Raw genomic sequence first — 40715 nt, 5'->3', positions numbered from 1 at the left:
GGTTAATTGAAAAATTACTCGGGGCTTTCTGCTTTTACCACAGTCAAACAGTGTTACCGCTGGCTGGGGCAAAAGCCTCCAGCACCAGCGTTATTATACCACCCTGCCCTGATCAGCCAAACACCCCGCCTACATAAATTACTGATTTTTCATTTATTTGACATGATTCACTTCCGGTTGTCGGCGAAAGTCATTTTATACTAAAGAAAAGGGTAACGGGCAGCTGCTGGGTCGGAACATACAGTGCAGTTCCTGCCCGTTTAATTTCCGGATGCAATGGTAGGATCAGGAGGCACTGCTTCCGTTGATTAGGGAAATCTTATGTGCCTGAATACGGCTGTATTCGAGATGGGATGCAATATTACAGATGCGCTCCAGTCGATCATGCAGCCTCGTGTAGGTCAGTCGATGAATACCGGACATTTCATCAAGTAGCCAGCGCTTGATGTAAGGGTTACAGGAAAGCCGGGCAAGATCGTCGTCATCCACTTCGTCAAAGAACCAGTACTGCTCCATCGGGACTACCTGAAATATCCACGGCCGGGGATAGTCCCCTGTGACAACCAAAAACCATGCAAGAAAGCATAGACACAGCTCAACGACCATAAGCATCGAAAATTGCGAATAACTTAGACCGGGCACATAGGGTGAACTATCCGCAACATACCCCCTGAGCAATTCCGCCACAAGGTAGCCCAATAGCGTCAAGGCCAGCATCAGGGTCAGGATTAATCCCCCATTAAACGCTACCGAAGCCTTTTGAACCCGATCAGGTGCTGTCCGGCTGCGATAGTTGGTCACTACTCTTTCTACAAGTGCCCTTATGGCAGCCTGTTCTTTACTGACATCAGCTCCGGAAAAACCGGACGGGCTTTTATTTAATTCAGTCATACCCCACTCCTGTTATGTGCTCTACTTAACAAACACGTAGATCATACAGAGCTCACGGACGCACTCCTGCCAGATAAAGGAGGGAATTTGGCTGTAAGACGGTTAGCCAACAGTTCAGGTTATGCGTGGGATCCGCCCAGTCAGAAAGGATTCCGTTAATAACAGGCAAGGTTAAAGGCAGATGGACGGTGAAATTGTGGGTGCTAAAAGGGGGTATTACTCTTTTTCCTGCATAGCGGTTTTTTCAGCCCGGGTGGCCAGACGAACATTTCCGAAAGGCTCACGGACAAGCAGTGGCTTCTCCTTCTTCCAGCCCCTGATAGCCGTTTCTCCAAACCGACGTGGTGCATTGCCGTTCCAGCGAGCAATCACATGGTTATCATGAATTTCAATAATGACAACGGGGTGGACAATGACCGTTGAAATGGTGGTATTTCCCATTTTGGTACGGGTTACAGACCAAACCTGCATCCCGGATTCCAGCTGGCTGATTTTCATATTATATCCTTAAGCCATCACGAACTGCGCCACAAACAATTAATGTGGCGCAATTTACCATAAACAATAAACATCAGATACCCGTGAAAAGATTTCCCTTTATTTTAAAATTCTTCTGGAGAAAAAATGATATTTCCAGAAGAGGTCAGCGAAATTCAGAAACGGCCATCACAATGGTGCTGCGCTGACGCTGGCGTTCTGCCTTGCGCTGCCTGCGGCGATAGATCTGTTTTGCGCTGACGTAAGGGCAGTCCTCACGGGTATACCAGCAGCAGCCGCAAGGTTCGGGCCGGGGTTTTCCGGCAAGTCCAAATGGTTTCATCAAGTCACCTTTTTAATGTTTTTAATGGAAAGATACTTACCTAACCCATTGTTTTATAGGAAATAACGTTGTTGCATAAACAGATACAGATAACCCTCAGGAGAAAACATGCAAAGGTTATCAGTGATAACCGCGTCCAGATACCGAGTGTCAGTCTGTAAACGTTTTATCACCAGAAAATGTGCTGCCGCAGCCTTAATGCCAGAACTACCGTTTACAACATTATGTATACCCGCTTTGAATAACGAACGAGCATGAATTACCTTTTCCCGGGCCGCTTCGATCTCAGCATTAATAACGCATTGCCGCGCCTGGATGACTGCCTCTCCGGTTAAATCGCGGAAATTCATTAGAGATGTGATCATGATTGACTCTCCAGATTATGTGGAATCATTATAACAACTGGCACCACGCCACAAATAACCTGAGATAAATTCTTTGAAATATTCCTATATATAAGGAATTACAGTCGGAAAAGAAACAATGAAATAGCGCCGACCGCTTAAAATCGATAAATTAAAATGGACGGCACTGGAATGAAAAACTGAAAGTAGTAAGACCGTAATTATCCTTCACGGATGTAAGCTTTAAAAGAGGAGTACTGGCAAAGCTTTGCCAAGTACTTCGGCGGTTGTGTCTACGATTTTACGGATGTCATCGATCTGCGAAGGCTTATTCAACACCACCGTAAAAAGCTCTCCTTCGTTATCAGCCTGCTCGCAGTTTCCGTATCGGCTCCCGTCGTACAGCTGCACAATACGTGACATAGAAGACTTTGTTTGTTTCATGGCTTTGCACCTGCTTTTAGGCAGTTTGGTTACTGGTTATCAGAAGCTGGTTTCATGCGCTTCCGGCTGGGACACGAACTGGTATTTGACGCCGCCAGGCACACCTACTGCTTCGGCAATAGAGTCGCAAAGCCGCGATAAATCATTTAGTGTCATCGGATATTCAATATCTACTGAATATAAAGCACCTGCATTTTCAGCATCTTCGATGTTTTTATACTGGGCACTAAATATAGCAATGGTCTGAATTTCGTGGTTATGCATGAACCGGTCCTTATTAAATTATAAAAGCCACCCGAGAGTGGCCTGAGTGGAAACTTAAATCTGTGAAGTATATTTGAGAGATTTTTTGCGATCCAGATGCCGGGCAACAATGGTTCCGATAACAAGTAGCGTGATGACCGCACTGAAGAAGGTGCTGTCAGGGACGCCCTGGAAAAAATCACTGAAACTGTAAACAATAAAAATCAATGCGCAAAAATAGAAAACGATACGAACATAAGGGGTAAAAAACATTTTCATCGGTTGCCTTCCATTCAGGGAGAATTCTCAGTAATTACATCACACCTGAAGAGAAACTATTTTCGTATAAATGAGCATTTTCGACATATCAGAGGGGGGTTTTACTCATAAATGAGGTAGTAAGGGTCACACTTGAGATGAAAGTTACTTTCCTGGCTGCGAACGAACTATCTCAAATGTTAGAGGTGTGCGTTCGCCTTAAGAGCTTCATGCCCTGAGGAGCTCAACTTGAGCCGATAGTATAAACCTGGCTCCAGATGCCTTACTGGCTGGCATAACTCCACGAGGCCCAGCCGGAACAGGACCGGAGAGCTCCTGCACGTCACATCATCAGGATTCCCCATAAACGTACGCCGTTCTCTGGCCCGTCTGAAATTGCCAGAGATATCATAGATCGTGCCGGATGCCATCCGTCTTAACACGTAAATCTGCGCCCTTGTAAGCTTCTGGGCGGAACTGCTTAAACCTGACATACCTTCCCGGCCTTATATAAAACAATCCGCCAGCAGCTCGACTGGCGGACAATGTTTGACTGGATACAGCAAGGACATACTATTTGCTGACAAGTTTGATATTGGTTTCACTCATTCGAAGTCGAAACTCCTGAAAACCCTGCTCTACCGCTAACTCCAGCCACTCAACGGGAATGGTATAGCTACAATCAGACCCACCCAAAGCGGCATCACAAGCGTAATCCCAGTCCTCATCCAGTTTTGGATTCATCCCCTGGGCGTAAGCCACAGTATCGCGGGATGCGGGAGAGCCCTCAAGCTCAGCATTAGTGATCAGGTATACACCATGACTGTGCGCGAGAAGCACTTTTGGCACCAGATGTGTGCTGGCAATTTTTGAGGATGAGGGAAAGAAAACCCTACCAGCTTTACGCGCCTCTTCTTCAGTCTGTCCCTCAGCGTTAAGGAGGGCTCCCCCCGGATAGCATGCCGGGTCATAGATCTGATCTGGGGTGACCGAAAACGTTTTTGCGGTGCGAATTTCTTCGATCAGTTTATTGATATCTGCCATTTCAAATACGAGAGTGGTCACAGGCTTACTCTCCCTCTTCAGTGGACAACATCAGATACTTTGTTGCCAGCAGAAGCTCTCCCACATCCTTGAGGGACAATTCAGCTTTGCCTTCTACGGCAAGCTGCAAGCGCTGTCGAATTGCATGAACAGAATCTGAAGATAAAGATGCCATTTTGCGCAAAACGGCATTAGCCTTTTCTACAGCAGGATACAGAATTTCTGAGTTGGTATTATCTTCGTCATTATCAAAGATAATTTCAGAATCCATATTGATGTTATCTTCAAGCCAGCTTGAAAGCACTTCAAGTAATGACATCACCTTTTCAATTTGCATATCGCCTCCTCTGTTAACATGAAACAAATATAACAAAGTGGCTTACCCGGCTAATAACCTGAGCAGAAAGTTTTCGAACTTAGTTTGAAAACAAGTTTTCTGCTCAGGTTAATGTTAAAGTCGCTGGGTAAAAGATAAAAGGCACTGAAGATGATTTAAGCATCAAACAGACTAAATAGGATTCCGTCTTTTATAACGCTTTTAAAATAGAATGAATGAAATATAAATTTTGCGTTTAAGAATGAACGCTGTAGAGGATGATTTATCCAGTGATATGCAGTTTGTGGCCTTTAAAAAGGCTTTATTATGGACTTGAATTGCAAAGAGAGCACCGACATTTTTCTGGGGGCTCCCGCAGAGAAAAAGCTGTGAGGTTATGAAGACGTATAGGAGGTATTCGGCGAAATACTGTATGGCCACAGGAGAGCTTCAGCACCCATATCCTGCCGCCTCGCTCGCCTGTGGTGATTTCAATATGTTCTACGTCATACCACGTAGTTGTATTTCTCACTTTGTTTATGCTTCCTGACACCGCGTGAACGCAATCTTCGTCTGGATGCGTTCATAGATGGAAAACTGCCTTTCAATGGAATCGGCATTAGACAGTAATTCATGAAGCTCAGCAGAATCTGTATCAGGAACGATAGCGACAGAAACTCCATATTTACGCCCAGTTCTGATCAGGTGCGCAAGTTTTTCCTTCTCTGATTCTGTGAGCATTGCCAGATCCCTTCCGGATACCTGCTCGATAAATGGACCAAGGTTTTTCGGAAAAAAGGGTTCGGCATCAGAATTATGTACCGGGAGCGTTTGCGGCTTATCGAAGCTATTGGACATGAAAAGAACCTTTATAGTTAGAGAGGTGGAGACTGAATGCGTAGCCCATTAAAATTAGTAGTGCCACACTCGAATGCTAATCATACTTTATGATGGCTATGGTAGGAATGGCCGTCAACTTAAACCGCCAGAAGCGAGCCATTCACCGTTAAAGTAACTTTCCCGTATGATGTTCTTTTTATGGAATGAGTTGTTCACACTCCTCTTTAAGAGCCGCCCTGGAACGAGATCGACAGACTTTGCTTAATGAAGAGCGTAATTGATGTTCATCAACCCCATCAGCGACAAACTGACCAATTTTCTTTTCAAGACGCTGCATTGCCTCATAAAGCTTGGCATCAGTATTATTTTTAAGAAACCTCAGTATATAATCAGCAATAATTTGAACAGGAGTAAAGTTACACATCATGTATCCTTAATAAGTTGTGTAAAAATAAAACCATAAAAAACATAATCAGAAGTAGATTATTATACTTGAGTAAGCTTTTCAGCTAACAAGCTGGAGAAGCAGATTCCGGTAAATTACTACATATTTGATAAAAGTTACTGAATAAAAAAGCCCAGCGTACCGGGCTTTCATTCAATTTGATTCTAAGAATCTGACTCGCCGCCTGATTTTTATACCAAGAAGAGCGAACAAAACGCCAACGAATGCGACGGGACTACCTACTTTAAGACAATTAACCGACGCTTTTGAAAAGGTATGTGATTTAGACATACGTTTTTGCTCATAACGAATCGCAAGTGGTGAGACGGATTTATCTAAAGCTGTCTTTTCCAATGCATAACGAACTTTCACGGGAATATTTGACTGTAATACACCAGACATATACGCCCTAACAACATTCTGTGTTAACTTCACATCTGGCTTGCCGAGTTTTATATGTAGTTGCGCCTTTAAATAGTTTACAGATACCTCTTCGCCTGAGGGCCAATTACTATCATTTAAATATGCGACAAGTTTATCGTATTTTTCATGTTTTACATATTTCTTGATAACCTTTACAGTCGAAGCTGAAGTGGCATCAGTCTCTTCCGAACCTAAAGCAGATGTAAAAACTGACAAGCCGATAAGAAAAGCGCCAGCAATTAGAAGCATCGGGAATATCTCACCTATTTCCTCCCCCTTTAAAATTTTAAAGGCAGTTGAAGAAACTACTAATAGCCCCATAATCCCTAATAGCAACTTAGAATATGTAGTTAGGAAGCCTCCAAATGCATCGCCAAAATCCGAAACCACTAACTTATCTTCACCTTCAGATGAATTGAAGAATGACAAGGGCACATCAATATCAAAGTCCAGAACTGAAGGTGAGAGGTGTAATGACAGCAACCACAAGCAAAGACCAAAAATCATTATCAGCAGGCCCGCACCAAATATCGCGAAACCTGAATTTCTAATCTTTATAGACCGGTGAAAAAGAAATGACAGTTCACGGGAAAAATCGTCACTACTCTTAAGGTTACGCACCATGATCTACCCCTTTTTGTGTCAGTCGGGTGCGCAAATTCTCACGCATGGCAAGAACCTGTTTTTCTGTTTCCCTGAGCTTAATAGCCCCTTCTCTCTGGATTTTAACAACATCGCCAACCGTCTGGATAAGCGTATCCTGCACCTCTTTAAGGGTGCTTATATCAATAACCAGCCGTTGGTTTGCTTTCATAGTTTCTACTGCATTGCGATGCAGTAATTTTGCATTACTACGGAGTAACTCATTGTTGGCATTATCGATATCATTGGCAAGATTTACAGCGTTACGCTGTCCATTTAGAGAAATGGCTAACAGAAACTGACGCTTGAAATTAGGGACAGTAACCTCTTTGACGCTATGAAACTTGTCGATAAGACTTTGGTTATTTGCCTGTATAATCCGTACCATTGGCAATACTTGCATAGCAGACTGCTGAGAAACAACTAAGGAAGGTGCGAATAAGCGGGGAAATTCTTCTCGGCTGACTCAGCCATTTCATTTCTTCATGTTTGAGCCGATTTTTTCTCCCGTAAATGCCTTGAATCAGCCTATTTAGACCGTTTCTTCGCCATTTAAGGCGTTATTCCCAGTTTTTAGTGAGATCTCTCCCACTGACGTATCATTTGGTCCGCCCGAAACAGGTTGGCCAGCGTGAATAACATCGCCAGTTGGTTATCGTTTTTCAGCAACCCCTTGTATCTGGCTTTCACGAAGCCGAACTGTCGCTTGATGATGCGAAATGGGTGCTCCACCTTGGCCCGGATGCTGGCTTTCATGTATTCGATGTTGATGGCCGTTTTGTTCTTGCGTGGATGCTGTTTCAAGGTTCTTACCTTGCCGGGGCGCTCGGCGATCAGCCAGTCCACATCCACCTCGGCCAGCTCCTCGCGCTGTGGCGCCCCTTGGTAGCCGGCATCGGCTGAGACAAATTGCTCCTCTCCATGAAGCAGATTACCCAGCTGATTGAGGTCATGCTCGTTGGCCGCGGTGGTGACCAGGCTGTGGGTCAGGCCACTCTTGGCATCGACACCAATGTGGGCCTTCATGCCAAAGTGCCACTGATTGCCTTTCTTGGTCTGATGCATCTCCGGATCGCGTTGCTGCTCTTTGTTCTTGGTCGAGCTGGGTGCCTCAATGATGGTGGCATCGACCAAGGTGCCTTGAGTCATCATGACGCCTGCTTCGGCCAGCCAGCGATTGATGGTCTTGAACAATTGGCGGGCCAGTTGATGCTGCTCCAGCAGGTGGCGGAAATTCATGATGGTGGTGCGGTCAGGCAAGGCGCTATCCAGGGATAACCGGGCAAACAGACGCATGGAGGCGATTTCGTACAGAGCATCTTCCATCGCGCCATCGCTCAGGTTGTACCAATGCTGCATGCAGTGAATGCGTAGCATGGTTTCCAGCGGATAAGGTCGCCGGCCATTACCAGCCTTGGGGTAAAACGGCTCGATGACTTCCACCATGTTTTGCCATGGCAGAATCTGCTCCATGCGGGACAAGAAAATCTCTTTTCTGGTCTGACGGCGCTTACTGCTGAATTCACTGTCGGCGAAGGTGAGTTGATGACTCATGATGAACCCTGTTCCATGGCTCCAGATGACAAACATGATCTCATATCAGGGACTTGTTCGCACCTTCCCTAAATCGCCAATACGTTTTTCTAAATTAGCAATTAGCGTATCCAGATCAGATACTTCCTGGAACTTAGCAGGATTGTTACCAACATTAGCTCTGAGATTTTCTGCTTTTAATTGTAATTCTCCCAGCCTTAATTTACCGGCAGCAATATGTACACCTGTTAAGTGGTGTTCTTTAACGACTTCATCAAACATTTGCTGGAGCGAAATATTATTAGAACCGAGGCTATTCTGTGTAACTGAAACCTCTGAAACCAGAGCATCGATTTGTTCACGAGTTGATTCAAACTGTGCGGCGAAATTCTTCCCACGGGTGCGGATTTTATCCAACAAAGGGCCAATAACTGGCAGATTTGAACGACTTTCAGTTAAGTTCGAGATGTTTACATTTCTTGCAAGGTTGATAATTTCAGTTAATTTGCTCCCGGCTTCGTCTAAATCTTTATTGCGAATTTGCTCAAGCAGGCTATCCGCATAATTAGCAGTGTTTTCCCCCATTGCCCGGCCAAAACGATAAACTGTTCCTGGATCATCGGCATTAATGCATTCCGCGACGGCTTTAATCTCTTGTTCATCTTGCTCATTCAGCCCGAACTTTTCCAGTTCAGCGGAAGTCAAAGTAAAAGCAACAACCTCAGTTTTGGTGGTCAAATTATTAATCATTTTTGGAATCCCTCTAAATTTTGTCGCAGGCTTTTTAGAAGAGCCTCGTGGGCCTGATTAGCTTTTCTAACAATCGTAGGGTCAGTGTTATTTACTGATAACAGCGAAAGTGTGTGTTGCCGCCATACTGGAACCAGGACTTTTATAGTTTCGTTAAAGCGGTCAGCAATATCTATACAAGTCCCGCGAGTGATTTCCATCTGCATGGCGGCCATTTCATGAGACGCAAGCAGTGTTGCCAGGTTAGCTAAACGTCTGGCAAATCTTTCCCTCGGTTTATCGAAGACAAGGCTTAGATCGTCACTATTTTTTTCTTCGGTAGAATCCCTAAGGAACTCATGGCCTGCCTGGATAAAAATTTTAAGGCGTTTGATTTCTGACACATATGTTTCAAGCAGCTCTTCTAAAGCCAGTAGCGTCTCATTCACATGTGTCAGATATCCGTTCCCCTCATTAATAAGATTTTCCACCTTCTCACGTGCGTGTTGGTAACGAACGCGCTTTTCAAGGTGTTTGCCCGTAAAGCGGGAAAACCAGGATGGATTGCTACTGATAGAACGTGGATCTGCCTCCGCTAAGGCACTTACGATACGGTTCAAGGCTCCTGATAAAGCGGTAACTGCGTCTTTCTCCAGAAGATTTGAATACTTATCCATAGCCTTCGAAGATAAAGCCGAGTCGCCGTAATGGCTTATTGCCCCAGCATTAAGCAGAAGACCGGGTATAAATTCTTCTTTGAGTTCTGCTATCGATATGTTGCTGCTGTCAGTTGAAACGTTCATTTTTGCCTCAAAATGGTTATCCATGACAGCCTATCATTTACCGTTCTGCTGATTTTTCGGTTAAAGCGCCAAAACCTGGGTTTATCCGTTTTCGAGGCAAAAAAATAGAATCTGATCCTCACGTAACCCTTTGCCATTCTGATTAAAGGAGAAGTCCCCTACTGTCTGTGCACTGAATTCAGCACTGGATGAAGTTAGGACATGAAGTGCACATAGATCCCCTGCTTGACCTACCAATCACCGCCTTCAATGTTTAGATCTGGTGACCTTACAGCGACCATTTCTCTAACCGGATGGTCATTGTTGTCGTGGCTGCTCCCCAACAGCAGGCTTACCGTTCCGCTGGCAGAGTAATACATCGCGTCAGGAAAGTGCTCCCTGACCTCCTAAAGCAATTTGTTCATGCTGTTAGTTAAACGATAAAAGCGTCGGGCTGCGTTCGGCATAGCTTCTTCCAGGAGGTCAGAAGCATCAATCTCACGGCCGTTTATAACGCGGAGAATATCTTGCTCATCCATAGGTTACTCCCAGGCAATAAATCAAAGTGGCCAGGCAAAAGGAGACTCGCCTGGCATCAAAAAGAATAAAAGGTCGTTACGAACTGATAATGATGGCCTGGTCAGTTTGAGGAAGTCGGTTTCCTCTGATGAATGCTGGATGGCTTAAACGAGCAGATGACATGGTCATCGCCAGAAATGTCTCTTCACGCGAACGCAGCAATTCCCCCCATGAATAGGTTTCCCATACGTCGTGGGAAAGATCGGATTCCTTTATGTACCTTGACTGCATTGTTGGTTCAAAATCGACGGGAGCTAGACTGTCATAGGATGGATGTACACGGTACCCCAATTCTTCCTCCCTCTGATGGTATGCATGTGCCAAAAGGACATCATGGGAGACCAAGTCATAGTCTTTGTCCTGAACGAGCGTTTTTACGGTATGACTAATTTTTCCAAAGCCTTCAATTTCCCAGATTGTTATCATTGTGAACTCAGTTAAAGTCCGTGGGCTTTTTACCAGAAAGCCATTTAATGCACGTCGCCCCTTCAACATGACAACGTGGTAGGACTTGTTGGGATAAGGTTTCATTGCCACCAGCGAATCAGCTTTAAGCTCAAGTGACAATTCAGGTACAGAAACTGACACGAGAGTACACTTGTTTTTCATATGGTGAAGAATACGGGGCACAAGATGCAGATACATCATTTTCTCCTTTGAAGGATATACCAGGCAGCTCCTCAGCAGCATCAAAATATTTAAATCACTCTTTAATTAGTAAACCACTGCTGATTAACTTCTTTTATGTTTCACAGAAATTATTCGTTTTGTTTCTGTTCGTTATACTGCTCAAACCAGAAGACGACCGGTTTTTCTACAATATGAAGCAACCCAAAACGTTCTGCGGTACGGAAATTCACGCTATATGCGCGAGCCCGTTCAACCTGTTTGGTAATTTCTTTTCTCATTCCTTCAACACTAAAAGCTCCTTTAAAAAGGTTGCAGGGGGCGCATGATGGAAATAAGTTTTCTATAGCATGCAGTTCAGGGTGCATAACCTTACCCGTACTTCGGGCAACATGAGTTACGCCGCTGCCGACAGGGGCTCTCACCAGTTCAAAGTCGCGTCGAACAGGCTCAACATGATCGGCATGCCACCCTTTTTCAGGAAGCTTGCAACCACAATAGGCACAACGCCCCCCAAATTTCATTCGCAGCTCAGCTCGCTGTATTTTAGAGATCTTATTTTTAGGTTTTGAGAACCTACCATCAGGTGATTCAGCTTTGGATAACTTTGCTGAGGGCTCAGGTAATTCAACTAAATTCCCGTTGATATTTATCACCTTGACCATATCATTTTCCGCCTTTACTAAGCTCACGGGCACAGGAACTGGCTTAAGTAACCGCTAAAGATAACAGCCACTGACTGCATCTACCCAGACCTTCTGTTTATACTCAATAGGCCACCCCTCTTTATCTGCCCGGATGACGCAATCATTTACCGTGGTGCGTGACCGGATACGAACATCAAGCGGAAGCGAATCGTTATCCACACGAGCCTGTGCCTCATTTAAAATGCGTAAAAACATCTCTTTGGTCATTCAGATACCCCCTCAACTTTGCGAATTTTGATCAGATGAGGGCGACTCAGTTTACAAAGTTGTTCTGTCGCTTCATCAATCGAATTGAACCGATGAGCCTCTTCGATATTTAAAGTCCAGTATTTCGCTTTCCCTTCTCCCAGATCGGACTCAAAATAATTTCGCTTTACATCCATTTTTTTAGGCCTGCCATTTATCTTGACGACATTATGTCTGTCATCAAAAAGAAATTCGTCCCCCTCAAAAGTGATTAATACAAATGGCCCCTCAGGCTTGGAAGTCCGGGAACTTTCCATTTTCAAAGTCATACTTCAGCCTCTCGATAGAACTCATGAAACGTCAAATTAAAATGGACTCACACCACACTGATTCAGTATTCCTCCTGAACCCCATTAGGCTCTGTTGTGATTTCATATTTAATTCCGCCAGGTGCTCCCACAGCGTCCGCGACCGACTCACACAGCAGCGAGAGATCGTTGAGGGTCATTGGGTGTTCAATGTCCAGCGTGAAGAGTTTCCCGGCTTGCTTGGCGGCTGTCTTGTCAGCATGTTCGGCATTAAAAAGGTATACGGTGTGTTTTTCCTGAGCGGGTGTATTTTGATTTTGCATTGATGATCCTTTTGTTTAGTTCCCCGATTCCGGGGGTGAGTGAATTAATTTAAATTTATATTCGTCTGGTTTAATTAGAACGTTTCCACGCTATGCGTAAACAGGTAATGCAAGGGCTGTATCAACAGGATTAAAGTTACTTTTCTGGATGCAGCAACGCTTGGACATGATGTCCACATTACATCACGATCAAAGCTAAGTTTTTTTTGTATAACCCCTCCATTTTCGTGTGTTTCGCGTTTCAGACGCTTATACGACCTGCTTGACCATCCTCATCAGAAGGCGGTTTAACAGTCCTTTCGCTGTCGGGCGATTGCTATCGACATAGTAAAAACCTGTTTTGGTCGTACCGTGAGCACTGCTCAGCACCCTCAGTTCCCAGATAACGTCACGGATAACGCCGCCATTTTCTGGCTTAAGGCATTCAGATAAATGGCGCATGAAACGAGCTCTTACGGCACGGTAATAGCGGAACTCCTCTGGCTGGTTAGTATTTTCTTTCACCCGGAGTCGCTGGTTACACAGAGTTAGAACTGCATCCATCATTCCCGCCTTCAGCTTCGCCTGGATCGCACCTTGTTGCTGTTCCCTCTCACCTTCGAGTAACGTTAAAATTCTTTCTCCGAGTGCCGTCTTGTTGTGTACGTGCAACTGAACACAGGCAGCTACGCATGCCCAGAATCTGAACTTTTTTATCTGTCCACGCAATTTCCGGGCTACAACCTGACGGTATGCAGAATCACTGAGTATTTTAAAACGCCGACTGGCAACCAGCTCTGGAAGCGACACTCTGTCGCCTATCCCCAGGCGGGAAAAGGTTTGTCCCCGTTGTGCGAGACGATGATAGACAGCGCCCTTGCCTTTTGAAATTCGGACCGCGCCATAACGAAGAAGATACTGAGCAGCAGTCGTTGGAGTAAACTCACCGTCAGCGATGCGCTGGCGTAACCCGTCGTATTCATGCCAGATAATCCAGGACGCCGTATCTTCTTCAACAGTCAGCTCATCCTCTTCCTCGAATGCCACGACGACAGAACTGCTCTCTCCGGTCTTTAGGCTACGTGAAGCCCTGGGGTCAGCCTGCCCGTCAAAATAGGTCATCAGCGGCAACGTATCAGTCAGTCCATCATAAGCTGTACCGAACCGGCCTCCGGGCAGTTTCATCCAGAGTGGAGCTGGCATTGGTGTACGGGGCACAGGCTGCATGTCAGGCTCATCCTCAAGAAGGTCCAGATCGGCCTCTTCCCAGACCCTGCGATAGATCTCAATTGCCCGAAACGGGCGAGGGTTGAAACAGTGCAACGACCAGAGGAAATCAACGTGGATCACGTTTGCTTCCTGTACAAGCCGAAATTGTGGCTCAGCCATACGACGGTTATAAGCCGTATCGTCAACCTCGCCGGAAAGTAGCTTTCTGCGATGCTCTGCCGCACGTCTTGCTTCAACATAATCAAGGCTGCAACAGGCATGAAAAAGACGTTCAGTCAGGGACGAAGAAAAGATATTGGGTTGAAGACGCACATATCCGCCTTCGAACACTTTACGACCGATATAATCCCGCAGGCTCCAGTCGTACTGGATCTTAGAAAGAAATCGCTGAAGACGACTCAGGCCAGCCTGATAACCGTATTTCTCCGGGTCAGTTCGAAGGAGCGTTTCCATTGAATGGTCAACCCCTACTGCTGTGCAAAGCGAGCACCCATATCGAGCCCCACAAGCTGATGTTCGAGTGGGTTTCTCCGGCGACCAGATACACTCCCCGGTGGCGTCTTTATAAAGCGTTGCCAGGCTGAAGTTATCCGGCATAAAGCTTGGTAAAGGGAAGCGTGATTCGGAACCACAGGCCATCAGAAAAGACCAGATGTCCTGAGTGCGCCACTCCTTTACCGGATAGAGTTCACCACCGTGCTCAGTCAGGGTTACTTTCCTCGCCTGCCCTCCCATTTTGAGGATATTTCCGGCCCTTCGGGCACTTTCATCATCCCTGGAGCCCAGCATCAGGCATACCCTGCTTCGAACGGATGCCGGGGCGTTTTTCAGGTAACGAGCTTTGGCCTGGCGCAGGGGCGCGATTTTGTAGTCGGTTGAGCACTGTCGGGTAGAAGAATTAGTCCAGGTCGGAAGTCCGCGCCCAGTCAGAATGCGGCCGACCCAGCTCTGCGTAAGAGACGGTCGGGCGACAAGGACTGTGACCGGTAGCTGGTGTTCAGCAATGAACATTCTGAGCTGGTTGAGAACCTGTGAAGCCTGATAGTGCATCTCAGGGTTTTCGATCAGCGTATCGGACATCTGAATGAAATGATGTTCGCTGATATTTGTGCCGTTACGTACTGCCCTGATCAATGCCATCAGAAACAGGTGCAGAAGAGAATGGGAGTCTTTGCCGCCACTGTATCCCACGCACATTGTCCAGCCGTCCGTAATAGCCTGATAAATAGCAGATGTGGCTGACATGACCAGAGAAGAAAGACTCACAGTCTCCTTTTCATCGGTATAGTTCAGATCGGCATCGGTTGTCAGGGTCTCCCAAACATCCGCCCATTTATCATGTTTCAAAATGGCAGCATTAGCCGCCTCAGGAAAAATAACTTCTGAGGATAATTCAAGGAATGAGTCGCTTTTTTCAATAAACATATATTTTCCTGAACCACGGTATATGCTGCATCACTGATATTATTAGAACTTTAAAATAACTACAGCGCAACCATTTAGCGAAATTATATTAAATCAAAATCACGCGGATTTAATGTCAATATATATAAAAATAATCCATTGTAATTTAATCACCCGGCACAGCTATTAGTTATAGGTTGGCGGCGTAATAAATGCCGTATTATTTGTTTTCAACTCAGACAGCGGAATAAAAGGAGTGTTAAGAGTCATGTCATCACCACAATGGCGTGGTAGAGCTGAAAGCTGAAATGAATCTTTCATCACCCTAATAACCGGGCATTCCGTACGTGCTGATGGCATTACTTCCCGCAGCATCGCTTCCTGCTTTATGCTGTCGCTATGCTTATATTCATCCATGTCTTTTATTTCTTGAATTTCATCTTCACCACAAAATGACCAGTTAGCGTCATAGAAGTAAAACTCAGTTAAATGAAGATCGTTTTCTTTCACGTATGCCGCCAATTTGCGGATACGCTGTTCAAGCATTGTATCTATCCGTAAGGAAACACTCTGCGGAACGTCACTTGCAAATTCATTGATACAATCAACGGTAGAAACTATGAATTTATTGGTCATGGCAGGCTCCAGGCCACCGGGGAAACCGGTGGCTACGGTAATTGGCAGGCTTAAGCGCCGCAAAGGGTGTCAAGGGAAGGGAGAAGCTTGCTCAGCTTGTCGTAATCGAGCGGAGACAGTTCTGTAACGAGTTCGACCGAAAGACTAGTGTTGTCTTCTTCACACAGAATATAGATTCCGTCTTCTGGCTCTTTTCCGGCACATGCCTTCAGTCGTTTGTTAACGACCTCCTGGGCTGAATCCGCTACGTCGCAGCTCAGGACATAGCTTGCCACATAGCTGCTCTCACCGTGGTAATGCGTCACTTTACACAGAGCATACTGGATACCGGCTTTGTGAGCCTCATTCATGAGACGAGAAAACTGACAGCCATCCTGGTAATAGTGGGTATCCTTTGTGACCAGAATAGTCATACCCCCAAATTCATCTGTCCGGCTTTTACTGCATGTAAATGCAGCAGTAATTGTTACCATTTCCGAGAGGTCGAATACCGACAGCACGGCAGTTGTGAGGCAAATTGCATGGTCAAGATCAATGGTCTCTCCATGAAAAACTGCCAGCCCACTGCTGGTAACTTCTGTTGCGAACAACAGTTCATAATTGCAGTCTGGGCAGGATGGTTGCCCAAAGCTCGGCTCAGAAGGGTCATACTCAGGGTGGTTCTCGATAATACTGAGGATCAGCTTCTCAGTCAGAGAACAATCTGTCAGTGGCTTATCAAGCAAACGCTCACCTTCTGCAATTTCTGCTTCGGTAACGAATGTGATTGCTTCTTGTGCCATTTTTGCCTGCTCCTGAGTGCAGGGAATAATAAACGACGCCTGAGTATAATTATCTGCCACAGTTGACTCCTTGATTATTTAATTAATGTATTTGATGAGAAGATCATAACAAATACACTAATACCAACTAATAACCTGAAGGCGTTTTTTTAGAAAAAATATTAAGAAGAAGAATATGAACACTACCTCATCTTAAATTAATATCATTCAGGATTAATATTCATTTTTGCAAATAAAAACCGCCAGACGGCGGCTTTTATAAAGAGGGAAATATCATTGGAAGTTGAAATTACTTCACGGCAGGCCGACAAATTACGCGACTGCTGTGAGCTGAAGCGAAACTTGTAGAGGAAACTATAATCACCTTTTCTAAGTCGTCGGCACTGTCAGCAATATGATGCCGGAAAGCCTCCTCTGCATCACCAGGGGAGTCGGCTTCGACCAGGTAGGCCTGATCATCATCATCAAACATAATGCGCCCGGAAATGAGATAAAGTCGGCTCAAATCTGGCGTTGCTGCGCTCGTGCTTCGTTCGTTCAGATTCATTTTTTCTCCGTCTGTTGCTCGTAAAAAGAATGACGCCGGTTTAAAAGGCGTCGCCAGGGTTCGGGCTAAAACGCAGGGTTGCCATCGAGGAAGCTCATTGGCTGGCCAATAGCGGATGCCACCCTGAGAATTTCACCTGGTGTGGCATAACGCAGCATTTCAGAGCGTCCAAATTTCTGATACTCATCTACTGACATCTTTCTCCACTCTGGGTGAGGATCTTTTCCGCACAGTGACCAGTTGCTTTCAGAGGAATCACGACGGAGAACGTACACATCAAGCGAGGCTGTAAGCCCACTTCCATATCCCCGCTGCGCTACAATACGAACCTGAGAACCATCGTCGCGTTGCAACGTCTGGGTTAATTTCGTGATAGGATCCTGAGAATGCATGCCATTTACCTCGTTTTCAAAAGATTTACCGTAAGTAAATGATACCGAATCGAGAATTCTGGCTAATAGGTCAGAAGAAAAAATAATGAATATTTTTGAAGTGTAGGATAATGATTAGAATAAAATGGCCTGAATAAATCGCTAGCGGTTAAATCCGCTTATTTCAGAGAAGCTCTGATTTAGTAGTTAGGGAAAACGATGCGGTGAAAAGTAACTTTTACACCGCAATTCAGAAAAAAGTTTCAATTAGTCACATTACGAATAACCCGGCTTACTTTCGCATGTGCGTTCCCCTGGATGTTAAAGTAAAGCCCCTCAGGCAGACTCGTCGCCCACTTAACTCCTCGCTCAGCCATACGCTTCGGTGTTTCCAGCCAACCACGAGGAATATTGCCCGTAACGTCACCGATAACCCGTGAAATGCATGCTGCTACCCGGATGCCGCCGGGAATATCGCATTCGGATTCAACAATATGCATAACCTCAAATAAAGCACCATGCCGCTGGACATGATCGCCAATGTGCAACTCGATAGGAGAAACCATTTCTGTATCTGACTTCATATCTGTCCACCTTTAATTTAGAAACCGTCTAAATTACCAATATAGTTAATGTACCGGATGTTAATTCAACAAGTTCTGTATCACAACCATCAGTTTTTTTTGTTGGGTCTATATCGGAGAAACAAGTGAATATTGAATACACTCGTTAATACAGACAACCGGAAATGAATGGCACCCTAATTATCTCTGCGGCGTATGCTAAGCCGTTAATATTGTCATTTTATGGTAGAAACAATGCAAAATGAATAAACCGCTTGTCGCTTCAAACCACTTTATCAAAACCGTTAACTTGCATTAAGCCCGATACAGTTCGGCGAGCTCGTCCAGCATGGGGTTACTCTTATATCCCGGTGCGGCCGTAAAAAGGTTTCGGGAAATCGCCAGCCATTCCATGATTTTGTCCGTCGCCAGCCAACGTCTGCCAAGTCGCTCGGCTGCGATGGGAACTTTATGCAGGCCAGCGAAGGGATCTACAACAAGATCTCCCGGCTCTGTCAAAAACTCAATCAGAAACGCTGCAAGCCTGGTAGGAGACGTTGCACCATGCAGCGGAAAACCTAGCTCGCGGGCAATGGAATGGCAAAATCTCGTATCAGCGCAGCTATTGCCGTAAAACAAAGTATTTTTGGGGATCGTTCCTTCTGTTTTATTTCCAAAGGATCCGCTTTTAAGCTGGTACGCCCCATCACCATAAAAGGTCGTGCGATTTTCACCGCCTGCTGCCTGCAATTTAAGATGCTGCTCTGAATGCGGTTGCAGTACACGTAAGTTGTTTGAACGAACCTTACTCGCATCATTGGTAAACCACAGCACAGGCTCATACGATGAGCAGAGCTGCACTCGTTGCTTACATGCCCAGTGCGTTGGCGATGGGGGCTTACTGCGATTCACCCACTGAAGCCTGTCCATGAGCTCAAGCCCCAGCTTGTCACATAATGCCAGTGTCAGACGCTCCAGATACAGAGAACGTGAAGGCCTGCCCCTATTAAAGCTATCTTGAGTGATATTCAATGCCACACTTGCGCCGGGTACAAGCTGTTTCACGATCGGTTCGAGGATACGCAGAAGCCAGTCAATATAAACCTGCTCGCCACGCCCCCCGCCATGCCCGTAGTCTCTTGAATTTCGAAGGAGGTAAGGCGGCGAGGTCAGGCAAAGATGAATTTGCTCTGTGATATTGCTGAAGAAGGCATAGGCGTTTCCAAAAACCGATGCCCCAAGAGAAGTTGAGAAACCGACAACACAGAGCTTTTCCCATGACTCGTGTAGGTTTGTTTTCGTCTTAGAGGAGTATCTCCAGACGCCCCGTTTTTCTGGAACGCGTTCGATGACTCCGGCCTGCCGAAGAGTCTGCTGAAACCAGCGTACTTTGTGTTTGACGCCGCTGGTTCTGGTTTTATCTGACCCAAATTCTTTCAGTTCGTGCAATTCGGCATCCGACATGCCAGTTTCACGCTGCACTTCGCGATAAAGCTCGTCGTTGCTCAACGGCAATTCGGAGGCTGCGTAGATCCGTGCAATTAAATCCGTAGAAATCGTGCTCATCAGCCATCCTTAATGGAGATGCAGTTTAAATATCGGCCTGATGGTTGGAAGGGGGATTACTAAATCAAACCGATCTGTTTATTTATAGGCTTTGTCAGGTCATGCAGCACAGCTGGGCATGCGCAAAGAGACCCAGTCTTCTTTAGCGGAGACACCTTCAAAAGTTGTACTCAATCAGCCCCAAGATTTTGAAACTCAATGTGCTTTTGCTCACACTCCTCCCTGCCCCACGAGCCCTGCCATTCACAGATGTCCCGGTACTTAATTTCCAGCTTATCCATCTGTGAGAGGTTAGCTGTTGCGAAGTCTGGCCATATGTCGTGCCAGCATGCGTTGTACGTGACGCCTGCTGGTGGGCAATACATCATTGCATCAGCATGGATAATTTCAACGCGAGGATCGTTTGCAAACGAGGCCGCAACGAGGTTAATAACGTCCTGTTCTTTTTCAATTACTGTTACATGGGTTACATCTTCTTTTTGAAGAATGGCGTGAAGCACCATCCCCAGACCAAGACCATTAATGAGCACGCGCCCGGTGGCTCGCTCTAAAAAATCCTGGCAGGTTCTGATCTCCATCGGGGTATTGGACATCACCACATCCCAGCCGTTGGACAAACGCCGATATCTACCGGGCGGGATAAACTCGTCTGTATTACCTGTATACTCGGCACGAAGGGCGAGGCTCATCGCCTTATCTGCGGTAATTTCGAATGTGTCCAGTTTCCAGGTTCCGGACGTGCCGTCTTTAACGGGTAAATCAGAAAAGCAGCTCTTCATCAAGGCAACCAAAATTCCAGTAATGTTGTTACGCTGAACCTATCACAAACCTGCTCTTAATACAGTTATCAGGAGTGACAGCGATCTTTGAGGAATCGTTTAAATCACGGGCATCCTGTAGCGGACGCCCGATATTTAATCAAATGTCGCAGGTGTTAAAGGAAGCGTTGCAAAGTTGCAACGTCTTCTGGAGCAACCTCCACGCAGCTCCTGACACTGTAGTGATTTTCGCCGTTGTAGTCGTAAACCCCACCGTCTTCAAAACTCAGCTGTTCAAGCTCGCCATGGCACTCTGAAATGAGTGCCGTCTGGCAAGCATTTTTCTCACAATCGCTGACGAGTAACCGAACATAGCTATTCTCATGGTCGCCGTTTCGGTTCTGGATTTTAACGATAAAGTGTTTTTCAGACATTTGTGCCTCCAGCACAGTTTGAGGTTAATTTAGCGTTGCCCCGGCTCACCGGGGCAAGAATAAATCAACCCTTAATGAAACTGTGCCCCCAGGTGTTAGGCTTAAATGCCTGCTCTTTGATATATGTTTTCATTACCTTGCAGGTTTTTTTCAGGGCTTTGGTATTGGCATCGGTTACTGAGATAAAATGGCGAGAATAACGGTTTTCCCGGTATTGCTTATCAGCGTTTGGGTCAATTGCTTCGCTTTGCAGGAGTCCTTCGTGCCTGCCAATTACTATTACGTAGTTCATTTCACCTGAAACACGATCCGTGAGTAATTGAATGGAAATATCAGTCGCTCGCGTGGCCTGGCTAGCAGAAATTTTTGCATGTAAGAAAGCTCCCTTTCGAAAGTTGGCCGGAGTCAAACCTGTAATATCCTCGGTGCTAAAATTAAGTGAAGATAGAGTTGAAAATAAATCACAGCTAATGACTTCAGTATTATTAGACATAACCCGGCTCCGCTCATATTCATGTTAAGGTAATTATATCAGGTTGATAGCATTACCTAATAACTTGGTGGCAAAAAGTTGTGGTTTTTGATTAACTAAAATTGATGTTCTCAATACTGCTCAAGAATTCTTTCTTTACACCCGGAGTAAAAGGTATACGTTCAATGTATTTATAAAGCGTCGCAAAGGTTTTGGTTTCAATGTTTCGTGAAATAACATCATCAATCGGGTCTTCGAACATATTAATAAAAACATCAATATGCTGCTCTCCGCTTTCTGAAGCTAAAGAGAGAATACAGACCACTTCAATGTAGCGGTTATCCTGCTCTGCAATGAACAACCAGTGCCCTTCGTTAAAGGCTGGTGCAGCACTGAAGCGTTTTACAACAATTTCTGAAAGAGCATATCCTGCCTGATCCAACAGATTAATAAAGTTGAGTTGAGTTGAAACCACGTCTAACGCTTTCATAAAACCTCCTTTTCATCTGTACTTATTATACTGTTACCCATCCCCCCAGCTAATAACCTCCCAGCAAACTTTCAAAAAAAATACCACCTTTAATTAGAATTGAACACATCCTTTTTAAATAACAAAAAGGATTATGAAACCCACAATGTTTGTGATGTGCCACCAAGGAAAAGTAACTTTTATGTGCTCATAAATCTTATTTCGTATTCACTTTCCTTTGTCTTTCGGTCGTAGATTATCAGGGGAAGCATAAGAAGAATATGTGAGGTTTAAGCAAATGCGGTGATCGGGCATTATAATTTGGTGAGGCTATTATAAGTGGATAAAGATAGTCGTAGGTATAGGATCAGGTTAAATTGCATTTTCCCGGTTGCCTTCCCTGGCCTACCGGTTTCAGCTCAGATACTAAGACCAGCGGTAATACTTAAAATATTCCTCATTTGCAGCTATAAACTCCCTCAAACCGTTCATTAATCCCTTCTCAAACGCTGTCACGATAAACCGGTAACCGTCCAGTGTTTCAATGTAGTAAATACCGCCTGGTGTAATTCCAACATGCAACACCTCGGCTGTCATCATAAACTGGCCTTCCGGAAAATCATGCGAAAGGTAAATGAAACCAGTAGTGGCCGATGCGGGTGTGGCATTCACTAAGACCCCGTTAAACTGCTGCCCGTGCCTCGCCGGTACAAGCTCACTTCCCCTGGTTGACTTATCAAGCAGCCTCTTAACATCTTTTTCTTCTTTTAACGAGGTATAGACCCGCACATCACTGTCATCACCTGGGCGAGAGCCGGTGCCAACATGAGCAAGACGACGGTAAGCACTGCGCATATTAACGTGGCAGGATGCCCCTGCTCTACCCTGAAGCCTTACGCCAAAGTCTTCGCAAAGTAACAAAATCTGACGTAGCTGGTTTTCATGCACGGACGCTGAGAGTGAAAGATTGAAACAGGAAAAGGTCAGTTCTAAAACCTTTTCGCGTTTGTCATTGAAATGAGCTTCCAGCCTGATGACTGGCTTTTCCGACATTGCAAAAGCTTTGTCCGTTACTCTGTACCGGCATTCATCTCCGAAACATTCTTTAACAACGCTGGCTATGACCGTGTCGTGTTCTCCATCTTCCGGAGCTGGCACAAAGATTTCAAATTGTGCCGGTGTATCCGGCTCAAGCAGAACGGGATAGAGACGCGGAGAATTAAGCAAAGCGCATTCAGAATTAATGAGCTTAACCCAGGCGCTTTTGTCGTCCGGATCCTTAAGCTGCTGTCCAAGGTTATCGCAAAAGTCAACTATCTGACGGGTATGCTCATCCGTGACTGCACAGATCAGGTTAAGACCATGCGTGGCCATACGCAGTTCCCGGGTTCGGGACTGGGAATTGATCGACCAGGGGTTAAGTGAAAGCGAAATAGGGCTTATGGAAGGGACGACCGTCTCATTCTGCAAATCTGTAAGCTGGCAGTTCGCAGTAGGCTTCGGGGAAAGGGTACTAAATATGTAACTTGCCTGTTGTTTAGTACTGGCCTGGATATAAAACATCGCGTCCATGCTTGTATCCCGGGATGAAATTGAAAATAGCTTCATTTTTAACCTTAATGGATGAGCGATTTATAGTCATGTGCAGACAAATGAACATTATGTGCGCCATCATTCCATTCAAAGAATAATCGATACTTAGAGTTTACTCGAATGGAGGAATAACGGTTTGACGTCATTCTTAAGCGTTCATAACGCAAGCTGTTGGATAATAACTCCCGCTCACTCTGGACATTATCCAGCGTTTCAAGTCGACACAGAATTGCGTTAATAATTTCAGAAGGAATACCTGCCGTTGTTTTTCCATTACGGAAGAACTTTTCAAGCCGTCTGTCTTTAAATGAATGGATCATAGTTCCTCCGTAATAATTGACCTTAAAATTAAATTAAAAGGGCTTTGAATTAATGAATACCTAAAATGCGGGCGGCAACTGCCAGCTGCTTATCACTTAACTGACGCTGGTGGGTTAAAGAAGACTTAAGGCTTTCCAGAAAATTATTACTACTGGATTGTTGGGTGATTGCATCAACCATTTTTTGATGAGACCTGCACCATGCTGTGAACGCAGAACTGTGGGCGCTTTCAGTCCTTAAACGCTCGTCTTGCAGGGATGCTGACACTTTGCGGGCAGCTTGCGCATTAATGCGGTACAGCGCATTCAGCGTGTAAGCAGTACGGGTCGTTTCGAGGCTGTAACCCGTGGCTTTACAAGCCATACAGCGACTTCTATAAAAATGCTTACGCTCTCCCCGCCCATTGCATTTATCGCAAACAATACGAAAAGTATATTCCGCAGTACCTTTTACAGAATCAACACAGCGGATTTTTGCGCTGGAGATTTCAATTCCACTGCGATCATAATATTTGGTCATAATGTGATTCCTCCGGTTAGTTCTGGAGTAATCATGACAGAATGAATCTACTGGCTAATAACCTGAGAGTAAATATTTTAAAAAAACATTGAGAGAGGGTCTGCAAATTTATACACGAAGGATTCAAATATAATTTGTTTAAAAAATTAAGAGCATTCTGAAGTAAAATTGCATCAAAAAGCATTCATGGATAAATCATGTACTGGTGCCAGCGATTTAAACGAGGACATTGTTCCGGTGTAATTACACAGTTTAGCATCATAGATTATAACCAAAAGGAAGGAGTCCTTCCCGTCTCGGGAATATTACTTTCCCGTTTGCAGTTTAAGAGACACTTAATGAGAAAGTAATAATTAAGTCATGCTCAACTCTACATTTTACATTGAGGATGGCGTAACAGGGTACGGCATACTACCGTACCCTTGTGTAGGGTTTATGTTTGAGGGAATTCTATAGCAAATGTGGCCGTGCCAGATTGACCACTTACAGCGGGAGTAACGGGATATGTGCGCTCTTCACCATTACCAAGATCCAGTGACAGCGATTTAGTTTCACCAGGCTGGACCGTAACTCCGGCAACCGTAACGCCGAACTGGGCGTTTTTCTGAACAGTCAGGGTTCCGTTTAACTGTCCGGTAATGATAGAACCGTCCTGACGACGCAACACACTGGTTCGGATGATGGCCAGCGGCGTGTTGTCCGTTGCTTTCAGTGCTACGGCTGTGGCCAGCGTCTTGAGATTATCCAGCATAATCAGGTTAGCTGGCTGGTAGGTAAAATTAAGCGTTTTAGTGGTCCGGTTACCTGATTCGTCAATAGCCAGAGCCTCCAGATGATACATCTGTCCCGATTCGTCAGTATTGGGGAAGATTCTGGGGTATTCAGGAATAAAGACATCCTTGGATAGCGGCGTGAATGCAAGGGTGACCTTTTCAGAGTTAGGTCCACCAGCGAGCTGAAGCGATATCAGGGAAGCATCCCCAGAGGCATCAGTAACGCTTATGCGTAGGTTCTCAAGCCCTTTAACCAGTTTTCCTTCTGCGTCTGCGCCATTAAAGCTGAACGCAATAACCGGAAGCGTTGAGTCAATTTTCAGCGGTGCATTAAGCGTTTTGGTTCCTGTGTTTCCAACAAGATCCGTGGCAGACACGCTAACAACCGTATAATCCCCGTCCGGTAGACCAGCGTATGAGAAAGTGGCGTTTTTGGTTTTATAATCGCTTTCACTGACAGTCACAGGCTTCAGGGTGAAAGTTTCCCCCCGGGCATTTTTAAGGGTGGCTTCGAAAACTTTGGTATCCCAGTAGCTGATGTTCCAGGCGTTGACGCGATCATTATCGGTGGCCGTCATAGTGATTGTCTTGGAGGCCTTGTTTACCTGAGCGACATTAACCACCGGTGGGTTGTTATCCCAGATAACCGTAAAATTACCAGCAAGCGCATCGAATATGCTGTCACCATCTTTTCCCGAGTAAAGATGCAGATACTCAAATCCTTTGTCACTGGTGTAGTTGAAGTTAACCGTCATCTCGCATGAACTTTGTCCGACAGGAATAGTGCAGAACCAGGCTGCATTTTTTACCGTTCTGAACTTTTGCACGTATGGTCGGGGTTCTGCGGTTACCTTTATGCGGCTAATGGTGGCGGTTTTAACGCTGATTGAGGCCTGAGTTAACCACTCACTGGTATCACTCCGGTACATCTCTTTAGCCACTATCTTCGGGGCTATTTCCATCGCCGGGGCTGGAGTGAAGTTGAGGGAGTTATGATGAATTCGTCTTACTCCTCCCGCCAGAGTCTGAAATTCATGATAAGTATCCCCCACATTTGGATATATGTATTTGAAAGTATAGATATTATAAGTGCTATCGGACGTCTGGAAATTCGAGTCCGCCCAGCCATATTTGGAACCGTTAACAGCAGTAAAGTCACTTTTCTTCCTTAATACCCGTACGGAAATAGGGTTCTGGAAGACGGTCATGCCAGACTGATAGGAGACCCATGATCCGGTAGTGGCGTCCTGCACCTGGATGATATCGTCAGGCTTAACCCGATCAATTACGCTTCGGCGGCTTAGTTCGCTCCTGTTTCCCGCTTTGTCATAAAGGTAGATCCCCACTTTATATTCAGAGCGGTTTTCCGGTGCCAGGGCATTGCTGCTTGCGTCGGCGACTTGAACGGTTACGCTACCTTCCACTGTATTAATTTCCGCTGGCTTTTTACGCTCCACTCCAGCGGCATCGGTTATGAAATATTCAGCATTAGCAAGCCCGGAACCTTTATCACTCAGTCCATTAAAGACCAGTGCCTGGACGCTGGCGTACTGCATACCGGCTGGTACTGAAGTGAAGATCGCTTCGCTGCCAAAGTTCCACCCATTTCTCGTATAACTTATGGTACCCGTTGCCGGAGGCGTTCGGTCAATTGCAAGCGGGTAATCCTGCCGGGAGACCTCCTTCCCTTGCAAGTCGGTAATCACCTCTCTGAGGGTGAAGCTATCTTCTCCCATCGCTGGTACGGTCAGAGTCTTGCCGTAATAATCAAAGCCTGTCGAAGATGTGGTACGGTCATCAACGGTAACCAGGCTGCTTTTCGTGCTCCAGATGAGGCTCCCGTCACTTTTCAGCAGACTGAGCGTAATATAACGGTCCAGACCGGAAATAACGGCAACGTCAAAGCTCGTTACCGGATTAATCCATACGGATGCAGGCGATACGGTCTTTTTAACGTTCAGGGTATCTTTAAAGCTGAATTCTGCGATTTCAGCGGAAGCTCCTGCGCTGAAACCTGCAAATGCAATAAGCAGGGCTAGTTTGATTTTCATGGGTTGTCTCCTGATCAGGTTCCCCATGATACTTTTTCAGTGTTCGTGATCTTTTCGGGAAAATAGCTATTTTTGATGTTTTTCTTTTCTGCCCGGCGGGACTTTTTTTGTTTACGTGAATGCAACAAAACCAGAAAAGTTACTTTTTGATAGGGTAAAATTAGGTTTCCCTAATTTCCAGAAGCAAGCGAAAGCAGAACTAGCTTAATAGCCATTAAGAACGCCATACCTATTGATAAATAACGCTCCTTACATTTAATGATTTGAGCATTTAAAAATGAATTAGCGAAAGAATTTTGGTTTGCTTTTTATTGCATGAGTAAAACAGTATTAATAATCCGGAGCCATTAGAACGTACTCTAAAGACTCCGGTATACAGATATCTTGCCAGTAAAAATGGCCTTACTCCTCATCATCCCCCAGCGCTTTTTTGATGGCGCGGCGGCGGGCTGCATCACCTACACGATATCCGACTGAATATACGTCATTCAACCGGCGCAGAATAAGATTTATTTCCTCATCCTGAATGTAGGCAGGTAAACACAGAACCACGTCGCCATCTTCATCATAGACTCGAACAACTTCCTTCTGCCCATCTCGCTCGCGAATAATCTGGACATGCTGAACCCTGGTGTATTCTGGGTTTACGCTCATTTTAAGTATCTCTCTGTAATTGTTGTTACCAGTTAGCTATAAGCCGGATAATTCTGGTATTCAGTGTTCTGCACAGCAATCGCCTGCTCGTGGATCATTGACACTGCCAGGCGGGCTTTAACTCGCTTGCTGGTGAGAAAACGCTTCACTTCTTTAAGTTCGCTGCCAGCCGACAGCATATTGAAGACATGCTGTTTGAGACTGTTGTTATTTTTGGCCACTTGTTTCTCCATCATCTTTGTACATGGTTATTTCAGGCTGGCCTGCCAGATCACACACGTTATCCATATGCTTTTGGACCCAGTCTGTTAGACCCAGACCTTCGGCCTTTGCCTGATTGACGTAACGCAGTTTACGTTCAGGGGTAACCCGCATCTGTAGTTGTGCCGTCGCTGGAACCGCCTCTTTCAGGGCGTTAAGGCCCCTCTGATCACGGGCCTGAATTGATGGTTTACCGCTAGGCATCTGATGTATCGCTCTCCCGGCGAGCGGTGGACAGCTCTATTTCTTTTGCGATAGCTTTATCTATGGCATCCAGCTGCATGGCAAACTTGATTTCAAGCGAACAGCGTAATGCCTTCAGGGCGCGTTCTTTGGTGCTGTATTGTGGTATGCCGTTCTGGCTACCATTCATGCCTCGCATGCGGCGGGAGGTTGCATCGACAACCTCTCCCTCTTCCCGTGTGCCGTGAACCGTAGTTCCGCTCCATGTCGGATAAACAGTGCCAGTGGCGGTGTTGAAGCTCCAGCCGTTTTGGTATTCCCCCGAGACCTCTGGTACGGGCATATCGCGTTCAACGCCATAGTCAGACCAGCGTAAAGCGCGGTTTATTCTGGCCTGTGCCACCAGCTCATCATACGCGGCTTGTTCTTTTTTATTCATCGCCATTTAGGGCAATCTCCTTAGAGGGGAATTAGGTGTTATATCGGTACGTAAGTGCTTTTCAGGCCTAATCTCTGACAAGGCCTGATGTGCCAGACTGCCGTTGCATTCACCGTTTTATGGCGGTTGACAGAGCCTCATTAAGAGCCGCAATTAGCTCAGGCGAAGTCGGCTCCAGATTTTTGGAAGCGTTCAGCAGCTCCTGAAGTGAAGAGATTTCCTTTGGCTCCACCTGGTTTGTTTCAGGTGCCGTTTTTTGCACTTCATCCAGTGTACGCTGTGCACCGTTATCCAGCACCAGCACCCCCCCGGCACGAATTTCTGAAATGGTGCGCAACGTATACATCAATTTATCCCAGACACGGCTACCAACCTCGAACCCGGAATCAGCTACTTTTTCTTCATTATGCTTTTGAAAAATTTCTTCTAACCAAGTGGTGAAGCGCTTTCCAAAAGTATTGGCGGCTAAAGAAGTGCAGGAATAAACCTGTTCGACCTGTTTTGTTCCATTTTTATCAGTGAATGTAATGAGACCGATTCGGCCACTGTTAACAGTGTAAAAGCGAGGTTGAAAGCCAGCTTTGAGAAGGTTTTCAATAGCTGAAAAAAAATCTTTTTTGAGCATCGGTTTCAAAATGGTTTTCCTTTTATGCCCGGTGCCGCCGGGGCGGTGGCGTTAAATATACGCCATGTAAGTAAATTAATTTATACCCATTTGATTGTCAATACAAACAAAAAAACAAACCATGTTTATTATTTTATCAACGATGCTATTTTAAAGTCCGTCTAAAATAAAAAACCAAAAAGTTAAATTTGAAGCCGTCCTTCCTAAATTCATTTCTTGCGCATATTAGCACCCTGCTTTAAGTAAATAATTTTTGAAAAAGTTGTCTGGAGGTTATTAGCTCGTGCATCTGGATTGGTAATATAAAGCCAACACAGAAAAGGAAAACAAAATGTATAAATTAGTATCTCCTCGTGAACTGACTGAGATTATTACCGGTTTACTGCTTAAACCTGAACTCCTTGGTGAGCTGGACTCACCAGAAAAGCATCGGATGTTTATGGCAGATTTAGGCCGCGTGGTGGCCGAACATTGTGGAGGTCTGGTAAACAGCGTCGTCTTGCCAGGAACAGAAGTTACAGTGTCGGATGGGTTACCGCTTAATGGCCAGCCGGTACGTTATCTCGGAATCAAAGAGAACATCCCTCACCTCCTTGTAGAGCCTGATGCTTCCTTACCTTCGCTCGCTAAAAACGTCTGGATGTATGCAGATCCTGAAGGCTGGAAAGAACATTTTGGAGCTGAGGAAGACTGCCTTACTCCTGAAATGATGCAGCTGTTCCGTAAAGGTATCCAGGCTCTTCAGAAAGAGCATGACACCCCTGAAATTAGCCTCACACTTCAGGACTGGCGCCTGGAGGAGGAAACACTGCCAGAAGAGGACAGTCAGGCCTATCAGGTCAGCGTTACCGGCCAACATAACATCCACTGTGAAGTTGTTAACAAGGAAGGTAACCCCTGTTTTGGTGTCATGTTCGAAATCGATCAGGGTGTGCCTGCCTTACACATCAACACCGGCGGGGATATGTTGCTCCACATTCATTGCGCCCATAACGGACTCGTTCTGACCCCTGATGCAAGCGGTCAGCGATTTGATAAGGCTCCCGTTGACCGCTTCTCTTATAACAGCCCATCCCTGCTGTTGTCTGCCGACTAACCAAGGCCAAATCTGAATTGTCCCGTTTAAGTAACCAACCCGCTGCCGCCAGGCGGGTAAATCCTCTTAATGGAGTTTTAATGCAAATCTCAACTGAAGTTCTGAACGTCTTATCTCGCTGCCGTGCTGAAGGGAACTTTCTTTTCCTGGCCGACCAGCTCGACCGCAGCATTTATGTTAAGACAAACAAAGTGCTCGAAGCCGCCGGTGGCAAATGGAACCGAAAAGAGCAGGCACATATTTTTACGGCGGATGCAGCTGAGCGTATCGAGCAAATCATTCTGACAGGTTCGGTTGACATCCCACGAGATCTGTTCAATTTCTTCCCTACACCTGAGAATTTAGTCACAGATATGGTTCTACGCGCTGAACCAGCTGCCGGGGAGCGTGTACTGGAGCCAGAGTTTGGTGATGGCCGCATTCTGAAAGCCTTAAAACTGGCGGCTCCGGATGCATTGATTACCGGGATCGAATTGAACGATGAGCGATTCCTTGCAGTGAAGAACGATAGTGTCCTTAGCACAGGAGTCGAGCTGGTGCATACCGACTTTCTTGGGTACCAGCCCGATGAAACTTTTGATGTTATCGTTATGAATCCACCATTCCTTAAACGCTCTGACGTTAAACAAGTCATGCATGCCATCGCAATGCTCGCTAAGCGAGGTCGCTTACAGGCCATTCTGTCAGCTGGGGTATTGTTCCGGGAAGACACACTGACAAAAGCGCTCAGGGAGCGAGTCAAACAACTTGGCGGACAAATTTCGCCTCTTCCGGATGATACATTTAGGGAGTCCGGAACAAAGGTCAAAACAGCCCGCCTTGAAATTGATCTTCGCCGCTAACTGACAAGCAACCGGAAAGAAATCTTAATACGAGTAGCCGGTTAAAGTTACCTGACCGGCTTAACTGACTAAATCAATAAAGAGTGAACAGAAATGACGCATACTGCCGTTTCTCAGGCTAATAGTGCTTTGCAGCTACCCACGGTGGAGCATGTCTACGCTCTTCTGAAAGCAAATTGTAAACCTGACCGCTTTGACGGGCGTGACGGACCCGTGTGGGGCCAGGAATACTCGTGGAATCTGGCAAAAGATCGCTTACAGGATCTGGAGAAATACGGTAAGGCATATGTCTCCCGTCATGAAGACCGTATGGGGGAAGGATTTAGTTTTGGTCCTGACCTGTTAATTATTCGCTAACGCTCCTAATGCCTGATGATATGGTAAGCACAACTGGAAAAATATGTTTTCAAAGCCTATGACCACTTTCACACCAGAACGTATTGAACAAATTTTGGAATTTGCCGAGGGTAGTAACCCAAGCGAAGCAATGAGTCTCAGAGCTGACGAAGTTGCTGTACTGGCACGTATTGGAAAGGCAGTTATGTCGATTGCGCCTGTTTATCAGTGCGAGTTTTGCCACCATGACGCAACCGGGCAACTTCAGTGGCACTGGGAAGATGTGAACAAAGCTTTTTATGATAAATACGATCCAGACAGACGCGGAAGACGTCGAATCCTCTATACCGCCCCGCCGATGCCTTTAGTTTCGGCTGACCTGCTTAACATGGCTTCATCTGCTATTGAAGACTTGCTCACTAACAAAGACAGAAGTGGTGCGGGAATGTGGAATGACATTCCAGAACAGCTACGACGCGCAGCAGAACTGGTAATGGATAATAGCCGGGCCGCTGAAACAGAAGCGATGCTGATGCGTCTTTATGTAGAATGTGACACAGGTGAGCGCAGGGGCAACGGCACTCAATCTGGCGTAGCAATGCCTTCTTGGCAAACCGTTGAAGAGGCACGTGTGTTGCTAGGGGTGAAATGATGCAGTTCTCGCCAGGGCAGTTTGTAATTCACAACAAGAAGCGCCTTGCGGAACGAAGGTAGACGTACTGACTGAGGTTCACTCCCCTCTCGACTGGTGGCGTAATGCCGCCAGGTTTTGATTCATATATGCCGTCCGTTAACGCATTTATATCTGACATACCTAATTTATCCTGATTCTTTTTTACACAAAGTAAAAGCATCACTTAATGCGATATGTGGATGCCGATAGTTTCAGGCTAATGTTATAAGTTTTGCAATCGTTGCCAGTTTGGACACCACAGAAATGTCAGATGTAATTCCAAAAAGAAAGATTTCCGTCCTGAACGCACAATAAGGTTTGTCGAAAGGCAAATTATAGATTTGTAATTTCGAGCACCATATGGAGAAGTTTTTTATACTTTTACGAACATAGTGACCTTTAGGAAAAGCTTAAAATAACACCAAACCTAAAGGGGAATAAGAATGAAACATCTCGCTTTTATTACTGCTGTAGCCGGACTCGGTATGTCTGTTCAGGCCCCAGCTCAGATATATGAATCGGCCTTTAAAGACACGAACGGTATTGAGATCCACGCCCCGTCTTCTCGTCTTATGCTTAATCCGGCATCACCGGTAACTTTGACACTTATTTCAGGTCTTGATCGTTTCGTTAATGTCAAAGTCACGAAAGACACTGGAACTGTCATTCTTAATACTACGACTACACGGACGGGTGTATCAGACCGACTAACAGCTGCTGACGGTAGTGAGTTCTACGGCAAAAAAGTAACTTTGCCTGCTTTGGGTGAAGGCAAATTTGTCGTTCAGATAAACGTGTTAGATCTCAATCAGAAGCCTGTAGCGACCTATAACTATAACTGGCTAATTGATGTCACCCCTCCAGCGGCAAATGCTCTTACCGCTAATACTGGTTCTGGCTCTACCGCTGGTGACGTGTGGAAGCTTGGATTAGAGGCAACGGGGCAGTATGACTTCACCTCTTCGGGCGTAAGTGATGCAAATGGTATTGATAAGGGCCTAATATATATTTACAGGCAGGACGGTAGCCTCTACAGCACTACACAGATGCAGTATGACGTATCCGGCCAAAAGATGTACCACACTTACTCTAAGAATTCAGTTAAGGGAACCGGAATACCAGACAGCAACCTGGATGAAGACTTTACTGCAAAAGTTGTTATCTTCGATAACGCAGGTAATAGCCGAACGCTGCCAACTCAAAAATTTCGCTACGACAACACGCTGGGTGAGATGACACTGTGGGCCGTTCATGATCCAAATACGTCTTCCAGCGTCGTACCCGGGGTTTCTAATTATCCGGCTTACAAAGCCGGTATGGTCGTTAACGAAAACCCTATTCGATTAGTCTACCGGATCCCAAAATCTAACTACCGTGCTTATTCAGAAGGTGGGCTTCAGTTCATCAATCAATATTCCGCCCCCAAAGAGATAGCTGTAGACAGCACTTATGCTTATGTTGAAATGACTCTTCCCTATGGCTCAATTAATGGGGATATGGCTCGTATGGCGAACTTTGGCCAGTGGGGAGGGTATTATCCGTCATACAGCCTCGTTCTAAACCCATCTGCAAACCAAACGCCTGCATTTGCGGGTACCTGGGTAGATTTCCTCGATGATAAGGGGAACTGGGTTAAGTGGAAGGATTTTGAGAGTGTGGCTTCATCACGACTGCCAATTAAAATTTCCCGACTTCGTTTTAACGTTGAAGCCCGGCCCTTTGCACAAGAGATCGGCGGTAAGGCGACCTGCACCATTCCGGCAGGAAAAACCTCGTGTGAAGCGCCTGAGACGTTTGATATGGCCTTGGGTACCCAGGGCTACAATAGGATCCTTTACTTCGTTCGCAGCATCAGCAATCCCATTTTGCGGTCTGAGCAATGGATTATGACACGCTGGAACAATAAACAACTGCCGGTAATAAACTCGATATCATATGACGAGACTAACAAGCAGCTGGATGTACTGGCGTCACTTGAAGGCGATGGTAACTGGTTCGACTCGGTCTCATTGAGGGAATTTTATCTTTCCGATAAGAACACCGGTACCCGGATGTCACCCACAGGCGTAATCAAATCTCGTATCTCAGGTAACTACACGATTGCTTATGATTTATCCCGTCAGTCTGAAGGAAAATACAACGTTGAGGTCAACATCAGGGACTTCTTCCAGAACCAGACCAATAAAACTTTCGGAGAAATTGCTCTGGATAACACTCCTCCGACAGTGGCCATAACATTCGACGGAAAGCCGGTAAAAGACGATACGGTAGTGTACGGCCTGGAGAACCTCAGGATCGCTCTGGCAGATAATCTGACAACCCCGAGGATAACCCGTCTTCAGCTCGTAGGTGGCCCCACAGCTGATAACGTTGAGCTTACGTGGTCACCGGCAGGCAAAGATACATACATGCCTGAGTATCCGAGGCTGTTCCCAAATTTCGAACCATCTGAAAATTATTCAATTAGCGTAACAGTTGCCGATAGTCAGTCGAATACCAAAACCTATACTCAGAAGTTCAGTTATCTACCGAATAACCTTGTGCAGTTACATAATCTACGCACATTATCGGTCAGTTCGCCTCTCAAAACGACAGATGGCGTACCCCTTGCGTACCTGTCCACTAACGTTCTGCGTAAGACAAATGGAGAAATTGCTAAAGGGGTCCAGAACGCAACGCTGACTGTGCGGAAGGATGCAGCCTTCGGTATTAAATTTAACGGGGCACAGGCGGCTCCAGGTGAGTCAGTTGAGGTGCAAATAGATATGGGCCAGGGGGATAATCTTCTGTTACCCGTTTATCCTTCCGAAAATGGGAAAGTTGGCACCTCAGAATTCATGATTCAGATCGACGAGTTGAAGTAACTACCCGGAGCCGACAGTAAAACTGACGGCTTCAATTTTACTGCCCTCCTTGACTCCGATCAGCCAGTACGTCTTCAGAGATTCGCAAGGAAGAACCGAAAGAAAAGTTACTTTAATCGTACGTTTCCAGCGATGCTTTTAAAAGACAATGCACACTCGTTGATTACGACAATGGGAGTGAGTGTCGAAACCCTTGAGTAAGGATACCCGGTAAATATACAGCCCCGGGGATCCTCTTCCTTCAACCGGGGATGACAACGGTAGTGAGTCCGGCAACTCACTCCCGTTGTCACTTCTCTGACATATCGTCATACGAGCTTACTCAAGTGCATCCACAAAGATGGGATCGTTTTGAATCTAAACTGGTACTGGTTAGCCAGTCACTTGCATCTATTCCCCCGTCGATACTTAAGTGACAATTGTAGTGATCTGCAATACTGGTGTCTCAGAAACACTGACGACGGTAGAGACTCAATACCCTAACCCCTGACAACAGGAGTGAGCTTAGAGGTGTTACGCTGCTGTCACTTAATGCTTGGGAATTGCCTGACTCACAACCATTGTCATCCGGAGCTACTGATTAACGTTGAACCGCTGGACTTTAATGACAGTGGTAGTGATGGATAGGCTCATTTCCATTGTCGTCATTTTATCGGACAAGCCTCTTCGTCCTACAGGTTTAAGCTGACAATGGTAGTGATTGGATGATCTCACTACTGTTGTCACTCAGTTCTTTGAGCGGACCCTTCCCTCGGTTGGTCGGCATTAACAACGGTAGTGACTCGATTGGCTCACTGCCATTGTCATCGTGTAAATGACGTACCTTATCAGCTCAGCTGAAAGCAATGACAACGGAAGTGACTCTAATTGCTCACTGCCATTGTCGTCGTGTCTATTGAGAGCCTTATCAGTGCACCTGAAAAGCAATGACAACGGTAGTGATTCTAATGGCTCACTACCGTTGTCACCGTGTGTATTGAGAGGATGGTCCACTTAACTGGACGTCTATGACAATGGTAGTGACTTTAATAGCTCACTACCATTGTCGGCGTGTGAATTGAGAGGATGATCAGCTCAGCTGTACGGCCATGACAATAGTAATGACTTAATGAGCTCACTACCGTTGTCACCCTGTTAATTAAGAGGCTCATCTGCTCTTCTGGAAGGCTATGACAACGGAAGTGACTTGCTGGGCTCAGTGCCATTGTCGCCGTATGAATTGAGAGGATCATCCGCTCTTCTGGATGGCAATGACAACGGTAATGACTTAATAGGCTCACTACCGTTGTCATCCTGTAAGTTAAGAGGTTGATCTGCTCAACGGGACGACTATGACAACGGTAGTGACTTGCTGGGCTCACTACCATTGTCACCCTGTGAATTGAGAGGTAGATCCGCTTAACCAGACGTCCATGACAACGGTAGTGACTTTCTGGGCTCAATACCGTTGTCACCCTGTGATTTAAGAGGTTGACCCGCTCTACTGGACGGCCATGACAACGGTAGTCACTTTCTGGGCTCACTACCGTTGTCGCCACATAGAATGAGAGGAGCATCAGCTCAGCTGAACGGCAATGACTACAGTAATGAGCTGGATGAAGCATAACCATTGACATCTGGCCCAACCGGAAGCCGTATTCGCCAATCCAATCGAGATTCACAATGGCCGTGACTCGCCGCATTAAGTTCCGGTGTCCTCCCAAAGCTGAACGCACACTCGGAGGACAATGACAATGCCAGTAAGGTACACATCATTACCATTGTCACTATAGCTACCAGAGAAGCCGGGATTTGAATGTCGATGGTAGTGAGTGGGTCAACTCACTGCCATTGTCACCCCGTTACGATATTTTCCGTTGGATGTACTGGCCAATGAAGTAAAGCGTAGAAACCGGGTGTTAACAGGTGACTCAGGAGAAAGCGTTGAATTCGCAATCTCGATCTACATAGGGTGGTAGAGAACAATGACAACGGTAATGACTTTTGACTCATTACCGTTGACGTGAAAGAGCGGGCTGGGACTAACGAAAATCGAAGAAGTAATTTAGCACCCGGAGCCTGAACCGCCGGGTTAACTTTAGCTGGCGTTGCTGTTCTTTTTCTGGCTTCGAAGACTACGAATATAGCGCAGTTCTTCAGCGGTTAAATCATGGACGGTAAGAACATCATCGCCGTCTATCGGGTCAGCTGGTGGGCATAACTCACCTTCTAAAACAGAAGACCCTGAGTTCTCTTCTTCATCTTCAACCACTTCTAAAGGAGGCTGAGTATTGTTCAAATTCAGATCGGGATCCCGCTTATGAATCTGGAAGTATACTTTTCCGTCTTTCTTAATTTCGGTGTACTGGAGGTATCCTATCGATGCCAACTCTTCAAGAGCCTTTCTCACGGTAGCATTCTGACTATTTGCTCGTGTTTTGAGGTTCAGACGATTTTTCAGCCGAGTAAGGGATATCGGTATAGGATTTGGCGGTAATGACTCTATGAACGTATAGAGAGCCTGGGCGCTTTCCTTCTTGGCCAACTCCTTAATTGCCTTCAGCTGCATCAAAACCTTATGATCGTATTGATAGAGCTCGAAAATCTTAGGATCAACCTGAAGGACAACCTGATCTGATTCCGGGTCTAACAGGGCAGACTGTACCAGATGCGTTGTATAGACTTTGGACGAGTTATTACTGGTGAACGACAAGGTAACGGATGCTAACCTGCGTAAGGAGGCGTCTATACGTTTTCTGGACGCTGTAGATGAGCGATAATTTTCAGGCGTACATAGCTTGAGGAATTCAGTGAATTTTAAGCTTATCGTGTCATTGTTAATCGGATGATTGGCATAGGTTCGAATGATGCCCATCCACGTCTTAAAATCTACTGACATATCAAGACGCTCACCGACAATTGAAATATTGGTGAACCCCTCGCTCTCCATTAAAGAGAGCGTCTGTAACTCTTTCGTTGCGTCAAAGCCAACCGTTTTATATTCCCGATTTTGACGCCCCACACTCTTTGGTGATGGGACGAACAGCCCGAGCCGCATCAAAGCAATAGACTGCACCGTACGGTTGCTGTTAGGACGCAAAATGATGTCTTTACCTGATTCTTTCTCTCTAACAGAGAAAGCCCTGGTGACCAGGTCCTGCTGCTCAGTATCTTTCTCTTTAGTCATAATAAGTTATCACTGAATGTGTAAACAGATTGGTGAATAGTAAGCCCCAGCGAACTCTATGTCACTGGATGGATCATTGTGATGATCCATATCTGTGCATAAGTTCTACCTAAAAAAACGACTCCACTCATTAAAACTTGGCAAAAACTCTTTGCATACAATGACCTGCAACTCTTATCAACAACGGATCAGATCAAGTTAAAAAGATCTAATGAAAAGTCACTACTATTGTCGCTCTGATCACTACTGATGTCAAAAAACTCATTACCAACGTTATAATAATCACTACCAATGTCAAAATAATCACTACTGTTGTCACTGATCACGTCTCAGGCCTTGTGCCGTCTGGCCTGGAGGCAGCGGGGATCTCTTTTGATCTATCAGGAACACTAAGGTACTAATTATTGGAACTACCTTGTGGAAAATGGGGATAAATAAATGCTTAGTTCTTATACAGGTCTCAACTTGCCTCCCTGATAAAAACTGTCGTCAAAGCTAAATCACAGCCACAGGCATTTTCGGTGGATAAATTTTTGAGAAATAGAAGCATACATGCAGACTCGTGTCGCAAGTAATTGAAAGTAATAATTTATTTAAATAATGCGAGTCACCTTACCTTACAGTGGAAGTTTAAGTCTAACCTCACTACCATTGTCACTTAAAATCATTACCAACGTCGAAATAGTCTCTACCATTGTCTTTTAAGTCACTCCCGTTGTCACTTATGTCGCTACTGTTGTCAGTGACAATGCTCCAGCCCAGTAACCATGCGGCCTACAGCGTACCGGGATCTTCTTTGTACTCTCTGGCACCTTTGGGATCATTTATTGGATCTACATGAGGGATAAAATCTTTTGACGATTTCGTAGTGCAGTTATACCAGCGACTTAGCAAGACAAAAGCTGCAATTTAGTGACGAGTTACTAGTCTGCCCAACAAGAGCAATGCAGAGAAGATATGTGGTGAAATGACCATGGTAGTGAGTCTAATCACTACCATGGTCCGCAGTAAGCGTTACTTACGCAATGAACGTCGGACTGATTTGCAACAACATGGGCTACGGCGCATCAGAAGACGGCCGTTGTGCTTCAGCAAAACAGCCCTGCTTTATTTTAATTCTTCAATGTTAATCATGAACTCAGATCTGCCTGTAAGGCCGGATACAGCAGGGAAAATAGGAAAGCTACGGCTGTCCCCGAGCCCCAAATCCAGTTGAAGCTCTTTGCTTTCACCTGGCATCGCAGAAACACCATTTACAGTCACGCCGAATGCAGCGTCCTTACGGACAGTAAGCACTGCGTCCTGAAGCCCTGTAGCGATTGAACCATCCTTTTTACGCAGCTGGCTGGCATACAGAACAGCCAGAGGAGTATTGTCAGATGTTTTGAGAGAAGCATTGACAGCTAAGGTTTTCAGATTCTCTAGCCTGACGAGATTGTTTGGAAGGTAGTTAAATTCGACTGAGCTTTCTTTAACGTTGTTCATCTCATCTTTGGCCTGAACTGTGAGAGTGTATGTTTCGCCTTCATTAAGAGACGGAAAGATCTTGGGATAATTAGGTGCATACAGGTTGTTTCCCAGATTCACCCAAGACAATTCCACCGCATCAGAAACAGGGCCACCGCGAAGAGTCATACGGCTTAAGGATGGTTTAGTTAGAGCATCGGTGAGCTGTATACGGACGTTCTCCAGCCCATATACTGTTACGTTTTTGCTGATCGGTTTTCCTTCGTAGCTAATACTTACAGATGGTGCTGTATTATCAACGACAACAGTTTGATAAGGGAGGTTACCGGTATTGTTGAATGTATCTTGGGCATTAATTACCACGTTATAACTGCCTTCTGGTACCTCTTTCATGTTGAACTCATACGTGTAGTTCCCAGACGCCATATTTCTACCTGTTTGTTTGCCGGTTACGCTTATTTCTGCGTTGTTACGGTTTTTATCTGACAACCAAACTCGATTTACATAAACATGGTCGAAATATGAACCATCTCCAGGTTGATTCACGTAAACCTGGAGAATGTTGGTGGTTTCAATGTAATCAAATCCAGTGACGGAGGGACCCAGTGTATGCCAGGCTATATTCTCCCATATAGGGGCAAAGAAGGTTGCTTCGGTGGTTGACCTTACTTCATAGCCACTATGAAGATAGCCGGTAGTGCCATTTATAATATCCTGGGGCAAAGAGACGGTACAGGTTGTTGAGCCAGCTGGAATACTGCATGTTGCTCCGCCAGTGATTTTTTGATCATATGGCCTAGCCTGTACATTGAACCGGATATTAGTAAGTTTTATAGGCATATCAGATGCCTTGAACAGGTTCCAGTTTACGCTGTTGAACCATGTTCCATCAGCCTTTTGTCGTTCTATGGGTGAACTTCCCCAAGCCGGACTCTTTACAGAGGCAGGATCCCAGTTGAGCCAGCTGGCATACTGACCAAGATCTCCTCCAGACCATTGATATGTATTCACAGGTCTATAGTAGTTTCCATCTAAGGCACCCTGTGGCAGCTTAACTTCCACGTAGACATAGGTGGCATCTTCGGAAAGGACCTGTACTCCGCCATAGTTATTGGTAATGCTCATGCCACCATTTCGATATGGCTTCCAGTTAGTTC

At 45.6% G+C, this 40715-nt stretch carries 46 protein-coding genes and 1 pseudogene; 5 read left to right on the top strand and 42 right to left on the bottom strand.

From position 1 onward, the window contains the following. Window positions 1–285 precede the first annotated feature (285 nt). The 40 genes and pseudogenes from ACVCAM_RS22260 to ACVCAM_RS22065 form a co-directional block, all read right to left on the bottom strand. On the bottom strand, window positions 286–891 hold the full coding sequence (locus ACVCAM_RS22260) for a hypothetical protein (RefSeq protein WP_000137794.1): 606 nt from the start codon (window positions 889–891) through the stop codon (window positions 286–288). A 216-nt stretch (window positions 892–1107) separates the two neighbouring features. Continuing rightward, on the bottom strand, window positions 1108–1389 hold the full coding sequence (locus ACVCAM_RS22255) for a hypothetical protein (RefSeq protein WP_000703842.1): 282 nt from the start codon (window positions 1387–1389) through the stop codon (window positions 1108–1110). Window positions 1390–1534: 145 nt separating this feature from the next. Continuing rightward, entirely contained in the window at window positions 1535–1711 is a 177-nt protein-coding gene (locus ACVCAM_RS22250) for a hypothetical protein (RefSeq protein ID WP_000802040.1), read from the bottom strand. Between the two features lie 53 nt (window positions 1712–1764). Continuing rightward, window positions 1765–2076 carry a hypothetical protein gene (locus tag ACVCAM_RS22245; RefSeq protein WP_000633161.1) on the bottom strand — a complete coding sequence of 104 codons (312 nt, stop codon included), beginning with the start codon at window positions 2074–2076 and terminating at the stop codon, window positions 1765–1767. 222 nt (window positions 2077–2298) lie between these two features. Further along, a complete protein-coding gene (locus ACVCAM_RS22240; RefSeq protein ID WP_000814953.1) occupies window positions 2299–2499 on the bottom strand; it encodes a hypothetical protein in 201 nt (66 codons plus the stop codon). A gap of 39 nt (window positions 2500–2538) precedes the next feature. After that, window positions 2539–2763, bottom strand: a complete 225-nt coding sequence (locus tag ACVCAM_RS22235) for a hypothetical protein (protein ID WP_000551490.1) — start codon at window positions 2761–2763, stop codon at window positions 2539–2541. A 54-nt stretch (window positions 2764–2817) separates the two neighbouring features. Continuing rightward, on the bottom strand, window positions 2818–3021 hold the full coding sequence (locus tag ACVCAM_RS22230; RefSeq protein ID WP_000781547.1) for a hypothetical protein: 204 nt from the start codon (window positions 3019–3021) through the stop codon (window positions 2818–2820). 552 nt (window positions 3022–3573) lie between these two features. Continuing rightward, window positions 3574–4065 (bottom strand): DUF3085 domain-containing protein, encoded by a 492-nt coding sequence (locus ACVCAM_RS22225; protein ID WP_001371932.1) that lies wholly within the window; start codon window positions 4063–4065, stop codon window positions 3574–3576. Between the two features lie 4 nt (window positions 4066–4069). Beyond that, entirely contained in the window at window positions 4070–4381 is a 312-nt protein-coding gene (locus tag ACVCAM_RS22220) for a DUF957 domain-containing protein (RefSeq protein ID WP_001165367.1), read from the bottom strand. A 516-nt stretch (window positions 4382–4897) separates the two neighbouring features. After that, complete coding sequence (locus tag ACVCAM_RS22215) at window positions 4898–5218, bottom strand: hypothetical protein (RefSeq protein ID WP_000071366.1); 321 nt, start codon at window positions 5216–5218, stop codon at window positions 4898–4900. Between the two features lie 178 nt (window positions 5219–5396). Then, a complete protein-coding gene (locus ACVCAM_RS22210; RefSeq protein ID WP_000336109.1) occupies window positions 5397–5624 on the bottom strand; it encodes a hypothetical protein in 228 nt (75 codons plus the stop codon). Between the two features lie 174 nt (window positions 5625–5798). Further along, window positions 5799–6692: a hypothetical protein gene (locus ACVCAM_RS22205; RefSeq protein ID WP_000252081.1), complete on the bottom strand. Its 894-nt coding sequence runs from the start codon at window positions 6690–6692 to the stop codon at window positions 5799–5801. Then, window positions 6682–7125 (bottom strand): annotated as a pseudogene (locus ACVCAM_RS22200) (toxic anion resistance protein); the annotation flags it as partial. The pseudogene ACVCAM_RS22200 and the gene ACVCAM_RS22205, both read right to left, overlap by 11 nt. Before the next feature lie 158 nt (window positions 7126–7283). Further along, window positions 7284–8264: an IS5-like element IS5 family transposase gene (locus tag ACVCAM_RS22195; protein WP_000019402.1), complete on the bottom strand. Its 981-nt coding sequence runs from the start codon at window positions 8262–8264 to the stop codon at window positions 7284–7286. Window positions 8265–8309: 45 nt separating this feature from the next. Continuing rightward, window positions 8310–8993, bottom strand: a complete 684-nt coding sequence (locus ACVCAM_RS22190; protein ID WP_447093670.1) for a toxic anion resistance protein — start codon at window positions 8991–8993, stop codon at window positions 8310–8312. Further along, complete coding sequence (locus ACVCAM_RS22185; protein WP_000368643.1) at window positions 8990–9799, bottom strand: toxic anion resistance protein; 810 nt, start codon at window positions 9797–9799, stop codon at window positions 8990–8992. Before ACVCAM_RS22185 ends, ACVCAM_RS22190 begins: the two co-directional genes overlap by 4 nt. 570 nt (window positions 9800–10369) lie before the next feature. Continuing rightward, window positions 10370–10981, bottom strand: a complete 612-nt coding sequence (locus ACVCAM_RS22180) for a DUF6012 family protein (RefSeq protein ID WP_001371923.1) — start codon at window positions 10979–10981, stop codon at window positions 10370–10372. Between the two features lie 110 nt (window positions 10982–11091). Then, window positions 11092–11625, bottom strand: a complete 534-nt coding sequence (locus tag ACVCAM_RS22175) for an HNH endonuclease (RefSeq protein ID WP_000241452.1) — start codon at window positions 11623–11625, stop codon at window positions 11092–11094. 54 nt (window positions 11626–11679) lie between these two features. After that, window positions 11680–11874, bottom strand: coding sequence for a hypothetical protein (locus tag ACVCAM_RS22170; protein WP_000159617.1), 195 nt, complete (start codon window positions 11872–11874; stop codon window positions 11680–11682). Further along, entirely contained in the window at window positions 11871–12182 is a 312-nt protein-coding gene (locus ACVCAM_RS22165) for a hypothetical protein (RefSeq protein WP_000172888.1), read from the bottom strand. The genes ACVCAM_RS22170 and ACVCAM_RS22165 overlap by 4 nt, the downstream gene beginning before the upstream one ends. Before the next feature lie 62 nt (window positions 12183–12244). Continuing rightward, window positions 12245–12484 carry a hypothetical protein gene (locus tag ACVCAM_RS22160; RefSeq protein WP_001180999.1) on the bottom strand — a complete coding sequence of 80 codons (240 nt, stop codon included), beginning with the start codon at window positions 12482–12484 and terminating at the stop codon, window positions 12245–12247. Between the two features lie 249 nt (window positions 12485–12733). Continuing rightward, a complete protein-coding gene (locus ACVCAM_RS22155) occupies window positions 12734–15118 on the bottom strand; it encodes a phosphoadenosine phosphosulfate reductase domain-containing protein (protein ID WP_000469469.1) in 2385 nt (794 codons plus the stop codon). Between the two features lie 165 nt (window positions 15119–15283). Beyond that, window positions 15284–15733 carry a hypothetical protein gene (locus ACVCAM_RS22150; RefSeq protein ID WP_000182312.1) on the bottom strand — a complete coding sequence of 150 codons (450 nt, stop codon included), beginning with the start codon at window positions 15731–15733 and terminating at the stop codon, window positions 15284–15286. Between the two features lie 50 nt (window positions 15734–15783). After that, window positions 15784–16575, bottom strand: coding sequence for a hypothetical protein (locus ACVCAM_RS22145; protein ID WP_000774871.1), 792 nt, complete (start codon window positions 16573–16575; stop codon window positions 15784–15786). 229 nt (window positions 16576–16804) lie between these two features. Beyond that, entirely contained in the window at window positions 16805–17062 is a 258-nt protein-coding gene (locus tag ACVCAM_RS22140; protein WP_001052325.1) for a hypothetical protein, read from the bottom strand. A 65-nt stretch (window positions 17063–17127) separates the two neighbouring features. Next, complete coding sequence (locus ACVCAM_RS22135; RefSeq protein WP_000556022.1) at window positions 17128–17454, bottom strand: hypothetical protein; 327 nt, start codon at window positions 17452–17454, stop codon at window positions 17128–17130. Window positions 17455–17696: 242 nt separating this feature from the next. After that, window positions 17697–18017: a hypothetical protein gene (locus tag ACVCAM_RS22130; protein WP_000834113.1), complete on the bottom strand. Its 321-nt coding sequence runs from the start codon at window positions 18015–18017 to the stop codon at window positions 17697–17699. Between the two features lie 294 nt (window positions 18018–18311). After that, on the bottom strand, window positions 18312–19562 hold the full coding sequence (locus ACVCAM_RS22125; RefSeq protein ID WP_000104393.1) for a site-specific DNA-methyltransferase: 1251 nt from the start codon (window positions 19560–19562) through the stop codon (window positions 18312–18314). Between the two features lie 170 nt (window positions 19563–19732). Continuing rightward, the gene (locus ACVCAM_RS22120; RefSeq protein WP_000833775.1) at window positions 19733–20341 is read right to left on the bottom strand and encodes a hypothetical protein; all 609 of its coding nucleotides are present in this window, start codon (window positions 20339–20341) and stop codon (window positions 19733–19735) included. A 155-nt stretch (window positions 20342–20496) separates the two neighbouring features. Beyond that, on the bottom strand, window positions 20497–20754 hold the full coding sequence (locus ACVCAM_RS22115; RefSeq protein ID WP_001290639.1) for a hypothetical protein: 258 nt from the start codon (window positions 20752–20754) through the stop codon (window positions 20497–20499). 64 nt (window positions 20755–20818) lie between these two features. Continuing rightward, window positions 20819–21247: a hypothetical protein gene (locus ACVCAM_RS22110; RefSeq protein ID WP_000069824.1), complete on the bottom strand. Its 429-nt coding sequence runs from the start codon at window positions 21245–21247 to the stop codon at window positions 20819–20821. A 91-nt stretch (window positions 21248–21338) separates the two neighbouring features. Continuing rightward, complete coding sequence (locus ACVCAM_RS22105) at window positions 21339–21716, bottom strand: hypothetical protein (RefSeq protein WP_000645320.1); 378 nt, start codon at window positions 21714–21716, stop codon at window positions 21339–21341. Window positions 21717–22121: 405 nt separating this feature from the next. After that, window positions 22122–23267, bottom strand: a complete 1146-nt coding sequence (locus ACVCAM_RS22100; RefSeq protein WP_000339750.1) for a hypothetical protein — start codon at window positions 23265–23267, stop codon at window positions 22122–22124. Window positions 23268–23311: 44 nt separating this feature from the next. Then, a complete protein-coding gene (locus ACVCAM_RS22095; protein WP_000581857.1) occupies window positions 23312–23608 on the bottom strand; it encodes a type II toxin-antitoxin system RelE/ParE family toxin in 297 nt (98 codons plus the stop codon). A 49-nt stretch (window positions 23609–23657) separates the two neighbouring features. Beyond that, window positions 23658–24128, bottom strand: a complete 471-nt coding sequence (locus tag ACVCAM_RS22090; protein WP_000170639.1) for a hypothetical protein — start codon at window positions 24126–24128, stop codon at window positions 23658–23660. Between the two features lie 433 nt (window positions 24129–24561). Further along, on the bottom strand, window positions 24562–26952 hold the full coding sequence (locus tag ACVCAM_RS22085; protein ID WP_000694551.1) for an Ig-like domain-containing protein: 2391 nt from the start codon (window positions 26950–26952) through the stop codon (window positions 24562–24564). 402 nt (window positions 26953–27354) lie between these two features. After that, window positions 27355–27606 (bottom strand): hypothetical protein, encoded by a 252-nt coding sequence (locus ACVCAM_RS22080; RefSeq protein WP_000115760.1) that lies wholly within the window; start codon window positions 27604–27606, stop codon window positions 27355–27357. Window positions 27607–27638: 32 nt separating this feature from the next. Continuing rightward, window positions 27639–27842 carry a hypothetical protein gene (locus ACVCAM_RS22075; RefSeq protein ID WP_012477421.1) on the bottom strand — a complete coding sequence of 68 codons (204 nt, stop codon included), beginning with the start codon at window positions 27840–27842 and terminating at the stop codon, window positions 27639–27641. 221 nt (window positions 27843–28063) lie between these two features. Continuing rightward, window positions 28064–28495: a hypothetical protein gene (locus ACVCAM_RS22070; protein ID WP_001251242.1), complete on the bottom strand. Its 432-nt coding sequence runs from the start codon at window positions 28493–28495 to the stop codon at window positions 28064–28066. Window positions 28496–28598: 103 nt separating this feature from the next. Beyond that, window positions 28599–29114: a hypothetical protein gene (locus ACVCAM_RS22065; protein WP_012695482.1), complete on the bottom strand. Its 516-nt coding sequence runs from the start codon at window positions 29112–29114 to the stop codon at window positions 28599–28601. 331 nt (window positions 29115–29445) lie between these two features. On the opposite strand from ACVCAM_RS22065, the gene ACVCAM_RS22060 reads away from it, so the two are divergent. The 5 genes from ACVCAM_RS22060 to ACVCAM_RS22040 all read left to right on the top strand — a co-directional run bounded on the left by ACVCAM_RS22060 (window position 29446) and on the right by ACVCAM_RS22040 (window position 34925). Further along, on the top strand, window positions 29446–30210 hold the full coding sequence (locus tag ACVCAM_RS22060) for a hypothetical protein (RefSeq protein ID WP_000277498.1): 765 nt from the start codon (window positions 29446–29448) through the stop codon (window positions 30208–30210). Window positions 30211–30290: 80 nt separating this feature from the next. Beyond that, entirely contained in the window at window positions 30291–31052 is a 762-nt protein-coding gene (locus tag ACVCAM_RS22055) for a methyltransferase (protein ID WP_001167418.1), read from the top strand. Window positions 31053–31145: 93 nt separating this feature from the next. Continuing rightward, entirely contained in the window at window positions 31146–31409 is a 264-nt protein-coding gene (locus ACVCAM_RS22050; protein WP_000149862.1) for a hypothetical protein, read from the top strand. Between the two features lie 43 nt (window positions 31410–31452). Then, the gene (locus ACVCAM_RS22045; RefSeq protein WP_000491820.1) at window positions 31453–32040 is read left to right on the top strand and encodes a hypothetical protein; all 588 of its coding nucleotides are present in this window, start codon (window positions 31453–31455) and stop codon (window positions 32038–32040) included. 464 nt (window positions 32041–32504) lie between these two features. Beyond that, entirely contained in the window at window positions 32505–34925 is a 2421-nt protein-coding gene (locus ACVCAM_RS22040; RefSeq protein ID WP_000681217.1) for an Ig-like domain-containing protein, read from the top strand. Window positions 34926–37002: 2077 nt separating this feature from the next. Here the strand turns inward: ACVCAM_RS22040 and repHI2 are convergent. Then, window positions 37003–38091: an IncHI-type plasmid replication initiator protein RepHI2 gene (gene repHI2, locus ACVCAM_RS22035; RefSeq protein WP_000159528.1), complete on the bottom strand. Its 1089-nt coding sequence runs from the start codon at window positions 38089–38091 to the stop codon at window positions 37003–37005. A 1107-nt stretch (window positions 38092–39198) separates the two neighbouring features. Continuing rightward, on the bottom strand, window positions 39199–40715 hold a 1517-nt coding region (locus ACVCAM_RS22030), incomplete at its 5' end, for an Ig-like domain-containing protein (protein WP_447093669.1).

Source organism: Enterobacter sp. CFEC122 (assembly GCF_052983755.1).
The sequence above is the reverse complement of the archived record's forward strand: the minus strand, read 5'-3'. Positions and strand labels throughout refer to the sequence as shown.

What these genes read in the sequence shown, in the direction of transcription:
- ACVCAM_RS22105 (WP_000645320.1), bottom strand. Translation starts at nt 21,716, where the DNA reads ATGAAAGCGTTAGACGTGGTTTCAACTCAACTCAACTTTATTAATCTG.
- ACVCAM_RS22050 (WP_000149862.1), top strand. Translation starts at nt 31,146, where the DNA reads ATGACGCATACTGCCGTTTCTCAGGCTAATAGTGCTTTGCAGCTACCC.
- ACVCAM_RS22080 (WP_000115760.1), bottom strand. Translation starts at nt 27,606, where the DNA reads ATGAGCGTAAACCCAGAATACACCAGGGTTCAGCATGTCCAGATTATT.
- ACVCAM_RS22220 (WP_001165367.1), bottom strand. Translation starts at nt 4,381, where the DNA reads ATGCAAATTGAAAAGGTGATGTCATTACTTGAAGTGCTTTCAAGCTGG.
- ACVCAM_RS22140 (WP_001052325.1), bottom strand. Translation starts at nt 17,062, where the DNA reads ATGAATCTGAACGAACGAAGCACGAGCGCAGCAACGCCAGATTTGAGC.
- ACVCAM_RS22205 (WP_000252081.1), bottom strand. Translation starts at nt 6,692, where the DNA reads ATGGTGCGTAACCTTAAGAGTAGTGACGATTTTTCCCGTGAACTGTCA.
- ACVCAM_RS22260 (WP_000137794.1), bottom strand. Translation starts at nt 891, where the DNA reads ATGACTGAATTAAATAAAAGCCCGTCCGGTTTTTCCGGAGCTGATGTC.
- ACVCAM_RS22155 (WP_000469469.1), bottom strand. Translation starts at nt 15,118, where the DNA reads ATGTTTATTGAAAAAAGCGACTCATTCCTTGAATTATCCTCAGAAGTT.
- ACVCAM_RS22085 (WP_000694551.1), bottom strand. Translation starts at nt 26,952, where the DNA reads ATGAAAATCAAACTAGCCCTGCTTATTGCATTTGCAGGTTTCAGCGCA.
- ACVCAM_RS22170 (WP_000159617.1), bottom strand. Translation starts at nt 11,874, where the DNA reads ATGACCAAAGAGATGTTTTTACGCATTTTAAATGAGGCACAGGCTCGT.
- repHI2 (WP_000159528.1), bottom strand. Translation starts at nt 38,091, where the DNA reads ATGACTAAAGAGAAAGATACTGAGCAGCAGGACCTGGTCACCAGGGCT.
- ACVCAM_RS22150 (WP_000182312.1), bottom strand. Translation starts at nt 15,733, where the DNA reads ATGACCAATAAATTCATAGTTTCTACCGTTGATTGTATCAATGAATTT.
- ACVCAM_RS22100 (WP_000339750.1), bottom strand. Translation starts at nt 23,267, where the DNA reads ATGGACGCGATGTTTTATATCCAGGCCAGTACTAAACAACAGGCAAGT.
- ACVCAM_RS22190 (WP_447093670.1), bottom strand. Translation starts at nt 8,993, where the DNA reads ATGATTAATAATTTGACCACCAAAACTGAGGTTGTTGCTTTTACTTTG.
- ACVCAM_RS22195 (WP_000019402.1), bottom strand. Translation starts at nt 8,264, where the DNA reads ATGAGTCATCAACTCACCTTCGCCGACAGTGAATTCAGCAGTAAGCGC.
- ACVCAM_RS22245 (WP_000633161.1), bottom strand. Translation starts at nt 2,076, where the DNA reads ATGATCACATCTCTAATGAATTTCCGCGATTTAACCGGAGAGGCAGTC.
- ACVCAM_RS22165 (WP_000172888.1), bottom strand. Translation starts at nt 12,182, where the DNA reads ATGACTTTGAAAATGGAAAGTTCCCGGACTTCCAAGCCTGAGGGGCCA.
- ACVCAM_RS22210 (WP_000336109.1), bottom strand. Translation starts at nt 5,624, where the DNA reads ATGTGTAACTTTACTCCTGTTCAAATTATTGCTGATTATATACTGAGG.
- ACVCAM_RS22110 (WP_000069824.1), bottom strand. Translation starts at nt 21,247, where the DNA reads ATGTCTAATAATACTGAAGTCATTAGCTGTGATTTATTTTCAACTCTA.
- ACVCAM_RS22065 (WP_012695482.1), bottom strand. Translation starts at nt 29,114, where the DNA reads ATGCTCAAAAAAGATTTTTTTTCAGCTATTGAAAACCTTCTCAAAGCT.
- ACVCAM_RS22115 (WP_001290639.1), bottom strand. Translation starts at nt 20,754, where the DNA reads ATGTCTGAAAAACACTTTATCGTTAAAATCCAGAACCGAAACGGCGAC.
- ACVCAM_RS22185 (WP_000368643.1), bottom strand. Translation starts at nt 9,799, where the DNA reads ATGGATAACCATTTTGAGGCAAAAATGAACGTTTCAACTGACAGCAGC.
- ACVCAM_RS22040 (WP_000681217.1), top strand. Translation starts at nt 32,505, where the DNA reads ATGAAACATCTCGCTTTTATTACTGCTGTAGCCGGACTCGGTATGTCT.
- ACVCAM_RS22255 (WP_000703842.1), bottom strand. Translation starts at nt 1,389, where the DNA reads ATGAAAATCAGCCAGCTGGAATCCGGGATGCAGGTTTGGTCTGTAACC.
- ACVCAM_RS22125 (WP_000104393.1), bottom strand. Translation starts at nt 19,562, where the DNA reads ATGAGCACGATTTCTACGGATTTAATTGCACGGATCTACGCAGCCTCC.
- ACVCAM_RS22240 (WP_000814953.1), bottom strand. Translation starts at nt 2,499, where the DNA reads ATGAAACAAACAAAGTCTTCTATGTCACGTATTGTGCAGCTGTACGAC.
- ACVCAM_RS22160 (WP_001180999.1), bottom strand. Translation starts at nt 12,484, where the DNA reads ATGCAAAATCAAAATACACCCGCTCAGGAAAAACACACCGTATACCTT.
- ACVCAM_RS22215 (WP_000071366.1), bottom strand. Translation starts at nt 5,218, where the DNA reads ATGTCCAATAGCTTCGATAAGCCGCAAACGCTCCCGGTACATAATTCT.
- ACVCAM_RS22235 (WP_000551490.1), bottom strand. Translation starts at nt 2,763, where the DNA reads ATGCATAACCACGAAATTCAGACCATTGCTATATTTAGTGCCCAGTAT.
- ACVCAM_RS22120 (WP_000833775.1), bottom strand. Translation starts at nt 20,341, where the DNA reads ATGAAGAGCTGCTTTTCTGATTTACCCGTTAAAGACGGCACGTCCGGA.
- ACVCAM_RS22135 (WP_000556022.1), bottom strand. Translation starts at nt 17,454, where the DNA reads ATGCATTCTCAGGATCCTATCACGAAATTAACCCAGACGTTGCAACGC.
- ACVCAM_RS22230 (WP_000781547.1), bottom strand. Translation starts at nt 3,021, where the DNA reads ATGAAAATGTTTTTTACCCCTTATGTTCGTATCGTTTTCTATTTTTGC.
- ACVCAM_RS22045 (WP_000491820.1), top strand. Translation starts at nt 31,453, where the DNA reads ATGTTTTCAAAGCCTATGACCACTTTCACACCAGAACGTATTGAACAA.
- ACVCAM_RS22055 (WP_001167418.1), top strand. Translation starts at nt 30,291, where the DNA reads ATGCAAATCTCAACTGAAGTTCTGAACGTCTTATCTCGCTGCCGTGCT.
- ACVCAM_RS22070 (WP_001251242.1), bottom strand. Translation starts at nt 28,495, where the DNA reads ATGGCGATGAATAAAAAAGAACAAGCCGCGTATGATGAGCTGGTGGCA.
- ACVCAM_RS22175 (WP_000241452.1), bottom strand. Translation starts at nt 11,625, where the DNA reads ATGGTCAAGGTGATAAATATCAACGGGAATTTAGTTGAATTACCTGAG.
- ACVCAM_RS22060 (WP_000277498.1), top strand. Translation starts at nt 29,446, where the DNA reads ATGTATAAATTAGTATCTCCTCGTGAACTGACTGAGATTATTACCGGT.
- ACVCAM_RS22075 (WP_012477421.1), bottom strand. Translation starts at nt 27,842, where the DNA reads ATGATGGAGAAACAAGTGGCCAAAAATAACAACAGTCTCAAACAGCAT.
- ACVCAM_RS22130 (WP_000834113.1), bottom strand. Translation starts at nt 18,017, where the DNA reads ATGAAGTCAGATACAGAAATGGTTTCTCCTATCGAGTTGCACATTGGC.
- ACVCAM_RS22095 (WP_000581857.1), bottom strand. Translation starts at nt 23,608, where the DNA reads ATGATCCATTCATTTAAAGACAGACGGCTTGAAAAGTTCTTCCGTAAT.
- ACVCAM_RS22250 (WP_000802040.1), bottom strand. Translation starts at nt 1,711, where the DNA reads ATGAAACCATTTGGACTTGCCGGAAAACCCCGGCCCGAACCTTGCGGC.
- ACVCAM_RS22090 (WP_000170639.1), bottom strand. Translation starts at nt 24,128, where the DNA reads ATGACCAAATATTATGATCGCAGTGGAATTGAAATCTCCAGCGCAAAA.
- ACVCAM_RS22180 (WP_001371923.1), bottom strand. Translation starts at nt 10,981, where the DNA reads ATGATGTATCTGCATCTTGTGCCCCGTATTCTTCACCATATGAAAAAC.